General features: G+C 60.4%; 53 protein-coding genes and 2 pseudogenes (2 of these 55 cut by a window edge). 44 read left to right on the forward strand and 11 right to left on the reverse strand.

Annotated features, from left to right (window positions below; genetic code table 11):
• From RAC79_RS16725 to RAC79_RS16735, 3 genes are all read left to right on the forward strand, one after another.
• A protein-coding gene (locus tag RAC79_RS16725; RefSeq protein ID WP_174040283.1) for a cystathionine gamma-synthase family protein crosses the window boundary here: on the forward strand, positions 1-73 show its end. The gene continues 1,211 nt to the left of window position 1, outside the view; only the last 73 of its 1,284 coding nucleotides appear in the window; its start codon lies beyond the left edge, outside the window; it ends in the stop codon at positions 71-73.
• A 175-nt stretch (positions 74-248) separates the two neighbouring features.
• Complete coding sequence (locus tag RAC79_RS16730) at positions 249-1,646, forward strand: cache domain-containing protein (protein ID WP_174040285.1); 1,398 nt, start codon at positions 249-251, stop codon at positions 1,644-1,646.
• Complete coding sequence (locus RAC79_RS16735) at positions 1,643-2,275, forward strand: response regulator transcription factor (RefSeq protein WP_059761235.1); 633 nt, start codon at positions 1,643-1,645, stop codon at positions 2,273-2,275. Before RAC79_RS16730 ends, RAC79_RS16735 begins: the two co-directional genes overlap by 4 nt.
• A 63-nt stretch (positions 2,276-2,338) precedes the next feature.
• Here RAC79_RS16735 and RAC79_RS16740 read toward each other — a convergent pair whose 3' ends face one another.
• The 6 genes and pseudogenes from RAC79_RS16740 to RAC79_RS16765 form a co-directional block, all read right to left on the reverse strand.
• Entirely contained in the window at positions 2,339-3,451 is a 1,113-nt protein-coding gene (locus tag RAC79_RS16740) for a TRAP transporter substrate-binding protein (RefSeq protein WP_065654906.1), read from the reverse strand.
• Positions 3,452-3,519: 68 nt separating this feature from the next.
• Positions 3,520-5,025, reverse strand: a complete 1,506-nt coding sequence (locus RAC79_RS16745; RefSeq protein ID WP_374997296.1) for a TRAP transporter large permease subunit — start codon at positions 5,023-5,025, stop codon at positions 3,520-3,522.
• Between the two features lie 18 nt (positions 5,026-5,043).
• Positions 5,044-5,592, reverse strand: coding sequence for a TRAP transporter small permease subunit (locus RAC79_RS16750; RefSeq protein ID WP_059761233.1), 549 nt, complete (start codon positions 5,590-5,592; stop codon positions 5,044-5,046).
• Positions 5,593-5,898: 306 nt separating this feature from the next.
• Positions 5,899-6,828: an MYG1 family protein gene (locus RAC79_RS16755; RefSeq protein WP_174037430.1), complete on the reverse strand. Its 930-nt coding sequence runs from the start codon at positions 6,826-6,828 to the stop codon at positions 5,899-5,901.
• Positions 6,829-6,985: 157 nt separating this feature from the next.
• Positions 6,986-7,252, reverse strand: a pseudogene (locus RAC79_RS16760) (hypothetical protein); the annotation flags it as partial.
• A gap of 10 nt (positions 7,253-7,262) precedes the next feature.
• Entirely contained in the window at positions 7,263-8,513 is a 1,251-nt protein-coding gene (locus RAC79_RS16765) for an MFS transporter (RefSeq protein WP_174040289.1), read from the reverse strand.
• A gap of 91 nt (positions 8,514-8,604) precedes the next feature.
• Here RAC79_RS16765 and RAC79_RS16770 point away from each other — a divergent pair, with 91 nt between their 5' ends.
• Positions 8,605-9,462 (forward strand): LysR family transcriptional regulator, encoded by an 858-nt coding sequence (locus RAC79_RS16770; RefSeq protein ID WP_174040291.1) that lies wholly within the window; start codon positions 8,605-8,607, stop codon positions 9,460-9,462.
• Between the two features lie 101 nt (positions 9,463-9,563).
• Complete coding sequence (locus tag RAC79_RS16775) at positions 9,564-10,487, forward strand: dihydrodipicolinate synthase family protein (RefSeq protein WP_080857775.1); 924 nt, start codon at positions 9,564-9,566, stop codon at positions 10,485-10,487.
• A gap of 61 nt (positions 10,488-10,548) precedes the next feature.
• Here RAC79_RS16775 and RAC79_RS16780 read toward each other — a convergent pair whose 3' ends face one another.
• Positions 10,549-11,682: an ROK family transcriptional regulator gene (locus RAC79_RS16780; RefSeq protein ID WP_174040293.1), complete on the reverse strand. Its 1,134-nt coding sequence runs from the start codon at positions 11,680-11,682 to the stop codon at positions 10,549-10,551.
• Between the two features lie 290 nt (positions 11,683-11,972).
• On the opposite strand from RAC79_RS16780, the gene RAC79_RS16785 reads away from it, so the two are divergent.
• The 4 genes from RAC79_RS16785 (at position 11,973) to RAC79_RS16800 (ending at position 16,893) form a co-directional block, all read left to right on the forward strand.
• On the forward strand, positions 11,973-12,965 hold the full coding sequence (locus RAC79_RS16785) for an ABC transporter substrate-binding protein (protein ID WP_080857777.1): 993 nt from the start codon (positions 11,973-11,975) through the stop codon (positions 12,963-12,965).
• Between the two features lie 103 nt (positions 12,966-13,068).
• The gene (locus RAC79_RS16790) at positions 13,069-14,166 is read left to right on the forward strand and encodes an ABC transporter ATP-binding protein (RefSeq protein ID WP_236781219.1); all 1,098 of its coding nucleotides are present in this window, start codon (positions 13,069-13,071) and stop codon (positions 14,164-14,166) included.
• Positions 14,163-15,848 (forward strand): iron ABC transporter permease, encoded by a 1,686-nt coding sequence (locus RAC79_RS16795; RefSeq protein WP_078052877.1) that lies wholly within the window; start codon positions 14,163-14,165, stop codon positions 15,846-15,848. Before RAC79_RS16790 ends, RAC79_RS16795 begins: the two co-directional genes overlap by 4 nt.
• A gap of 82 nt (positions 15,849-15,930) precedes the next feature.
• Complete coding sequence (locus RAC79_RS16800) at positions 15,931-16,893, forward strand: hypothetical protein (RefSeq protein ID WP_142845640.1); 963 nt, start codon at positions 15,931-15,933, stop codon at positions 16,891-16,893.
• A gap of 53 nt (positions 16,894-16,946) precedes the next feature.
• Here RAC79_RS16800 and RAC79_RS16805 read toward each other — a convergent pair whose 3' ends face one another.
• Entirely contained in the window at positions 16,947-17,246 is a 300-nt protein-coding gene (locus tag RAC79_RS16805) for a response regulator transcription factor (RefSeq protein ID WP_236781220.1), read from the reverse strand.
• Positions 17,247-17,308: 62 nt separating this feature from the next.
• Between RAC79_RS16805 and RAC79_RS16810 the strand changes: the two are divergent.
• From RAC79_RS16810 to RAC79_RS16895, 18 genes and pseudogenes are all read left to right on the forward strand, one after another.
• A pseudogene (locus RAC79_RS16810) lies at positions 17,309-17,476 on the forward strand (phenazine biosynthesis protein PhzF); the annotation flags it as partial.
• Positions 17,477-17,504: 28 nt separating this feature from the next.
• Positions 17,505-18,101: an NUDIX domain-containing protein gene (locus tag RAC79_RS16815; RefSeq protein ID WP_142845639.1), complete on the forward strand. Its 597-nt coding sequence runs from the start codon at positions 17,505-17,507 to the stop codon at positions 18,099-18,101.
• 185 nt (positions 18,102-18,286) lie between these two features.
• Positions 18,287-19,195 carry a LysR family transcriptional regulator gene (locus RAC79_RS16820; protein WP_142845638.1) on the forward strand — a complete coding sequence of 303 codons (909 nt, stop codon included), beginning with the start codon at positions 18,287-18,289 and terminating at the stop codon, positions 19,193-19,195.
• Positions 19,196-19,342: 147 nt separating this feature from the next.
• The gene (locus RAC79_RS16825; protein WP_059761162.1) at positions 19,343-20,125 is read left to right on the forward strand and encodes a carbon-nitrogen hydrolase family protein; all 783 of its coding nucleotides are present in this window, start codon (positions 19,343-19,345) and stop codon (positions 20,123-20,125) included.
• Positions 20,126-20,140: 15 nt separating this feature from the next.
• Positions 20,141-20,806 (forward strand): RraA family protein, encoded by a 666-nt coding sequence (locus tag RAC79_RS16830; RefSeq protein WP_003521976.1) that lies wholly within the window; start codon positions 20,141-20,143, stop codon positions 20,804-20,806.
• A 62-nt stretch (positions 20,807-20,868) separates the two neighbouring features.
• A complete protein-coding gene (locus RAC79_RS16835; protein ID WP_142845637.1) occupies positions 20,869-21,909 on the forward strand; it encodes an ABC transporter substrate-binding protein in 1,041 nt (346 codons plus the stop codon).
• Positions 21,910-22,186: 277 nt separating this feature from the next.
• Positions 22,187-23,260: an ABC transporter ATP-binding protein gene (locus RAC79_RS16840; protein ID WP_142845636.1), complete on the forward strand. Its 1,074-nt coding sequence runs from the start codon at positions 22,187-22,189 to the stop codon at positions 23,258-23,260.
• The gene (locus RAC79_RS16845) at positions 23,257-24,135 is read left to right on the forward strand and encodes an ABC transporter permease (protein WP_003521979.1); all 879 of its coding nucleotides are present in this window, start codon (positions 23,257-23,259) and stop codon (positions 24,133-24,135) included. Before RAC79_RS16840 ends, RAC79_RS16845 begins: the two co-directional genes overlap by 4 nt.
• 12 nt (positions 24,136-24,147) lie before the next feature.
• Positions 24,148-24,942, forward strand: a complete 795-nt coding sequence (locus RAC79_RS16850) for an ABC transporter permease (protein WP_003521980.1) — start codon at positions 24,148-24,150, stop codon at positions 24,940-24,942.
• Between the two features lie 144 nt (positions 24,943-25,086).
• Positions 25,087-26,484: an NAD(P)/FAD-dependent oxidoreductase gene (locus RAC79_RS16855; RefSeq protein ID WP_374997297.1), complete on the forward strand. Its 1,398-nt coding sequence runs from the start codon at positions 25,087-25,089 to the stop codon at positions 26,482-26,484.
• Positions 26,481-27,701: an NAD(P)/FAD-dependent oxidoreductase gene (locus tag RAC79_RS16860; RefSeq protein WP_374997298.1), complete on the forward strand. Its 1,221-nt coding sequence runs from the start codon at positions 26,481-26,483 to the stop codon at positions 27,699-27,701. The genes RAC79_RS16855 and RAC79_RS16860 overlap by 4 nt, the downstream gene beginning before the upstream one ends.
• Complete coding sequence (locus RAC79_RS16865) at positions 27,701-29,146, forward strand: FGGY family carbohydrate kinase (protein ID WP_174040295.1); 1,446 nt, start codon at positions 27,701-27,703, stop codon at positions 29,144-29,146. The genes RAC79_RS16860 and RAC79_RS16865 overlap by 1 nt, the downstream gene beginning before the upstream one ends.
• Positions 29,147-29,288: 142 nt before the next feature.
• Positions 29,289-30,104, forward strand: a complete 816-nt coding sequence (locus tag RAC79_RS16870) for a DUF2189 domain-containing protein (protein WP_142845632.1) — start codon at positions 29,289-29,291, stop codon at positions 30,102-30,104.
• A 290-nt stretch (positions 30,105-30,394) separates the two neighbouring features.
• Complete coding sequence (locus RAC79_RS16875) at positions 30,395-31,210, forward strand: cytochrome c oxidase subunit II (protein ID WP_142845631.1); 816 nt, start codon at positions 30,395-30,397, stop codon at positions 31,208-31,210.
• 54 nt (positions 31,211-31,264) lie between these two features.
• On the forward strand, positions 31,265-33,043 hold the full coding sequence (locus tag RAC79_RS16880; protein WP_374997299.1) for a cytochrome c oxidase subunit I: 1,779 nt from the start codon (positions 31,265-31,267) through the stop codon (positions 33,041-33,043).
• The gene (locus RAC79_RS16885; protein ID WP_174040298.1) at positions 33,040-33,744 is read left to right on the forward strand and encodes a cytochrome c oxidase subunit 3; all 705 of its coding nucleotides are present in this window, start codon (positions 33,040-33,042) and stop codon (positions 33,742-33,744) included. Before RAC79_RS16880 ends, RAC79_RS16885 begins: the two co-directional genes overlap by 4 nt.
• 12 nt (positions 33,745-33,756) lie before the next feature.
• Entirely contained in the window at positions 33,757-34,482 is a 726-nt protein-coding gene (locus RAC79_RS16890; protein WP_003521989.1) for a heme-copper oxidase subunit III family protein, read from the forward strand.
• Between the two features lie 14 nt (positions 34,483-34,496).
• Positions 34,497-34,829 (forward strand): cytochrome C oxidase subunit IV family protein, encoded by a 333-nt coding sequence (locus RAC79_RS16895; RefSeq protein WP_080857789.1) that lies wholly within the window; start codon positions 34,497-34,499, stop codon positions 34,827-34,829.
• Between the two features lie 16 nt (positions 34,830-34,845).
• Here RAC79_RS16895 and RAC79_RS16900 read toward each other — a convergent pair whose 3' ends face one another.
• Positions 34,846-35,892: a GlxA family transcriptional regulator gene (locus RAC79_RS16900; protein WP_174040300.1), complete on the reverse strand. Its 1,047-nt coding sequence runs from the start codon at positions 35,890-35,892 to the stop codon at positions 34,846-34,848.
• A gap of 84 nt (positions 35,893-35,976) precedes the next feature.
• Between RAC79_RS16900 and RAC79_RS16905 the strand changes: the two genes are divergently transcribed.
• The 6 genes from RAC79_RS16905 (at position 35,977) to purU (ending at position 43,512) form a co-directional block, all read left to right on the forward strand.
• The gene (locus RAC79_RS16905; protein WP_078052863.1) at positions 35,977-37,230 is read left to right on the forward strand and encodes a sarcosine oxidase subunit beta family protein; all 1,254 of its coding nucleotides are present in this window, start codon (positions 35,977-35,979) and stop codon (positions 37,228-37,230) included.
• 10 nt (positions 37,231-37,240) lie between these two features.
• On the forward strand, positions 37,241-37,561 hold the full coding sequence (locus RAC79_RS16910) for a sarcosine oxidase subunit delta (protein WP_003504489.1): 321 nt from the start codon (positions 37,241-37,243) through the stop codon (positions 37,559-37,561).
• Positions 37,558-40,548, forward strand: coding sequence for a sarcosine oxidase subunit alpha (locus tag RAC79_RS16915; protein ID WP_174040302.1), 2,991 nt, complete (start codon positions 37,558-37,560; stop codon positions 40,546-40,548). The genes RAC79_RS16910 and RAC79_RS16915 overlap by 4 nt, the downstream gene beginning before the upstream one ends.
• Before the next feature lie 116 nt (positions 40,549-40,664).
• The gene (gene soxG, locus RAC79_RS16920; RefSeq protein WP_174040304.1) at positions 40,665-41,219 is read left to right on the forward strand and encodes a sarcosine oxidase subunit gamma family protein; all 555 of its coding nucleotides are present in this window, start codon (positions 40,665-40,667) and stop codon (positions 41,217-41,219) included.
• 17 nt (positions 41,220-41,236) lie between these two features.
• Positions 41,237-42,505 (forward strand): serine hydroxymethyltransferase, encoded by a 1,269-nt coding sequence (gene glyA / locus RAC79_RS16925; protein WP_374997300.1) that lies wholly within the window; start codon positions 41,237-41,239, stop codon positions 42,503-42,505.
• Positions 42,506-42,627: 122 nt separating this feature from the next.
• Entirely contained in the window at positions 42,628-43,512 is an 885-nt protein-coding gene (gene purU / locus RAC79_RS16930) for a formyltetrahydrofolate deformylase (RefSeq protein ID WP_142845624.1), read from the forward strand.
• Positions 43,513-43,589: 77 nt separating this feature from the next.
• On the opposite strand, the gene RAC79_RS16935 is transcribed toward purU, so the two are convergent.
• Positions 43,590-44,819: an MFS transporter gene (locus tag RAC79_RS16935; RefSeq protein WP_142845623.1), complete on the reverse strand. Its 1,230-nt coding sequence runs from the start codon at positions 44,817-44,819 to the stop codon at positions 43,590-43,592.
• Positions 44,820-44,940: 121 nt separating this feature from the next.
• On the opposite strand from RAC79_RS16935, the gene RAC79_RS16940 reads away from it, so the two are divergent.
• From RAC79_RS16940 to RAC79_RS16985, 10 genes are all read left to right on the forward strand, one after another.
• Complete coding sequence (locus RAC79_RS16940; RefSeq protein ID WP_020812322.1) at positions 44,941-45,534, forward strand: TetR/AcrR family transcriptional regulator; 594 nt, start codon at positions 44,941-44,943, stop codon at positions 45,532-45,534.
• Between the two features lie 130 nt (positions 45,535-45,664).
• On the forward strand, positions 45,665-46,114 hold the full coding sequence (locus RAC79_RS16945; protein ID WP_174037479.1) for a DUF1801 domain-containing protein: 450 nt from the start codon (positions 45,665-45,667) through the stop codon (positions 46,112-46,114).
• A gap of 260 nt (positions 46,115-46,374) precedes the next feature.
• Positions 46,375-47,427 carry an NAD(P)-dependent alcohol dehydrogenase gene (locus RAC79_RS16950; RefSeq protein WP_065654939.1) on the forward strand — a complete coding sequence of 351 codons (1,053 nt, stop codon included), beginning with the start codon at positions 46,375-46,377 and terminating at the stop codon, positions 47,425-47,427.
• Between the two features lie 369 nt (positions 47,428-47,796).
• The gene (locus RAC79_RS16955) at positions 47,797-48,681 is read left to right on the forward strand and encodes an AraC family transcriptional regulator (RefSeq protein WP_080858199.1); all 885 of its coding nucleotides are present in this window, start codon (positions 47,797-47,799) and stop codon (positions 48,679-48,681) included.
• Positions 48,682-48,778: 97 nt separating this feature from the next.
• Positions 48,779-49,690, forward strand: a complete 912-nt coding sequence (locus RAC79_RS16960) for an ABC transporter substrate-binding protein (protein ID WP_003522008.1) — start codon at positions 48,779-48,781, stop codon at positions 49,688-49,690.
• A gap of 72 nt (positions 49,691-49,762) precedes the next feature.
• Positions 49,763-51,265: a sugar ABC transporter ATP-binding protein gene (locus RAC79_RS16965; protein ID WP_142845621.1), complete on the forward strand. Its 1,503-nt coding sequence runs from the start codon at positions 49,763-49,765 to the stop codon at positions 51,263-51,265.
• Positions 51,255-52,232 (forward strand): ABC transporter permease, encoded by a 978-nt coding sequence (locus tag RAC79_RS16970; protein WP_065654941.1) that lies wholly within the window; start codon positions 51,255-51,257, stop codon positions 52,230-52,232. The genes RAC79_RS16965 and RAC79_RS16970 overlap by 11 nt, the downstream gene beginning before the upstream one ends.
• Positions 52,233-52,271: 39 nt before the next feature.
• A complete protein-coding gene (locus RAC79_RS16975; RefSeq protein WP_004438213.1) occupies positions 52,272-53,003 on the forward strand; it encodes an SDR family oxidoreductase in 732 nt (243 codons plus the stop codon).
• 89 nt (positions 53,004-53,092) lie between these two features.
• Positions 53,093-54,703, forward strand: a complete 1,611-nt coding sequence (locus RAC79_RS16980) for an FGGY-family carbohydrate kinase (RefSeq protein WP_142845620.1) — start codon at positions 53,093-53,095, stop codon at positions 54,701-54,703.
• 57 nt (positions 54,704-54,760) lie between these two features.
• Entirely contained in the window at positions 54,761-55,486 is a 726-nt protein-coding gene (locus RAC79_RS16985; RefSeq protein WP_142845619.1) for an SDR family oxidoreductase, read from the forward strand.
• Positions 55,487-55,581: 95 nt separating this feature from the next.
• Here RAC79_RS16985 and RAC79_RS16990 read toward each other — a convergent pair whose 3' ends face one another.
• On the reverse strand, positions 55,582-55,878 hold the full coding sequence (locus RAC79_RS16990) for a PRC-barrel domain-containing protein (protein WP_003522015.1): 297 nt from the start codon (positions 55,876-55,878) through the stop codon (positions 55,582-55,584).
• A gap of 275 nt (positions 55,879-56,153) precedes the next feature.
• On the opposite strand from RAC79_RS16990, the gene RAC79_RS16995 reads away from it, so the two are divergent.
• Positions 56,154-56,972, forward strand: partial view of a polysaccharide biosynthesis/export family protein gene (locus RAC79_RS16995; protein WP_125146534.1) — the 5' portion only. The gene runs 318 nt beyond the window's last position; 819 of the gene's 1,137 nt are visible here — the first part of the coding sequence; its start codon is at positions 56,154-56,156; its stop codon lies beyond the right edge, outside the window.

Raw genomic sequence — 56,972 nt, forward strand, 5'->3', positions numbered from 1 at the left:
CCGGCTGTCAATCGGCATCGAACATCCCGACGATCTTGTCGCCGACCTGACGCTTGCCCTGGATCAGGCCTGACGAGGGAACGCGGCTTACCCCACGCGCCACAGAAATGATTGAAAGCTGCCCTCAGGTTGCAAACCGGGATAGGGTCACTCACGGTCGCGTCGCGCGGCTCGCTTTCCAACGTCGCCGATTTGCGGCATTAAGTGTTGTGAAGTGAAGTGTGCAAGATGAATGTGTCGGGGGGCGCATGAAACTCAGGAGCCAGATTCTCGCATTGGCCATCGGGCCTCTCGTTCTTGCGATTATCGTCATCACAGCGCTGATCACGTGGCAGTCCATGACGCTGGCGCGCACGAGCATCGATGCGTTCGAACGAAACATGCTCGCGGCAAAGGAGGCTGAACTCCTTAACCTCACCAATCTTGCCCTTTCGGCGATCCGCTCGGTCTATGCCAGGGCAGGACCTGATGACGAGGCCGCGAAGGAAGAGGTCAAGCGCATCCTGACCGGTCTCGACTACGGCACTGACGGCTATTTCTTCGTCTATGACTATGACGGGCTGAACGTGGTCCATCCGCGACAGAATTTCCGTCCGGGGAACAATTGGCTGGATCTCCACGATCCCGATGGCAACCGGGTGATCTACGATCTGATCGTCGAGGCGAAAAAGGGGGGAGGGCTGGTCCAGTACAAGTGGGAAAAGCCTTCCACCAAAAAAATGGCCGACAAGCTTTCCTTTGCGGCCGGCCTCGACAAATGGCGCTGGATGATCGGTACCGGCGTTTACCTCGACGACGTTTTTGCGACGACGGCAGCGGCGAAGGAGGAGTTGCGGCATTCGATCACCTGGAACTTCCTGATCGTCGCCCTGTTTGCGGTTCCCGCCGTATTGCTGGTGTTTGCCACCTGCATGTTGCTCAATCTGCGCCAGCAGCGGCTGGCGGATGGGCGGCTCAAGGAATTGATGCAAAGGATCATCGATACCCAGGAGGAGGAGCGTCTGCGCATTGCCCGGGAGCTGCATGACGGCATTTCCCAAAATCTTGTCGGCGTGCGTTTTGCGATCGATCTCGCGCGGCGCAAGGTCACGCCGGATAATGTCGGCGCTGTCGAGGCAATCGGCAAAGGCGCCATTGCGCTGAACGAAGCGATCAAGGAAGTTCGCCGCATCTCGCACGATCTTCGCCCGCGTGTCCTCGACGATCTGGGGCTGACGGCGGCTCTGGAATCCCTGATCTCGAGTTTTTCCGAACGCACGGGAATCGCGGCGACGCTTGAATCGGTAGCCTTCAAGCATATGCTTGTCCCGGAGGCACGGGTTGCGCTTTACCGTGTCGCACAGGAGGCGCTGACCAACATCGAGCGCCATGCCGACGCAACGCAGGTCGCCATCCGGTTTTCCAGTCGCGACGAACGGGTCCAGATGGATGTCAGCGACAATGGCCGCGGTTTTCCTGCCGTTCGGACAGAAAACGGGATGCCGGCGAGCAAGGGGCTCGGTTTGAGAAACATGCAGGAACGCATGACGCATTTCGGGGGCAGGCTGGATGTCGAAAGCTCCGCCAGGGGAACCGTTCTGCGGGCAGTGTTGCCCATTACCGCCATGAAGGATCGCAATAGCGGCCTACAGGAGGCCGCCGAGTGACCGTTCATCCGATCCGTGTGTTGTTGATAGACAACCATCCTCTGGTTCTGGATGGGTTGAGGGCCGTCCTCGAGACTTACGAGCATCTCGCAGTCGTCGGAACCGCCGTGTCCGCCATGGCCGGTATCGACGCGGCTGTCGCCACGCGGCCAGATGTGGTGCTGATGGATATCAACATGCCGCAGATCAATGGCATCGATGCCCTGGAGCTGTTTAAGGAAAAGCAGCTTTCCGCCCGGGTGCTGATGCTGTCGATGCATGACAGCCGGGAATATATATCGACATCGGTCATGTATGGTGCGGCCGGTTACATTCTGAAGGACGTGGCGACCGAAGAAATAGTCGCCGCAATCGAAACCGTGGCTGCCGGCGGCACCTATTTTTCCTCTGGCGTTCGCGATGTGCTGATGGAGGGGTCTTCGGGCAGGCTGAAGGCGCTGACGACACGCGAGCAGGAGGTTCTGCTGCTGATCGCGCGCGGAAAGAGCAATCGCGACGCTGCCCTGGCGCTCGACATCGCCGAGCGCACGATGGAAACCCATCGCAAGAACATCAAGAGGAAACTGGATATAGCGACGACCGCCGGTCTCATCCGCTATGCGATCGATAACGGGCTTATCAAAGAATAGCTGCTAGAGGCCCGAGGCCCCGGAATGTCGCCATTCGGGGGCCTCGGTAGAATCTATGTCGGCTTATTTGCCGGCCGTCTGCATGGCATAGCCGTAGCTGTCATAGGTATATTCGGCGACGCGGAACCATTCGAAGCTCTCATCGCGGAACTTCTTCCAGCCCGGATAGATCTTGGCCCATGCGGGATGCTTCTGGGTGTACTCGTCATAAAGCTCGAAGGTCGCCTTATAGGCGGCGTCGAGCACATCGCGGGGCAGCGGGCGAAGCTGCGTGCCCTTGGAAACCAGCGAGCGGATCGCATCCTTGTTCTTGACGTCGTACAGCGCCTGCATGTTGATGTTGGCGGCCTTGCAGGCGGTGTCGAGCGCTGCCTTGTATTCATCAGGCAATGCTGCGTACTGGTCCTTGTTGACGAAGAAGTGGATCGTCAGTCCGCCTTCCCAGAATGCGGGATAATAGTAGTATGGCGCGATCTGGTAGAAGCCGAGCTTTTCGTCGTCATAGGGACCGACCCATTCCGCGGCATCAATGGTGCCCCGTTCCAGCGCCGGATAGATGTCGCCGCCCGGAAGCTGCTGCGGCACCGCGCCAAGCTTGGCGAGCACCTGTCCGGCGACGCCGGCAATACGCATCTTGAGGCCCTTGATATCCTCGAGGCTCTTGATCTCCTTGCGATACCAGCCGCCCATCTGGGCGCCCGTTGCTCCACCGGGAATGCCGATGACGCCGTAGTCGGAAAGGAATTCGTTGTAAGCCTCGTTGCCGCCGCCGTGGTAGAGCCATGCGTTCTGCTGGCGGGCGTTCAGGCCGAAGGGGATGGTCGAACCGATGGCGAATGTCGGATCTTTCCCGGTGAAATAATAGCCGCAGGTATGGGAAATCTCGACGGTATTGGCTTTTACGGCGTCGATGGCCTGGGCGCCGGGAACGATTTCACCGGCCTGGAAGACCTGGATTTCGAACTTTCCGCCTGTAATCGCCTTCAATGCATTGGCCATGACGACGGCGCCGCCATAGATCGTGTCCAGATTGTTCGGGAAGCCGGACGTGAGACGCCAGCGAACGGTTGGCAAAGACTGGGCTATGGCGGGTGTCGCAAGTGCCGAAGCAGCCGCAGCAGCCCCTGCAAGTACGCCGCCCGACAAGAGTTGTCTGCGACCTGGGTTGACCTTCATAGATTACCTCCTCCTATTGAACGTCAGCGATTTTTGTTGCGGCGGGCGCTTTTGCGCCCGGCCGATTGTCATGGGGTGGCCGGCTTTCCGAAGCTCGGTGCGCTGTTGCCGGGTGCCGAGAAAGGATTGGCGAAGGGATCGGCGTCCGTTCCCGCACTCGGCATGGGAACGTTGATATGGACGGACGAAGGATCCGCCACCTTGGCGCCTGACTTGTAGTGCATCACGATGCCGGGGAAGGTGATGATGATGACGACCATGGTCAGCTGGATGAACAGATAGGGAATGGCGCCCAGGTAGATCTGGGACGAGGTGACCGGCTGGATCGTCTGTCCCGTGATCCGATCCTTGTAGGCCCGCGTCGGTGCGACGGACCGTAGGAAGAACAGAGAGAAACCGAAGGGCGGGTGCATGAACGACGTCTGCATGTTGACCGCCAGCATCACGCCAAACCAGATCAGGTCGATGCCAAGCGCATCGGCGACCGGCGCCAGCAGCGGGATGATGATGAAGGCCAGCTCGAAATAATCGAGGAAGAAGGCCAGGAAAAAGACCAGCAGGTTGGCGACGATCAGGAAGCCGATCTCGCCGCCCGGGATCGATGTCATCAGATGCTCGACCCAGACGTGGCCGTTCACGCCATAGAAGGTCAGGGAAAAGACGCGCGCGCCGAGCAGGATGAGCAGCACGAAGGACGACAGCTTCGCCGTGGCGTGCAGCGACTGCTGGATCAGACCGAAATTGAGCTTGCGGTTGGCAAACGCAAGGGCAAGCGCGCCGACAGCACCCATGGCACCACCTTCCGTGGGGGTGGCGATCCCAAGGAAGATCGTGCCGAGCACGAGGAATATCAAGACGAGCGGCGGCACCAGCGAGGTGATGACCTTTAGCAGCAGCTTGGTGCCGCGCAGGGTCCGCGCCTCCAGCGGCAGGGCCGGGACTTTCGCGGGGCTGATGATCGAGGTCACGATGATATAGAGCGCATAGGCCGCCACGAGCATAAGACCCGGAACGAGCGCGCCCTTGTACATGTCGCCCACCGAACGGCCAAGCTGGTCGGCGAGCACGATCAACACGAGGCTGGGCGGGATGATCTGCGCCAGCGTGCCGGAAGCCGCGATCGTGCCGGCGGCGACCTTGCGGTCATAACCATAGCGCAACATGATGGGAAGCGAGATGAGGCCCATCGAGATAACCGAGGCGGCGACGACGCCGGTGGTGGCGGCCAGAATTGCCCCGACGAAGATCACGGCAAACGCAATGCCGCCGCGGACCGGTCCAAACAGCTGGCCGATCGTGTCCAGCAAATCCTCCGCCATGCCGCTCTTTTCAAGAATGAGCCCCATGAAGGTGAAGAACGGTATCGCCAGCAGCGTTTCGTTCGACATCTGGCCGAATATGCGATCGGGAATGGCCTGGAACAGCGTCGCTGGCAGCAAGCCGAGTTCGATCCCGATGAAGCCGAAGAAAAAGCCGACAAAGGCTAGCGCGAAGGCCACGGGATAGCCGAGCAACAGCACGATGATGAGCGCCGCAAACATGATGGGCGCGAGATTTTCCGCAATGAATGCCATTGTTGTTTTTTCCTTCGATCAGAGCATTGCCGCCGCGGCGTCAGCCTCTGCAACGGGATCGGGGATATCGCCGCGCAGGATCGCGACACGCTTGATGAGTTCCGAAACGCCCTGGATGGCGAGAAGGCTGAAGCCAATCGGTATCAGCGCCCAGACCGGCCATTGAATGAGGCCGCCCGTGTTGTTTGAAACCTCACCGGAAGCAAGTTTCTGCAGAAACACCGGCCAGGAGAGATAGACCGTGATGAGGCAGAAGGGCATGAGAAAGAAAATGGTCCCGAGAATGTCGACCCACAGCTGTCCCTTGCGCGGAAGATTACCGTAGACCAGATCGACCTTCACATGCTCGTTGTTAAGAAGCGTGTAGGCGGCGGCGATCAGAAACACGGCGGAAAACAAATACCACTGCGATTCAAGCCAGGCGTTGGAGCTCATCGAAAACGCCTTGCGCATGACGGCATTGATGGCGCTGATGAAAATAGCCGCGAGAAGCAGCCAGGAAATGCCTTTGCCAATGGCTGCATTGGCGGCATCGATGGCGCGCGAAACGGCCAACAGAAACTTCATGATATCCTCCCCGAAAGCGGCCGCGTACTCCTCAATACGTGTGTGACCGCCATAATTCGGGCAGGATAACCATGGTGGCCTGACGCTCAAGGGCGCGCGCCGGCGAATTTCCTGAGACGTACCGAGAACTGGGTATGGGTAAGATCAAAACCCGCATCGGGGCTTAATTTCGCTTCCCGCTGCCGGCCCAAATCCGTGTTTCCACCTGCCAGAAGATCACCGGGCGAAGCCCATCTGAACACCGGCCGTCGGTTCAAATCCGCTTAAACCGCAAGACGCGTATCACCCGCACGGTCGGCTGCGATGTCACTGTTTGGCTGCGGTCGCCGCTTTTACCGCCAGCTCCGCCATGGCGAGTGCCGCATCGCGGGTTCTGGCCGCCGCGACAAATCGGCCGTTGTGGCAGAAACTCGCGCCTTCGACGCCGCAAACCGCTTCCAAATCTTTGTCCGTCAGGCCGGCCCAGGCCGCCGGCAAATCCGCCCGCAGTTCAAAGCCTTCATCCTCGCGGCGGATACCCGTCAGGCACCAGTCATTGTTGCGTGGATGAACGACGAAGAGCAGATGGTCGGCGCCCGCCTTCTTGATGGCGGGCCGAAACGGCATTCCCATCGGCAGTTCCAGAATATGTCCGTCGCCGGCATCAACGATAGCCCGGCTCACGAGCGCTTCAGCCCGCAATTTCGCGGCGCTGTTGGCAATCTTTGCCTCCACGAAGCTGCGGGCGATGGCCAGCGCCGCGTGGAAACTGCGATTGTCCGCTTCGGGATCTGTCTCGTCGAAAACAGGTTTCAGAGTTTCCAGCAACACGGGCAGGGTCAGCCCGGCGAGTGCCCCGGCGGTGGAGGGGCTGAGCGCGCCATTGTCGACCAGATCGACCGGCAGCACGAAGCTGGCATCGAAAGAGGCGTGAATGGTTTCGATATGGTCTTCAGGAACGCCAAAGGCGGCGAGATAATCGCGGCCGAAATGCTTCCAGATCAGTCCGAACGAACTATAGGGCTGACCGTCTTCGCGCAACGGCGCACCGCGCTGGTGGTGATCGAAGGCTCCCTTCGCCGCGTCATAAACACCGCCGACGTCATAGACGATGCGGTCTGCGCCGGGTGCGATCCATTCCGGCGCCCTGCTGCGGATCAGGCGTGCCTGCGGGAAAAGCCGCGTCAGCACGACGCTCGACAGCAGTTCGTCGGCATGGAAGCCACCGGAATGGGTGACGAGGAAGTCCGGGATCATGTCAGGATGCGCCTTGTTGCTTGCGGAAGCTCCGCCTGGGAGTGGCACCTGATACCCTTTGCCGGACTGCATCTCAACCCGCCATTCGCAATGGAGGCTAAAAGCAACGATATGCTGGACGTCGTGATCCGAAGGAAAGGCGGTTTGTCACCGCGTTTCAAGCCGTCTTCAGGATCGACAGGTGGGGTGCCGACCGGTCATTCCCGCTCGTTTTCCAGCGGTGAAAGGCGGCGCGTCCGAGAACGGCGACCGAGGTGTCCTCCTGGATGTCGTCGCTTGCCTCGGCAAGATATCCCGCCCTGTTGAGGTCCGCCGTGACCTGCGCGGTCACGTCATCCTGTCCAAGCGGAAAGCGCCCGACTGTCACGATGCCCAATTGCGGCTCGCCGTGCACCACCACCTTGCCGGTTTCGGTGAACCGCGCCTATCCCGTTTCATGAAGAGCCGATCTGAGCTTTCGGCAGGCGCGGCGATGAGATTGTGAGGGGCAGCGCTGTTGCGACCACCGGCACGATCAGTGCGGACCATGCTGCCCCGTAGCCGAGATGATCGACCAGAAGGCCGAATATATAGGGGCCGATTGCCATGACACCCAGGCAGATCGTGGAAGCGAAGGCAATCGTCGACGCTATCGAACCTTTCGGTGCGCTTTCGGCGATCTGCAAAAGATAAAGTGGAAACCACCCGATCCCGAATATTCCCAGCACGACAAGCACGATGAGGATAATCGGCGTCGGAACGCCGATGGGCAGTGCCGCGAGGATTGCGGCAGCGCCTGCGGCAATGACGGATACCAGGCCGAAGGATTGCGTACGAAGGCCGGGCCGGAAACGGTCGCTGAGCCATGGCAGCAAAATCCGGCCGGGAATGCCCGCAAACTGCGTTGCGGCAAACATGGACGATGCGGCAAAAAGGCCTAGCCCCAATCCATCCGCCATGAAGCCGATGACGTGCGCGGTGAGGGTGAATTGAAACGCGGACATGGCGATACCAAGCCGTAATACGGGCCAGAAGCTCGAATTCTGCCCGACCTCGCGGGCGAGTTTTGTCAGGGAAAGCGGGCGCTCGGTTTTTGCGGCCACATCGCCTCCCTCGCGATAGAGACCCGAGAAGAGTGCGCCGCCCGTGACGGAAACACCGGCGCAGAGCCATGCTGCCGCATGCCATCCGTAACGAACCGCCATGAACGGGAGGAGGGCGGCCGCGATCATCGTTCCGAAAGGAACCGCAGCCTGCCGAAACCCAGTCGCTATGCCGCGCTTGGCAGGCGGGAACCAGCGCATGATCGCCCGCGTGCCGCCCGGTTGGACCGCAGCATAGGTGCCGCCCAGAAACGCGATGCACAAAAGCAGCGCCGGCAGGCTGTTTGCGAATGCCGCCGCGCAGGCCATCGCGAGCGCCATGCCGAGCATGGCAATGCCGACAATGCGGCGCTCACCGTGAATATCGATGGCGCGGCCGAGCGTGAACATCGTCACGATCTGCACACCGTTCATGACGGTCACGGCCAGTGATGCGGATGCGAGGGAGATGCCGAATGCTTCCCGCCAGAAGGGCACGAGGATGTAAATCCCCTGCGATACGAACGAGCCTGCGGTTTGCGTTGCGACGGCGACTGCGAGGACTGCCCAGATCCGGCGGTCGGTGGCGGGCGTGGGCGAGGTCGAGGAAATCTGTGAAGACACGAAAAGCTCCTGTCGAGAGTTTTCGTGCAATAGCGCTCGCGAGAACCCGATAGAATTAGGGGCTTGCGCATTTCAGCGATAACAGCTTGTTATGCGAAACATGCGCTCATTGGATCCCGAGGCCGTCGAGGCTTTCCTTCTCGTTGCCGAATTGCAGTCTTTCACACGGGTTGCAGGCGTGATGAACACGTCACAGGCTGCGATATCGCTGCGCCTGCGCCGGCTTGAGGACATGCTGGGGCATCGTCTCGTCGAACGGACGCCGCGTCGCGTGCGTTTGACGGCGGCCGGCGAACGCTTTCTGGAGCCCGCGCGGGCTTATGTTGCGGCCGGCCGGCGTGCGCTCGATGTCTTTGGGCAGGAGCCGACCCGCCTCGCAATCGGTTTCACGCATCATTTGATCGGGGCCGATCTGCCCCGGATACTCCGGGTGATCAGCGAGCGTGAGACGAGCGTTACGCTTCATTTGCGCACCGCCGGCACCAGGACCCTGCTTGAGCTCTACGATGCCGGCGCGCTCGATGCGATCGTCGTGTTGCGGCATGACGACATTCGCCGCGATGGCGAGTTGCTGTTTCAGGAAAGCTTCGGCTGGTACTGTAGCGCGGATTTCGATCTGCCTTCGAACCTGCCGGTGCCGCTGGTGCTTCAACCGGAGCCCTGCAATTTGCGAGCCATGGCCCTTCGGGCGCTGGAGGCGGCGGACATCGCCTGGCGTGAGGTATTCGTCGGAACCGGGGCAACGGCGGTGGGAGCGGCTGCCGAAGCCGGGATCGGCGTCGCACTGCTGGCGCGAAGTGTAGCGCCCGCCGGTCTGCGGGAGGTGAGGGAAGGCCTGCTCCCACAGCTTTCGAAACTGGACGTGGTGATGATTTCCGCGGTTACCGGCGATCACGCGAACGCGGTGCTGCGACGGATCACGCGGGCATTTCAGTCCCCACGAGCCTGAATGGCCTATTTTCGAATTTCATCTTCGACAACTCTGATCCACGCCGGCAAGGCTTCCGCATCGGAATGCCGGAACCACATATGTTTGACAGGACGAAAACAATGACCAAGCGTATCGAAGGCATCATTCCCGTGATGATCACCCCCTTCAGGGGCGACAAGATAGATTTCGAGGGCGTCGCCAATCTCGTGGAATGGTACATTGCCAATGGATCGGACGCGCTGTTTGCCGTTTGCCAGTCTTCCGAGATGATGTTCCTCAGCCTCGAGGAGCGCGTGGAACTGGCTGCTTTTGTTAAGAAGGCCGCAGCCGGCCGCATTCCCGTCATTGCCTCGGGCCATATCAGCGAGACGCTTGAGGATCAGCAGAAAGAGCTCAATGCCATCGCGCAGACGGGCGTTGACGGCATGGTGCTTGTCACCAACCGGCTCGATGCCCGGCAGGAGGGCAACTCGAAGTTTCTCGACGATCTCGGCTGGCTTCTCGAGCGTCTGCCTTCCGACCTGCCGCTTGGTCTCTACGAATGCCCGGCGCCCTATCGCCGTCTCATGACCGATGCCGAAATTTCCTTCTGCGCCAATAGCGGTCGTTTCGTTATCCTGAAGGATGTCTCCTGTGATCTTGAAACGGTCAAGCGGCGTGTAGCGCTCACCGCGAATACGCCGCTCGCCATCGTCAACGCCAATGCGGCAATTGCATTCGACGCCATGAAAGCGGGATCGCGCGGTTTCACCGGGGTCTTCACCAATTTCCATCCCGATCTCTACAAATGGCTGCTGACGGAAGCCGGCCGGCAACCGGAACTGGCTGACGAGCTGTCGGTCTATCTGGCGCTCGCCGCCATGGCGGAGCCTATGGGCTATCCCAAACTGGCGAAGCTCTATCACCAGCGCCTCGGCACCATAAGCGACATCGAAAGCCGTGCGGTGACGTTCGATATTCAGGAGCGTTTCTGGGCGATAGAGGCTCTTCTGGACAAGATCATGCAGGGCACGGAGGAATTCCGGCGGCGCATATCCAGATAGCGGCTTCCCCTGTTATCAACAGGGAGGCCAATGGGGAAAGAGTTCTGGCGGCCACGGCATGTCATGCCCAGCCTTTCAGCGCCCGCCCGGAATAATAGCTGGGCGTGGTGGCGCGGTAGATCGGTATGCTGGCGGCGCCCAGATGAGGCAGGTCGCTCATGATCGATTTGCGTATTTCCGGCGGCTCGACGAAAAAATCTTCGCCGAGTATGTCCAGAGAACCGATACGCCGCACGATATGTTCGAGAATCCAGTCCGGCAGCGATCCACCGAAAATGATGGCTGCCGGATCCATCGTACGGGCGACCGTCAGTGAAAGAAGGCGAAGCTGATCCGTTGCCCGCTCCAGCCACGACACCACGGCGGGATGGTCGGCATAACTCTCGTCAATGTCCTTCAGGCGCCGAATGCCGATGCCTTGAGCAGCCAGAGTGTCGCAGAGGTCCTGCCCCGAGGGGCGGGGATGGGATTTTGGAAACAGTCCGCCGAACTCGCCGGCATTGCCATTGGTGCCGCGATAGAGATGGCGCTGCACCACCAGGGCGCCACCGATGCCATATGTCAGCCAGATCATCGCGAAATTGCGAATATTGCGGCCTGCACCATAATAGAGTTCGGAAAGAATGACGGTGTTGCCGTCATTTTCGTGAAAGACCGGGAAATCGAAATAGGGCTGGAAGTCCTTTTCGACGTCGATATCGCGCCAGCTTTCGAACTGCTTGATGCGGAAGACATGGCCGCGATCCCTCTTGAAATGGCCGGGAAAGCTGATACCGCAGCCCAGCACATCTTTCTTTTTTATCTTCGCTTTTTCAATGACTTGCCGGGCGGATGCCTCGGCCATCTCCATAATATGCTCGAAACTGTGCCCTTCCAGTTCCGATCTGATTTCCTGCCTTATTGTGCCGTTGAGATCGGCCACGCAGACCCGTAGATCGTCTGGATTGAAGTAGACCCCCAGGGTGAAAAGCCCGTTCGGATTGATCTCGATGGCGGTGGAGGGTTTCCCCCGTTTACCGTCATTGCGGGCTTCCTCCGCCTCGAGGATGAGGCCGGATTCCAGGAGATTGGCCGTCAGGCGGGTAAGGGTGGGTGCGGAAACATCCATCTCCCGCGCCAGTTCGATGCGCGACATGCCTCCCTTGCCGCGCAAAATCTCGAGCAGACGCCGCTCATTGTAGCCGAGATCGATCAAAAAAGTCTCCCGCGAGAAATTATGCCGGATGATTAGCGAAAATTACGCGATTGTACACCGCGTTTCGCCGGAAATCCCGCCATTGAAATTGGGTGGCTGTAAGTAAAAATCAGGAAATAATGTGTTTTTTCAATATGATATTTTATTGTCATATTCAAAATAAATTTCGGCTTGACTAATTAATTTACATAAAGAAAATAAATAGCGGACAGCGGGTGGCGACGGCAAAATCAAAAAGAAATCATGTCGCAGGGCCGGTCTGTCAGGGAACAAAAAAACGGAGCCCCCTTATGCGTCAATCATGCACTATTTTCGCGCGCCTTTTTGCCGGCGCGACTTTCCTTGCCAGCGCGGCTTTCGCTCATGCGGAAGGTACCGTCGTGGTCTATTCCGCCGCCCCGCAGCAGCTCATGGACGAGTTGCTGCCCATGTTCGAAAAGAAAACCGGCACCAAGGTCGAGCTTGTCAAAGCCGGGTCCGGCGAGCTGATGAACCGCATCAAGGCGGAGAGCGGCAAGGCGGCGGGCGATGTGATCTGGAGCGTCGACGGGACGGTTATCGATTTCTCCGCCGACCTTTTCGAGCCATACAAGCCGGTTGAGGCTGCATCGATCAACCCTGCCTTTTCACCGAGCGCGAACTGGGTGCCTTTCACGGCTGTCGTCACGGCCTTTATCGTCAATAAAGAAGCCCTGAAAGGCGCTCCTGTTCCGACCTCCTGGGCCGATCTTGCAAAGCCGGAATATAAGGGCCTGATTTCGTCGGCCCGCGCCGATCAGTCCGGCTCGGCCTATATTCAGATGGCAACGGTATTGCAGGATTTCGACAGCGAGGAAAAAGGCTGGGAAATTTATACCGGCATCCTCGGCAACTCGGTTCTTTCCACCTCTTCAGGCGCGGTGCCGCGTTTCGTCAACGATGGCGAGCAGGCCGTTGGCATTACGCTGGAAGATGCCGCGCTGCGCTACAAGCTCGGCAGCGCGCCGGTCGAAATCGTTTATCCGAAAGAGGGTACGGCAATTGCGCCTGACGGCATGGCACTCGTCAAGGGAGCGCCGAATGCCGACAATGGCAAGGCCTTCATCGATTTCATCGTCTCCAAGGAAGCGCAGGAAGTCGTCGTGAAGGCGGGTCGTCGCTCGGTTCGAACCGATGTTCCCGCCAATCCGGCACTCGTTCCGCTTTCCGATGTTCCAGACGCGAAATACGATTTCAAGTGGGCTGCGGACAATCGCGCGCGCCTGATGGAAAAGTGGAACGAGACATTGCTCGACGTTCAATAAGATAATTGCCGGGGACGGCGCAGAAGCGGCCGCCCCCCTTTATCCCGTTCACAATTCGCTTTTCGTTTTGTCCAGCGTGGTCACGGGCCGTGCAGGATTTGTCATGGAGCAGCACATGGCCGCCGTGGAAATTACCAGCATAAAAAAGAGTTACCGGGATGTCGTTGCCCTTTCCGACATCAATATCTCCATCCCCTCGGGTTCGTTCTTTACGCTTCTCGGTCCGAGCGGATGCGGCAAGACGACCCTCCTGCGCACGATTGCCGGGTTTCACCAGCAGGATAGCGGCAGCATCAGTATCGAAAGACAGGCGATCGAACATGTGCCTGCGCACAAGCGCGATGTCGGTATGGTTTTTCAGGATTATGCGGTCTTTCCGCATATTTCCGTATTCGACAACATCGCCTTCGGTTTGAAGCAGCGCAAGGCATCTTCCACCGAGATTCGCGAACGCGTCGGCAAGATTCTCGATATCGTGCAGCTCGCTCCCTACGCCAAGCGCATGCCGCATGAATTATCCGGCGGTCAGCAGCAGCGCGTCGGTCTGGCGCGAGCGCTCGTCATCAATCCGAAAGTGCTGTTGATGGATGAGCCATTATCCAACCTCGATGCGAAACTGCGCGTGGACCTGCGGCGCGAGCTGCGCGAAATCCAGCAGGCCATGAACATTACCACGGTTTATGTGACCCACGATCAGGAGGAGGCGCTTGCCATGTCCGATCTGGTCTGTGTGATGTATGGCGGCGTCATCCAGCAGGCAGCTGCACCCTGGGAGGTTTATAACAATCCCGCCAACCGTTTCGTCGCCTCCTTCGTGGGTGCGAACAATTTCCTGACGCTGGATCGTTCGGGCGGACAGACCTCCATTTCCGGGCACGTGGTGGCGCTACCGCAGGTCGACGCCATTGCGCCGCAACGAACGGTCGTTGCCGCCATCCGTCCCGAAGCGATTACCGTTGGCTCGCCCGCGACCGAAGATGAACGCCGCATCGAACTGCCTGTCACCATAAGGCAGGTCAGCTTCACCGGTCGCGAGATGAATGTTGCCGCGGTACTGTCGTCGGGAGAGGAAATCGAGGCGATCACCAAGCCGTCGCCCGATATCATCGCCCTTCAGCCCGGCCAGAAAACGGTTTTCTCCTGGTCTGCGGGCGATACCAAGCTCTTCGGTGAGGGCGTTACCGGGGAGCGCCTGTCATGACGGATATGACCGCGACCGCAACGACGGGCGGCTTCCGCCTGAGACTGCCAGGCTTCTGGACCAGCGTGACGGCATTTGCCGTTGTCATATTGGCGATCTTTTTGATCCTGCCCATTTTCAGCGTGTTCTTCATCAGCTTCTTCGACGCCAAGACGGGTGATTTCGGTTTCGGCAACTATGTTCAAGTGCTGACGCGGCGTTTTTATACCGTGGCATTGTGGAACACGCTTGTCATCGGCGTGCTCGGCATGTTGGGGGCCTGCCTGCTCGGTATTCCGCTTGCCTTCTGCACCTCGCGTTACCGCATAAAGGGCCGCACCTTCATTGCGACTTTCGCTGTGCTGGTTCTGTGCGCACCGCCCTTCATCGGCGCCTATGCCTGGATCATGCTGTTCGGCGCCAACGGCGCGGTTACCAATCTCCTGTCTTTCGCCGGTATTTCATTGCCGACGATTTATGGGATACCTGGCATCGTGATGGTCTTCAGCCTGAAGTTCTTTCCCTATATCTTCCTGATGACGGAAAATGCGCTGAACACCATCAACAAATCCTATGAGGATGCGGCGGAAAACCTCGGCTGCACGGCGTTCCAACGGTTCCGCAAGATCACCTTGCCGCTGGTCTTTCCGGCAGTCAGCACCGGCGCGATCATCTGCTTCGTATTGTCGATCGCAGACTTCGGAACGCCGGCAATCCTCGGCAAGGGCATCAGGACGCTCTCGACCATCGCCTATGCGCAATACACCTCCGAAATGGCCGGCACGCCGACCATGGCAGTCACGATTTCCATGGTGATGATTGCGATTTCCATGGCCGCACTTCTCTTGCAGCGGCAGATTCTCGCCAAGCGCCGTTATGCCAGCTCATTGACGAACCGGCCGGTAAAGCGCTCCATGCGCCCGCTGAAATCGTTTATCGTGCACGGTTTCTGCTATCTGGTCGTCTTTGTTGCCATGCTGCCGTCTCTCACGGTCATCTACACATCGTTCCTCGCAACGAACGGTCCCGTTTTCACCGGCGGTTTCGGGTTGGACAGCTATGCCCGCATTCTCCGCGATTCACCGCAGGCGATTGCCAACAGCTTCACCTTTGCGCTTGCCGCGGTGGTGTTGATCGCCATCGTTTCCGGCCTGCTCTCTTTCATCGTTGTCAGGCGAGACAATGCAGTATCAGGCTCGCTCGATCTTCTATTGATGGTGCCCTATCTGATACCCGGTGTCGTCATGGCGATCGGTTACGTCACGACGTTCCGTTATCCGCCTTTCGACATTACCGGCACGGCATTGATCATCATCCTGCTGGTGTTTATCCGCCGCCTGCCTTACGGCGTCCGCTCCACCACCTCGATCCTGCGGCAGATCAAGCCTTCCATCGAGGAGGCCGCGGTCAATCTCGGCGCTTCGCCGGCAAAGACGTTCATATCGGTGACGGTGCCGCTGATGTTGCCGGGGCTCATCATCGGTTCCTTGATGAGCTTCATCACCGCCATCAACGAATTGTCCTCGACGCTGATCCTCTATACGGCGCGGACGATTACGATGCCGGTCCTGATCTATATTCAGGTGATTGACGGCGAGTTCGGCACGGCAGCCGCACTTTCGACGCTGCTTCTCGTCAGCACCGGACTTTGCGTCTTCGTCGTCTTCCGGCTTTCGGAAGACAAGGAAGCCTCTTTCGTCTGAAGCCATCAAATATCATTCAAAACTACAGCAGCGGCGACCCCATGTGTCGCCGCCAGCCTCCCTCTGCAAGGACACCAGAAAGATGAATATCGCGAGCTTTTCGCAATCGAAATACAAGAACGCCGCAAAGCCGGGGGACGATGTGGCGCTTCTCATTCCCGGACGGGTTCTGGCCGTTTTCGACGGCGCGACCGACCCGACCGGAGCAAGTTACGGCGGGCTGAGTTCCGGCCGCATTGCGGCCCTTGCCGCCGCCAATGCCGTGGCTGAGATGAGCCTTGACGGCAGGCTGGAAACACTCGCCGCGCCCGCGCTTTTTCAGAATATCAGCGATATCCTGAAAAAGGAGGCGCAGCGCATCAATGCCGGCCATCCGCCATCAACCACCCTGGCGATCGTCGCGGATATGGGCGACAGCTTCCGCCTGCTGCTTGCTGGCGATTCCGGCGTCAGGATCAACGGCACCCGTCTGTTTCAGCACACAAAGCTTATCGATACGGTAAGCACTTCGGCGCGTATATTCGTGTTCAAACAGCTTCTCGCCGCCATCGGCGATGGCGACGCGGCCGAGGCGCGCACGCGCGCGACGATCTTCTCAGGCCTGCGTTCGGCTGTCGCAAACGGTATCCTGACGGCGCGGGATGCGGAAAATGTCGTTATTGCCGCGGCCGGGATGAGCGGCCTTGAGAACGACATTGAAACGGTCGAGGAATTCCTGATGGGTGGAATCCGTGTCCAGCCGCAATTCGCAAACCGGCATGGGCATGTATTGTGTTACGCCTCGGTGAATGGCGGAACAGTTATGCAGGAGGGGACGGTTGACGTCCGCATCGCCAAAGACGGGCTCTCGAGTGTTGAAATATTCTCCGACGGCTATTTGTCCCTGCCGGCGGGGACGGATGTTACGGCCTGGGAAGCGGAATTCGCGCGTGTCGAGGCGGCGGATTTTCACAAGCTGCGTGAGTATCCGTCCGTCAAAGGCTCGACAACGGCGGAATTCAGCGATGACAGGACCGTCATTTGCCTCAACCTGGTTCAAGTGTAGTCCAGTGTAACAACCTCATGGGAACCGGCCGACATCGCATATCGATGTCGGCATCATTCGCGGTCGGTCAGCTTGAGATGTTTGCTGACGGAAACGGTCATGCCACGCCGGCTGACGCCAAGCTTCGCGTAGATGTTCTTCAGGTGGAATTTCACGGTCGCTTCCGAAAGGCCGAGATCGCGGGCCATTTCCTTGTTGCTGCGGCCTTCGGAGAGAAGTTTCAAAACGGTGGTTTCCCGCCCGCTCAGCAGTCCGGCGGAATGTGTTGCGCCGTCGTCATTACCGCCCAGCGGCATCACCATGCGTGGCTGGCGGCCAAGGCCGTGTCCGACGATGCGGCTTATGAATTCCATCGCGTTCGGGCTAAATATCTTCAGCCCGAAACGGCGCACAATGTGGTGGCAAGATAGTGCCGGCGCAATGGCTTTTCGCGAAGGGTGTGGTTGACGAAGACTATGTCGCGGCGCAGGGAACGTACCTTGGCCGCCACGGCCGCATTTATCTGACCCGCGACGATGCCGGCCAGATATGGGTTGGCGGCGAAACGCGCACGCATGTCGAAGGCCGGTTGCATGGCCTTTGAAAAGACAGACGAAAACGAGGTGAATTTGATGACTAGCAGTGTTTACCGCCCCATTTCCGAACGCGTATTGGCGGATGATTGGGGACGGCTGACCAAGTATGAGTATGAACTTCAGCTGAGGGACGGAAGCTGGCAACGGCAGACCCGGGAGGCATATGATCGCGGCAACGGCGCGACATGCCTTTTGTACAATCCGGCAAGCGACAATGTGCTGCTGACCCGCCAGTTCCGGTTGCCGGTGCTTTTGAATGGCGGTCTGGAATCGCTGATCGAGACACCGGCGGGGCTGCTGGAAGGCGCTGAACCGGCGACGCGCATGCGTGCGGAACTGATCGAGGAAACCGGTTATGAGGTTTCCGAACTTACGCATCTGTTCGATATCTATATGAGCCCCGGATCGGTCACGGAATATCTCGCCTTTTTCTACGGCGAATATGCCGAGAAACATAAGGTCGGGGCAGGTGGCGGTTCAGCGGACGAGGGCGAAGACATCGACGTGCTGGAAATCGCCTTGCCCGAGGCGATGCGGATGATCGGCCGCGGCGATATTCGCGATGCCAAGACGATCATTCTGATCCAGCATCTCGCCATCCAGCTCTTGCAGGAAAAGATCACGGCACGCTGATCCCCATCCAATGCCTCCATTAAGGGAACCGGCGCAATCACTTCAGAAAGGGAGGCGCCGGCTTTGATCGCTTGCCTATGGGCGCGCGCATCGGACATACTGCCCCTTGAACCACAAAGGCCAAGGGCAAGACGAAGCCAGAGACTTGGAGCTGGATCGCGGAGCCATGCGAGAAGATTGAGCCCATGAATACGCGATTCCTCGAAACTTTTCTCTGGGCTGCCCGATTGAGCAGCTTTTCGGCAGCCGCGGAACGTTTGCACACAACGCAAGCATCGGTATCCAACCGGATCGCCGCTTTGGAGCGGGAGCTTGGTGTCGTGCTGTTCACGCGCGATGTGCGCTGCGTCAACCTGACGCCCGCGGGTCGTCTGGCGCTGCAACATGCCGAAAAGATCGTCAACCTCACCGGCGAGTTCCGGCAGATCGTCAGTAACCGCGAGGCGCTGAGGGGTACGGTGCGGATCGGTGCCGCCGATACGATCGTTTATGCCTGGCTGCCGCTGCTCATCCGCCGAGTGAACGAACAATATCCTGGTGTCAGCCTCGATCTGACCATCGATACCAGCTTGAAACTCTCGCAGCGCATTCAGAACGGCGAGGTGGATGTCGGTTTCATCATGGGGCCGATCATGGCTGCGGATATTTATAATTCACCGCTCTGTACATTCGAATCCTGCTGGGTCGGCGCCGTCGAGCTGCCGCTGCCGGAAACCGGTGTCACGCTTGAAGATATCGCGCATTTTCCGCTGCTTACCTTCTCGACCGGCTCACAGCCGCATCAGGCCTTGCGGGCGCTTCTCGATTCCCATGGACTGTCCGACAGCCGCATCTACAATTCCAATTCGCTGTCGATCATGACGCGCCTTGTGGCCACGGCTGTCGGGGTAGGCGCCTTGCCGCGCGTTTTGGTGGATGGCATCATCAAATCGGGCGAAGCGCGTATTCTCGACATCACACCGGCGGTGCCGCCTCTTACCTTCCACACGGTTTATCAGGAGCGCGGCGACAATGCGCTTGCCCGTGCCATTGCCGACATGGCGACGGAAATCGTCAGTGAAACCACCACGCAATGGATGACGGCCGCAGCTTAAATTTTATGCTGCAACGCAAAATGATTAATCTATAAGCTTACCTTATGGGTTTCGATAGAGTTTTTCCGTTTGTCAGGAAAACAGTTCCCGTTCTTAATTCTCCTCGCAACATGAGAGGAGAGCAACGTGAAAGTCTCACTTGTTCAAATGAATACCCAGAACGACAAGGCAGAAAACCTCAAGGTTGCTGCCGATTTAATTGAGAAGGCAGTCAAGGCGGATAGTCCTGATCTTGTTGTTCTTCCGGAATACTTCGCATTTCTTGGAGATAATCCTCAGGAAATGCATGAGAGCGGGGAAGAATTCCCCGGCGGCGAGATTTACTCGCTGCTTTCGGATCTGGCCAGAAAGCACGCGATCACGCTGCATGCCGGTTCCATCGTCGAGAAGGAAGGCAACCGCTTTTACAATTCGACGCTCGTTTTCGGCCCGGACGGCAAACAGATCGCCCGTTACCGTAAAATTCACCTGTTCGACGTCGATACGCCGAACGGCATCAGCTACCGCGAATCCGATTCCGTTGCCCGTGGCGAAGAGGTCGTGACCTACAAGGTTGGCGACAGGACGGTCGGCTGCGGCATCTGCTACGACATCCGATTCCCGGAACTGTTCCGTGCCCTGCGGGACAAGGGTGCAGATGTCATCGTTCTGCCGGCCGCTTTCACGCTGATGACCGGCAAGGACCATTGGGAAGTGCTGGCTCGCGCCCGCGCCGTCGAAACCCAGACCTATTTCCTCGCTGTCGGCCAGATCGGCACCCATGCGGGCGGCAAGAAGGCCTGCTGGGGGCATTCCATGGTCATCGATCCGTGGGGTCACATCGTCGCGCAATGCTCCGACACCGTCGGAACTGCTGGCGCCGCTCTCGACTTCGACTATTCGGCCAAGGTGCGCGCCAACGTGCCGGTGGCGAACCACCACGTTCTCTGATCGGAGAAAGACCCAATGTTTATCGTCAACCCCATGCCGGAACAGATCGGCGCCGACATCATCGAGCTTCTTGAAAAGGTCGAAGTGGCAACGATCGGACATGTGCTTCATTCCGGTTTCGTCGATCCTGAAATCCGGGCCGTTCTTCCGGGCAAGCGCGTGGCGGGCACTGCCGTCACGCTGCGCATCCCGAATGCGGATTCGACCATGCTCCACTACCTGACGCAACTCGTGCGTCCGGGCGATATCGTTCTCATCGACCGTTGCGGCGATACCCGCCACGCCTGCTGGGGCGGCGTCATCACCAACACCATGAAGATGGCCGGCGTCAAAGCCGGTGTCGTCGATGGCCCGGCGACCGATTTCTCGGAGTTCACCAAGGTCGACATGCCCATGTGGTGCCGCGGCCCGTCGCCGATCACCACCAAGATCCTTGGTCTGGAAGGCGCGATCAACGTTCCGATCAGCGTCGGCGGCCAGATGATCAATCCGGGCGATGCGATCCTGTGCGACGAAAGCGGCGTTGTCGCCCTTCATCCGAGCCAGGCCCGCGCCATGGCGGAACGCGCCATCGGCATGCAGGAAGCCGAGATCGTGCTTTTGGAACGCCTGCGCAACGGCGAGAAGCTGCCGGATATTTCCGGCGCCAACAAATTCGTCCAGGCGAAGCTCAGCGCCTGACACAATCTTTCGGGTGGCGGATCCGTTCGCCACTCCCAATAACAATAGAGGAGAACAGGACAATGAAGAAATCGATACTTCTGAGTGGGATTCTCATGCTGGGCGCGGCCGCCATGCCGGCGCACGCCCAGCAGACCGTGACGTTCCTCGGCTATAGTGGCCTTTTCCAGGAGCGTTACACCAAGGCCGTCATCGAGCCTTTCATGGCCGCCAACCCGGATATAAAGGTCGACTATTTCCCGCAGCAGGGTTCCGCCGCCATGCTCGGCTCGCTGCGCGCCCAGAAAGCTGCTCCGCAATCCGATATCGCGCTGATGGACGTCTCCGTCGCCAAGACCGGCACGGACGAAGGCCTGTTCGACAAGGTCGATGAAAGCGTTACCAAGAACGTTGCCGACCTCTATCCGAACGCCCGCTTCGAAGGCGTCGCCGGTGTCGGCGTGACCTTCGACAATCTCGTTCTCATCTATAACACCGATGCAATCAAGACCGCGCCGGACAGCTGGAATGCCCTGAAAGACAGCGCCTTCAAGGGCAAGATCGCCATGCTGAGCGCTCCTGACATCGTCGGTATCGGCACGACCATCATCATGGACCATATGAATGGCGGCACCGACTTCATCAAGAATATCGACGCCGGCATCAATGCCATGGCGGAAGTCGCGCCGAACGTCCAGACGTGGGAACCGAAGCCGGAAGTCTATCCGACTGTCGTCAACGGTCAGGTGTCGCTGGGCGTGGGCTGGAATGCCCGCAGCCAGGTGAATGCCGATGGTTCCAAGGGCAAGATGAAGGTCGTTCTTCCGAAGGAAGGCACGATCCTGCAGATCAACACGCTCAATCTCGTCAAGGGCGGCCCGTCGTCCGAGGCGGCCCGCAAGTTCATCGATTACGCGCTGAGCCCGGAAGCCCAGGCCGCCTTCACCGCCGCCATGTATTATGCGCCGACCAACGCCAAGGCCACGGTGGCTCCCGATGTCAGCGATCGCACGGTCGTCAAGGCGATGGACAAGGTTATCCCGGTCGACTGGATCGGCCTCTCGAAGGTTCGTGACCAAATCACGCAGGACTGGCGCCGCAAGGTCATCCCGCTCAGCCGCTAAGGCTTTCGCGTCTCTGTCGTGAAAAATGGCAAGTCTTCCGCATCCCCTTCGGGCGGATGCGGAAACGGCATAGGCCCCGGCTCATTTCCTCCGTCGGTGTTGGCATCGATGGAGGGGTGGGTGGCCCGAAGGCCTGCATAGGGAAAGCGCCGCGCAGAGCGCAGGTGAATTTCCGCCGCGATTGCATAGATCAAGGGACAGGGCATGCCCGCGACCCCGCCGGGATGGGACATGTTCTGGAGAAAGGCAAAAAGCCAGAATGGGAACTTCAGACATCATGCAGCCAGGATTTCTCTCGATTCGTTCATTGACCAAGCGCTACGAAACCATGGTCGCCGTGGATAATCTCAATCTCGAGATTCCCAAGGGCGAACTGGTTGCCTTCCTCGGTCCATCCGGCTGCGGCAAGTCGACGTCGCTGCGCATGATTGCCGGCCTTGCGCCCGTGACGTCAGGTTCGATCCTGATCGATGGCAAGGATGTGACGCAGCTTGCGCCCTACAAGCGCGATATCGGCCTCGTTTTTCAGAGCTATGCGCTTTTCCCACATATGACTGTTCTCAAGAACGTCATGTTCGGTCTTGAAATGCGCAAGGTGCCGGCTGCCGAAGCGGAACGGCGTGCGCGCGAAGCGATTGCCATGGTGCGTCTGGAAGGGCGCGAGGACCGCCGGCCCGCCCAGCTTTCCGGTGGCCAGCAGCAGCGCGTCGCACTGGCGCGTGCACTCGTCATCCAGCCCTCCATCCTTTTGTTTGACGAACCTCTTTCCAATCTCGACGCCAAGCTGCGCGACGAGATGCGCTCTGAAATCCGCCGCATCCAGAAACAGCTTGGCATCACCTCCATCTTCGTCACCCATGATCAGGTGGAGGCGCTCAGCATGTGCGACAAGGTCGCCGTGCTCAATGGCGGGCGTCTGGAACAGCTCGGCACGCCGCATGATCTTTACGAGCGCCCGGCAACGGCTTTCGTCGCCTCTTTCGTCGGCCGCACCAACAGGCTGGTCGGAAACGCGGTCGGCGATCACATCACGGTCGGCGACGCGACACTGCGTGCGCCCGGCTCGCACAATGGCAAGATCGACCTTATGGTACGGCCGCACCGCATGGCCATGACGGTTGCCGGTGACGCCGCACCCGATTTCGACGGAGCGCCGGTCAATCGCATCGCCGGTGAGGTTCGCGATGTCTATTATGCAGGCGATATCCTTCACTACGAGATCGCTGCGGGCGGACAGACATTGTCGGTGGAGCGCGCGACTTCCGGCGGGGAAACACCTGTGGCGGCGGGCAGCGCGGTCAGCCTAGTCTGGCGGGTGGAGGACACGCTGGTCTTCGGAGCAGGCCAATGACAGCGGCGGTCATGATCACGGCTCCCGGCAGCCGCACATCCTCCATGGTGTTTCTAGCAACGCTTCTTCTCGGGCCGATCATTGCGGTCAATGGGCTGGCCTTCGTCATGCCCGTGTTCAACCTGCTCCTGCTTTCCTTCCGTGAAAGCCTTGGCGGCGGCGGTCTTGGCGAAGCCCACACGCTCGACAACTGGTCGTCCACCCTGACCGACGGTTTTTATATTGAACTGATCGGCCAGAGCATCCTGACCAGTCTTCTGATCACGGTTCTCACACTCATCGCCTCCTATCCCATCGCGCTTTATCTTCACCGGGCGCAGGGCCGCTGGAAGACGCTGCTGCTGGTGCTCGTCATTTCGCCGTTGCTCACATCGGCCGTGGTGCGCACCTATGGCTGGATCGCGATCCTTGCCGATGACGGCCTCATCAACAACATCCTCTTAGCGCTCGGTGCCGAAAGCGGCGTGCGGTTGCTGTTCAACAAGGTCGGCGTCGTCATCGGGCTAACCGAAATCCTGATGCCCTATATGATCCTGGCGCTGCTTGCCGGTTTCGGCAGGCTCGATCCGCGTGTCGAAGAGGCGGCGGAAACGCTCGGCGCATCGCCCTGGAAGGTATTCTGGCGGATCATCGTGCCGCTCACCATGCCCGGCGTCGCGCTCGGTTGCCTGCTTTCCTTCGTTCTCGCCGTCAGTTCGTTCATTACCCCCAAGCTGCTTGGCGGCGGGCGCGTCTTCCTTCTCGCGACGGAAATCTACGATCAGGCCATCGTGACGCTCAACTGGCCGCTCGCCGCGACCCTGTCGATGATCATTCTCGTTATTTTCGGCGCTGCCCTGGTGCTCTATTCCCGGCTTCTGCGGGCCATTCTTTAAAGGAGATCGAAGATGGAAGAACGTCCCGCTCCGCTGGCGCTGAAAATCGTCGCCTTCATCATGTTCCTTTTCCTGCTGGCACCCGTGGTTCTCGTCGTGCCGATCTCATTTTCAGCCGATAGCTACATGACCTTTCCTCCCTCCGGCTGGAGCCTGCGCTGGTATGTCGATCTCATGCACAATTCCAAGATGATGGGAGCGCTCGGCACCAGCACCCTTCTCGCCATCATCGTCACCGCGCTCTCCATGCTGATAGCGCTGCCGGCCTCCTATGCCATCGTGCGCATGCGGGTGATCGGGGCGGATGCGCTTCTCGCCTTCTTCACCGCACCGCTGCTGCTGCCGACCATCGTTCTCGGCCTCGCGATCCTGATCGTCTTTGCCGGTGCGGGCCTGCTCGGCACCTTCACCGGTCTGGTGATCGCCCATCTCATCATCGTGCTGCCCTATGCGCTGCGTGTTCTCACCACCTCGCTTGCCGGCCTGCCGCTGATTTTCGAGGAGGCCGCCTCCACGCTCGGGGCATCGCCGCTCACGATTTTCCGACGCGTGACCATGCCGATGATCGCGCCGGGCGTCGTGGCGACGGCGGCGCTTTCCTTTCTGGTGTCGTTCGATGAAGCGGTAATTTCGCTGTTCCTCACCGGCCCGCGTATCACCACGCTTCCCGTCGCCATGTATCAGCATGTGGAAACGCAGGCGGATCCGCTCGTTGCGGCCATTTCCGTTCTCTTGATCGTGCTCACCCTTGCCGTCGTCCTCATCGTCGACCGCACGGCGGGCTTGACCAAAACTTTCGTGAAATAAAGTCGTGGGGCTGCCGGCTGGCGCTGGCTGCCCCTACTGGCACAGGCGCGAATTTCACTCCCGTTTATGAACGCTGCTGCTGCATCGGCGCGATCCGTCGCGCCTGCTGATTTCGCTTTGAAAGACGAAGGCAAAGGGAAGGCCATGGCTGAAACCCCCTCCACGGAATTTGATGTCGCCGTCATCGGCGCCGGTGTGGTCGGTTGCGCGGTCGCCCGCCGTTTCGCGCTGGCCGGTGCGAAGGTGGTGGTCATCGAAAAAGGCCCCGATATCCTCTCCGGCGCCTCCAAGGCCAATAGCGCCATCCTCCATACCGGTTTCGATGCGCCAGAAGGCAGTCTGGAACTGGAACTGGTGAAGGCCGGCCGGGAGGAATATCTCTCCATTCATGCGCAGATGGGCCTCAGCCTCGTCGAAACAGGCGCGCTGGTCTGCGCCTGGAACCCGGACGAGGCGGAAAAACTGCAGGCGATTGCCGATCAGGGGCGGCGCAACGGCATTGCCGGGCTTGAGCTTCTCACAGCGGGGCAGGCTCGCGAAACCATGCCGGGCCTGTCCGACCGCCTTGTCGCCGCGCTCGACGTTCCGGGTGAACATATCATCGATCCTTGGTCCGCACCGCTTGGCTATCTTACGCAGGCGGTGGCGCTCGGCGCGCAGCTGGTGCCCAACGCGGAAGTCCTGTCCGGTGCGTTCGACGGCGCGTGGCGGATCGAGACGACGGCCGGCGTTATCCTTGCCGCAAGCATTGTCAATGCCGCCGGGCTGTTCGGCGATATTGTCGACGCGCGTCTGGGGCTTTCGCCCGACTTTGCCATCAAGCCCCGCAAGGGGCAGTTCGTGGTGCTGGACAAGGCTGCCCGCCGGCATGTGCCGCGCATCGTCCTGCCCGTTCCGACCGAAATCACCAAGGGCATCGTCGTGTGCCCCAGCGCCTTCGGTAATGTTCTCGTCGGCCCGACGGCGGAAGAGCAGGAAGACCGGGAGCGCGCGACGGTCGAGACGGCGACGCTGGAAGCACTGCTGGAACGCGGCGCGGAGATCGTTCCGGCGCTTGCTTCCGTTTCCGTAACCGCCGTTTATGCCGGTCTGCGACCGGCGTCTGAAAAGAAGCATTACCGCATTTCCGCCCGGCCGGACCGGCGCGCGATCACGCTCGGCGGCATTCGCTCCACCGGCCTGAGCGCCGCCCTCGGTCTGGCGCAACATGCGCTGAAGCTTCACGAAGGTTTCGGCACGCATTTTGTCCCACCGCCCTCGGCTCCTGACGTGACGATGCCCAACCTGACGGAAACCTGCGAGCGGGACTGGCAGCGTGCCGATCACGGCGAAATCGTCTGTCATTGCGAACTCGTCACGCGGCGCGAGATTGAGGCGACCTTTTTAAGCCCGGTGCCGCCGGGCGATTTCGGTGGGCTGCGGCGCCGCACCCGCGCCGGCATGGGCCGCTGCCAAGGCTTTTATTGTAACGCCCGGCTGGCCGCGATGACGCGCGACCGCCTGGCGATCCCGCTTGCCGTTCACGAGGGAGGCGACCGATGAGTGCGGATGTCATCGTGGTCGGCGGCGGCCCGGCGGGTGTGGCGGCGGCGCTGGAGCTGAAAGCGCGCGGTACCGCCCGCGTGATGATCCTCGAGCGTGAGCCGGCCCTTGGTGGCGCAACCCGGCATTGCCTGCATTCGCCCTTCGGCATGCGTGAATTCGGACGCGTCTATTTCGGCCCGGCCTATGCGCAACGCCTGCAGCGGCAGGCGCAGGATGCGGGTGTCGATATCCGCACCGGTCATTCCGTGGTGGAACTCGGGCAGGATGGCGCGCTGCTCGTGACGTCGGCGCGCGGCGTCGAGACGCTGAAGGCCCGGCGTATCGTGCTTGCGACCGGCGCGCGGGAAAAACCACGCTCCGCGCGTCTTCTGCCCGGCGACCGGCCGGTGGGTGTGGTCACCACCGGCACGCTGCAATCCTATGTCGCCTTTCACGGCATCATGCCCTTTCGTCGGCCGCTCATCGTCGGTTCGGAACTGGTTTCCTTTTCCGCGCTTCTAACCTGCCTGACGCATCGCGCCCGGCCTGTGGCGATGATCGAGCCGGAACCGCATCCGCTGGCGCGGTCGCCTTTCCATTGGTTTCCGCGACTGGCCGGGGTGCCCTTTCATTGTGGCGCGGTACTTACGGATATTCGCGGATGCGGCCGGCTCGAAGAAGCCGATATCCGTCTGGCGGACGGTCGCATCCTGACGGTTCAATGCGACGGTGTTCTGCTCACCGGGCGGTTCACGCCGGAGGCAGCGCTTCTCAATGCATCCCCCGTGGATGTTGCGGCAGGCAGCGCCGGGCCGCTGATCGATCAGGACGGACGGATGCCCAACCCGATATTCTTCGCCGGCGGGAATGTCTTGCGAGCCGTGGAAACGGGCGGCTGGGCGTTTCGCGAAGGGCGTCGGGTTGGCGCGGCGGTGGCTGACGATCTCGCCCGGGAACCATGCGGCGCACCGGGGGTGCCCGTCACCTTCGCCGATCCGCTCAAGCTGGCGGTTCCCGCCATGTTGCGGCCGGGTGGGCTCGACAGACCCGCATTTCGCGATTTTCAGCTTCGTTTCACCAGACGTATTCAAGGCCGGCTTTCGCTGCATCTCGACGGAACGGACGTGTGGAGCAAGACCGGCCGTTGGCGTCCTGAACGTCGTGTGTTGGTGCCCATTCCCGGCGCTGCGTTTGAAGCGGGGCAGATTGCTTTTCACTTTCAGGAGGCCAATTGATGCGCATCGCGGCAATCGATCAGGGAACGACATCGACCCGGTGCCTTGTGGTGAGCGATGGCGGCACGGCGGAGGTCGTGGCCAGCCGGCGTCACGCACAATTTTATCCGGCCGCCGGCCATGTGGAACATGATCCGGAAGAACTGCTGGGCAACATCCGCGCAGTGCTGGCTGCCGCCGGGCCGGTGGATGCCATCGCCATCGCCAATCAGGGCGAGAGTTGCCTGGCGTGGGATGCCGTGAGCGGGGAGGCGCTGTCGCCGGTCATCGTCTGGCAGGATGCCCGCACCGCCGAAGCGCTCTCCGCCCTGCCGCCTTCGGCAACGGATCGTTCGAAAGCGATTTGCGGGCTGCCGCTCGATCCCTATTTTTCGGCCAGTAAACTGGCCTGGCTGGTCAGGCACAATCCAGCGGTGGCACAGGCACGCGCGGCAGGCCGTTTGCGGCTGGGCACCACCGATGCTTTTTTTCTGGACCGGCTGACGGGCTGTTTCCGCACCGACCTTGCAACGGCGTCGCGCACGGGTCTGCTCGATCTTTCAACCGGAGACTGGAGCCCGGAACTCTGCGCGCTTCACGGCGTGCCGCTGGATTGCCTGCCCAAGATCGGTCCTGTCGATGGCGGCTTCGGCGCGGTTGACGGAACTCCTATCCGCGTTTCCATCGTCGATCAGCAGGCAGCGCTTTATGGGCATGGCTGCCGCAAGGCCGGCGATTGCAAGATAACCTTCGGAACCGGGGCCTTTCTGCTGGCCGTTGCCGGTAACGGGAGGCCTTTGACGGGAGAGCTTCTGCCGACCGTTGGCTGGCAAATGCAGGGCGCGCCTGCGGTTTTCGCCATCGAAGGCGGAATCTATGATGCCGGCGCGGCGCTCGAATGGGCGAAAAAGATCGGCCTCTATGCTGAAAATACCGAACTCGACGGTTTCGAGGGGCCGTCGGCCATTCGCCGCGGCCTTGTCTTCGTGCCCGCCCTTTCGGGCCTTGCCGCGCCCTATTGGGACAGGCAGGCCGTGCCGTTGTTCATCGGCATGGACCACGCGACCGAGCGGCGTGACATGGTGCGTGCCATGCTGGAAGGCATTGCCCTGCTGACGGCGCGGTTGATCCAGGTGGCATCGGCGGTCGCCCCCATAGGCGATACGATCTCCATCGATGGCGGCTTGTCGAACAGCCGCTATTTCGCCCGCTTTCTGGCCACCGCCAGCGGTCGAACCATTTGCGTGCCCGCCATGCGCGAGCTGACGGCGCTCGGCCTGGCGGAACTGTGCGGCGTCGATGTCGCGGCCCTACGAGGCGATGCCGAGATATTCGCGCCCGACGGATCGGTCGATGCCAAAGACCATGCTCGCTTCGCACGCGCCATAGACAGTGCACGGAGCTGGCAACGATCCCAAACCTGCACGAGTGCGGTTCTGTCGACCATGCCGGCAGCGGGCATCTGATTTCTCCAATTTAAAGAACAGGCGACAAAGGCGACAGAATTTGATAAATTACAAAACAGCCGGTTGCGGTTTGACGCGTCGATAGAGGTCACCGAGCGTTCCTGTACCGCCAGCCGGATCATGGCGCAGGAGGAGAAGTGCTATGACGGCATTCCATGTCATGGCCGGTGCGAGTGGCGAATTTGCCCGCCCGGAAGTCCGCAAGATTGGCATCCCGGATATTGTGGATGCGTTGAAGCTGGGACTTGAGGACTTTAAAGAAAAGCCGTCCCACTATGTTTTTCTCTGTCTTATGTATCCGATCGCCGGTGTTTTTCTGGTGATGTGGAGTTCCGGCGCCAATCTGCTGCCGGTTATTTATCCGCTGATGTCGGGTTTTGCACTGATTGGTCCGATCGCGGCCATCGGGCTTTATGAAATCAGTCGACGACGCGAGCAGGGGTTGGATAGCTCCTGGCGGCACGCACTGGAGGTTCGGCACTCTCCGGCCCTGCCGTCGATCATCGCGGTCGCCGTCATGCTTTTCGTGCTTTTCGTCGTCTGGTTGATTGTTGCGCAGAGCATCTACACTGCGACTTTCGATGCGACCGGTCCGGTTTCGCTCTCCACCTTTTTGTCGGACGTATTGACGACCTCACAAGGTCTCTCCCTCATCATCTGGGGCAATCTGGCCGGCTTCGTTTTCGCGGTCGTCGTGCTGGCGACAACGGTGGTGGCGTTCCCGCTGCTGCTCGACCGGGATGTCGGCGCAGTCGCGGCGGTGGATGCGAGCGTCCGCGCCACGCTTGCCAACCCGGTTCCGGTGGCGCTTTGGGGATTGATCGTCGCGGCCTTGCTGGTCGTCGGCACGATCCCGGTATTTATCGGCCTCGCGGTCGTCATGCCCATCCTCGGCCACTCGACTTGGCACCTCTATCGGAAACTGATCGTGTCCGATTATCCAAGCCGTACGCCCTGAATTCATAGAGGAAATCTATCCGTAGATCATCCTCCCTGCCGTTGCGGCCCCGCGAGGGGAGCCGCGGCGGTTGGGAAGGCCATGGAGAGTGCGGGGATGCCATGTGGTATCGTTTTCTTCCGATCTGTCTGCTTTTCGCGATTGCCTTCGCGATTGATGCAGGCGCACAGGAAGGAGACGCTGCCGCAGGCGCTACCATAATTGCTCGCCCGATCAATTTATGAGATAATTCTAATATACTTCGCGATGGGGTTGTAGAAGTATTCGTGGCCGGGTCACGGGAGGAGACGATGGCTGTCGTTGTGATTCTCGTTCTGCTGGTGGTGGGATCGATCGTATTCCACCTGCTAAGCCCGTGGTGGTGGACGCCGATAGCCTCGAACTGGAGCTATATCGACAATACGATCATCATCACTTTCTGGATCACCGGCTTCGTTTTCTCGGCCGTCGTGCTGTTCGTCGCCTATTGCGTGTTCCGCTTCAGGCACCGCGCCGGAAACCGGGCTGCATACGAGCCCGAAAACAAGCGCCTGGAATGGTGGCTGGCGGGCGGAACCGGGGTTGGGGTGGCTGCAATGCTTCTGCCGGGCCTCTTCGTATGGAACCAGTTCGTGACCGTACCGGACGGTGCGAGCGAGGTGGAAGTCGTCGGTCAGCAATGGCAATGGAGTTTCCGCCTGCCGGGAGCGGACGGACGGCTCGGGCGGGCGGATACGCGCGCTATTGGCCCCGGCAATCCGCTCGGCCTGAACAGGAACGATCCCGCCGGAATGGACGATGTCATCATTGAAGGCGGCGAGTTGCATCTGCCCGCCGGCAGGCCGGTGAAAATGCTGCTGCGCGCGGTCGATGTCGTGCATGATTTCTATGTGCCGGAGTTCCGGGCCAAAATGGACATGATCCCCGGCTCGGTCACCTATTACTGGTTTACGCCGACCCGGACGGGAACTTTCGAGGTTCTCTGCGCGGAACTGTGCGGTGTGGGCCATCCGCAGATGCGCAGTACCGTCGTCGTCGATACCGAGACCGATTATCAGGCCTGGCTGCAGCAGCAGCCGACTTTCTCGAAACTGCTGGCTTCGGCGGAAACGTCGGCGGCCAGATAAGCGCCGTGCAGATTGGAAGGGAAGGCCGCATCGGGAGAACAGGGAGGATGGAACATGGTCGAGATTGGATCCGGCGCCGGGCAGGTCATTCAGCCCGCTGAAGTCGAGGACGTCGAGCTTTATCATCCGAAAAGCTGGTGGACGAAATATGTCTTCAGCCAGGATGCCAAGATCATTGCCATTCAATATTTCCTGACAGCCATCGCAATAGGCATGGTGGCGCTGGTGCTTTCCTGGCTGATGCGGCTGCAGCTCGCTTTTCCCGGCTATTTCTCCTTCATCGATGCGGAACATTATTATCAGTTCATCACCATGCATGGCATGATCATGGTGATCTACCTGCTGACTGCATTGTTTCTCGGCGGTTTCGGCAACTACCTGATCCCGCTGATGCTCGGCGCGCGCGACATGGTGTTTCCCTATGCCAATATGCTGAGCTACTGGCTCTACCTTTCCGCCGTCCTTGTGCTGGTGGCCGGTTTCTTCGCACCCGGCGGGCCGACGGGCGCCGGCTGGACGCTCTATCCGCCGCAGGCGCTTCTTTCGGGAACGCCGGGCGGGCGCGACTGGGGCATCATCCTGATGCTGTCATCGCTGATCCTGTTCATCATCGGCTTTACTTTGGGCGGGCTGAATTACGTCGTCACCGTGTTGCAGGGATGCACGCGGGGCATGACGCTGATGCGCATGCCATTGACGATATGGGGCATATTCACGGCGACGGCCATGGCGCTGCTCGCTTTCCCGGCGCTCTTCGTCGCCGCGGTCATGATGCTGTTCGACCGGCTGCTCGGCACGAGCTTCTTCATGCCGGCCATCGTGGAGATGGGCGAACAATTGAAGCAGGAGGGCGGCAGTCCCATCCTGTTCCAGCACCTGTTCTGGTTCTTCGGCCATCCGGAAGTCTATATCGTCGCACTTCCCGCCTTCGGCATCGTCTCGGATCTGATCAGCACCCATGCGCGCAAGAATATCTTCGGCTACCGCATGATGGTCTGGGCGATCGTCATCATCGCGGCGCTGAGCTTCGTCGTCTGGGCGCATCATATGTATGTCAGCGGCATGAACCCGAATTTCGGGTTCTTTTTCGCAACCACGACGCTGATCATCGCCGTGCCGACGGCGATCAAGGTCTATAACTGGGTGCTGACACTCTGGCGCGGCGATATCCATCTCACCCTGCCGATGCTGTTTGCGCTCGCCTTCATCGTCACATTCATCAATGGCGGATTGACGGGCCTCTTCCTCGGCAATGTCGTCGTCGATGTGCCGCTTTCGGATACGATGTTCGTGGTCGCCCATTTTCATATGGTGATGGGGGTCGCGCCGATCATGGTGATCTTCGGTGCGATTCATCACTGGTATCCGAAAGTCACGGGCCGGATGCTGAACGAGGCGATGGGGCACGTCCATTTCTGGATCACCTTTCTCGGTGCCTATGCCATCTTCTTCCCGATGCATTATCTCGGGCTGATGGGGGTGCCGCGCCGCTATTACGAGCTGGGCGAAACCGCCTTCATTCCAGATTCGGCGCATACGTTGAACATATTCATCACCGTGGCCGCGCTCATCGTCGGTGCGGCTCAACTGCTATTCGTGTTCAATCTCGAGTGGAGCCTGCGCTGGGGCAAAAAGGCGGTCGGCAATCCGTGGCGGGCCACGACACTGGAGTGGCAGACGCCGCAGACCCCGCCGGTTCATGGCAACTGGGGCAAGGAACTGCCGGTCGTTTATCGCTGGCCATATGATTACAGCGTGCCCGGCGCGGCTGAGGACTTCCTGCCGCAAAACCAGCCGGCTGCGGCCGGGCCTTCCGAAAGAGCTGTGTCATGAGCGCCATCCTCGTCTTCATGGCCGGGATCGCCGGCATCATCGGCTGGTGGATGGCGCGGCAGCGGCTGGCCTCGAAGCCCTGGCTGGAAGTCGGTTTGGCAGGCGATGCGCAGCAGATGCAGGGATCGTCGGCGACGATTGCGAAAGTCGGACTTGGGATATTTCTGGCGGTTGTCGGTGCGTTGTTCACCTTGCTCATTAGCGCCTATCTCGGCCGCATGGGCGGCGCCGACTGGTGGGGTATCCCGATCCCCAGACTGTTATGGGTGAATACTGCGACGCTTGCCGCCAGCAGTCTGGCGCTGCAATGGGCGAAAACCGAAATCCGTCCAGATCATCGCGACAGGCTGAACGCGGCTCTTGTGACAGCCTTTGCAACGGCTGTTTTCTTTGTCGCCGGTCAATTCCTGGCGTGGCGGCAACTCATCTCCGCAGGCTATGTTCTGGCGGATAACCCATCGAACAGCTTCTTCTACATGATCACGGGCCTGCACGGCCTGCATATATTGGGCGGGCTCTTCGTGCTTGGACGCACCGCAATCCGTGCCCGGAGCGAGCCCTTGTCGGCAAGGATGCGCCTGAGTGTGGAGCTGTGCGCCATCTACTGGCATTTCATGCTGATCGTCTGGCTGGTCCTTTTTGCGCTTTTCGCCGGTTGGGCGAACAGTTTCGTCGATCTCTGCCGTCAATTGGTCACCTGAGGAGTGTCGATCATGGCCGCATCCATGGAGGAAAGACCGGTAAGTGATCCGCATCTGCGGCCGGCGGGACTGCGCGGCGTCGCCGCCGATCTGTCATCGGACCAGCGGGCGTTCAAGAACGTCTCCTGGGGCAAGGCGATGATGTGGATATTCATCCTGAGCGATATCTTCATTTTCGGCTGTTTCCTGCTGGCCTATATGGCGGCGCGCATGTCGGCCACCGCGGCCTGGCCCAATCCGAGCGAGGTTTTCGCGCTCACGATTGCCGGCCGGCACATTCCGCTGATCCTGATTGCCATCATGACCTTTGTTCTCATCAGCAGCAGCGGCACGATGGCCATGGCCGTCAACTTCGCATATCGCCGCGACCGTCGCAAAACCGCCGCGCTGATGGTGGCGACGGCAGCGCTTGGCGCGACATTCGTGGGAATGCAGGCATTCGAATGGAGCAAGCTGATCGCGGAGGGCGTTCGCCCCTGGGAAAACCCGTGGGGTGCGGCGCAGTTCGGTTCGGCTTTCTTCATGATCACGGGCTTTCACGGCACCCATGTGTCCATCGGCGTCCTGTTTCTTCTCATCGTCGCGCGCAAGGTGTGGCGGGGAGATTTCGATGAAGAAAGGCGGGGGTTCTTCACCAGCCGCAAGGGGCAATACGAGATCGTCGAGATAACCGGGCTTTACTGGCACTTCGTGGATCTGGTGTGGGTCTTTATCTTCGCATTCTTCTATCTGTGGTGAGTGAGGATGGCATTATGGCACAGCAACAGTCACAACAGGGACAGCAGCATCCGATAAGACTTTACATGGTGGTCTGGGGACTGCTTTTCGTCCTCAGCGCCTTCTCCTATATGGTCGATTATCTTGGCATTCAGAGCTATCCGAGATGGTCTCTCATCATCCTCTTCATGATCCTGAAGGCGGGGCTGATCATGGCGATTTTCATGCATATGGCCTGGGAACGGCTGGTTCTGGTCTACGCCATCCTGCTTCCGCCGGTTCTCGTGCTCGTCTTCGCAGCCCTGATGGCCTCGGAATCCAGCTATACGGCTCTTACCCGGCTGACCTTCATGGGGGCGGGTTCCTAGAACAGAGGCAAGATTTTCAGGATTGTGGAAGCAGCACGCCGACGGCGAATTCCTCTTCGGTTGCGACGTGGCCGGCCTGAGTCTTGCGATATTCGCTGGGGGTGAAACCGCGCTCGGCTCGTAGCGTGCGGGAAAGGTGCGGCGCATCGCAAAAACCGGTGGCGAGCGAAATCTGGGTGATGCTGTCACGCGTCGTGCGCAGCAGCGACAGAGCGCGATCCAGTCGAAGCTCGAGATAGACCTTCGAAGGCGTTGCGCTGAGGTCGTTCAGGAAACGCCGTTCGAGGCTGCGGCGGCCAAGGCCGAGATCATTCGCCAGTTCCAGCACGGTTCTCGGAACCTCGATATTCTGCTGCATCCGCAGGATTGCTTTTTTGACGAGGGGATCGTTGGCCTTGCGCGTGCTCTGCTGGCCGGGTTGAGGCTTTTCGCCGCTCAGCGCGCTGTCGATCATCATGATGTTGAGGCTTTTGATGGCGGCGGACTGGCCGACATGACGCTCGACGAGGAAGGCTGCCAGATGCGCTGCGCCGTGGCCGCCGGAACAGGTCAGCCGGTCGCGGTCGATGACGAAAATCTGGTCGGAGATCATCTGTACGGTATCGAAACGGTCGAGAAAATCCTGGTGGTGGAACCAGCTTACGCAGCAGCGATAACCATCGAGTAGGCCGGCCTCGTGCAGGATGAAAACGCCGGTGCATAGCCCGACGATGGGAACGCCCGCCGCCGCCCGTTCCTTCAGGAAGCGCAGCGCCTCCTGCGGCAGGGCGCTGTGATCGCTGATCAAGCCACCGACGACGACGATATAGTCGTAGTGCCCGGCGTCCATCAGCCGTGTATCCGGCTGCACCTTCACGCCGCAACTCGACTGCACGCTGCTCATGGTCGCCGAGAGCACCGACCATTCGCACAGGATAGGCCGCGAACGGTCCGCCTCATCGGCCGCAAGGCGCAGCACATCGACGAAATTCGCGAAGGCCGACAGCGTGAAGCGGTCGGCAAGCAGGAAGGCGACGCTGAGGCGTTTTCTGGCGCGGGGTGAGGTCATGACGCAAATATTCATGCAAACAGACGCGATTGTCCAGCCGGGGCGCGGCAAATGCTCCTAGCTTTGCGACACGAGATTTTCCAACCATCGGGTCCGCTCATGACGCGTTTTAATGCTTTCAATCTTTTGCGGAATGCCGTGACCGGCCACAAGAACTGGGACGAGCAATGGCCCGACAGTCAGCCGAAAGCCGAATATGACGTGGTCATCGTCGGCGCCGGCGGCCATGGTCTGGGCGCTGCCTATTATCTGGCCAGCCAGCACGGCATCACCAATGTCGCCGTCATCGACAAGGGCTGGCTCGGCGGCGGCAATACCGGCCGCAACACCACGATCATCCGCTCGAACTATCTCTATGACGAGAGCGCCCGTCTTTACGATCACGCCGTCGATCTGTGGGAGAATTTGAGCCAGGAATTGAACTACAACGTCATGTATTCAAGGCGCGGCGTGCTGATGCTGGCGCATAACGTCCATGACGTGCAGAGCTTCAAGCGCCACATCCATTCCAACCGTTTGAACGGCGTCGACAATCGCTGGCTCACCCCGGAAGAATGCAAGGAATACTGCCCGCCGCTCAGCATTGCGCCGAATGCCCGCTATCCGGTCATGGGCGGCGCGCTTCAGGAACGGGCCGGCACGGCGCGCCACGATGCGGTCGCCTGGGGTTATGCGCGCGGCGCTGCCGCCCGCGGCGTCGATATCATCCAGAACTGCCCGGTCACGGCCATTCGCCGCAATGCCGATGGCTCGGTCGCGGGCGTCGAGACGGCGAGGGGCTTCATCAAGGCGAAGAAGGTCGCGGTTTCCGCCGCCGGCCACACCTCGGTCGTCATGGACACGGCCGGCGTGCGCCTGCCGCTCGAAAGCTATCCGTTGCAAGCGCTGGTGTCGGAGCCGATCAAGCCGATCTTCCCCTGCGTGGTCATGTCGAACGCGGTTCACGCCTATATCAGCCAGTCCGACAAGGGCGAGCTGGTGATCGGTTCAGGTACGGACCAATATACCTCCTATTCGCAGCGCGGCGGCCTGCCGCTGATCGAGCATACCATCGCGGCCATCGTCGAGATCTTCCCGATCTTCAACCGCATGCGGATGCTGCGCAAATGGGGCGGCATCGTCGATGTGACGCCGGATCGCTCGGCCATTCTCGGCAAGACGCCGGTTGCCGGCCTTTACGTCAATTGCGGCTGGGGTACCGGCGGTTTCAAGGCCACGCCCGGCGCTGCCCATACCTTCGCCTGGACCATCGCCAAAAACGAACCGCACCCGATCAACGCGCCTTTCACGCTGGAACGCTTCCGTTCCGGCCGCCTGATCGACGAGGCCGCCGCCGCAGCCGTGGCGCACTGAGGATACGACGATGCTTTTGATCCGCTGCCCGTATTGCAACGAAACACTGCCGGAAGCCGAATTCACCTATGCCGGGCAGGCCCATATTACCCGCGCCGCCGATCCCTCGTCGCAGACCGATGAGCAATGGGAAGAATTCCTGTTCATCCGCGAAAACGTCAAGGGCCCGCATTTCGAGCGCTGGCGGCACCTGCATGGCTGCGGCCGCTTTTTCAACGCCGTGCGCGACACGGTGAGCGACCGTTTCCTCACGACCTATCGGGCGGGCGAGCCGCGTCCTGAACTTTCTTCCCTGACCCGTGCACCAGCCAGTTCCGAGGTGTCGAAATGAACTCTTATCGCGTTTCCGGCCGTGGCCGTGTGGATGCCGCCCGCTCCGTGAGCTTCACCTTCGACGGCAAGACCTATCGCGGTGTGAAGGGCGATACGGTCGCCTCCGCACTTCTCGCCAATGGCGTGCATCTGATGGGCCGCTCGTTCAAATACCACCGCCCGCGCGGCCCGGTGGCGGCGGGTTCTGAGGAGCCGAATGCGCTGATCGGCACCCGCCGCGGCGCCGGACGTTTCGAACCGAACACCCGCGCCACGGTGCAGGAAATCTGGAACGGGCTGGAAACCACCTCGCAGAACAAATATCCGAGCCTGAAATTCGATATCGGCGCGGTCAACGACATGGCCTATATGCTGTTTTCGGCGGGCTTCTATTACAAGACCTTCATGTGGCCGAAGAGCTTCTGGAACAAGGTCTACGAGCCCTTCATCCGCGCGGCTGCGGGTCTCGGCGTTTCGCCGACGGAGGAGGACCCCGACACCTATGCCTCGCGCAACCTGCATTGCGATGTGCTGATCGTCGGCGCCGGTCCCGCGGGTCTCGCGGCAGCGCGTGCGGCGGCGGTCGATGGTCTGAAGGTCGTGCTGGTCGATGAAAATGCCGAAGCCGGCGGTACGCTTCTGTCCGAGCCGCAGGCGAAGATCGACGGCAAGCCCGCATGGAACTGGCTGGCGGATGAGTTGAAGGCGCTGAAAGAGCGCGGCGTCAGGGTGATGACCCGCACGACGGCGATTGCCTATTACCACCAGAACATGATCGGCCTTTGCGAAAAGCTGACCGACCATCTGGAAACCGTGCCGAAAGATACGCCGCGCGAGCGCCTGTGGCGCGTTCGGGCGCGCCAGGTGGTGCTGGCGCAGGGCGCGCTGGAAAAGCCGCTGGTCTTCCACGGCAACGACCGTCCGGGCGTGATGCTGGCGGGGGCTGCCCAGACCTATCTCAACCGTTACGGCGTCAAGGTCGGTAACCGGCCGGTGGTGGCGACGAGCCATGACAGCGCCTGGTATGCCGCCTTCGATCTTCAGGGCGCGGGTGCCCGTGTTCAGGCCATTGTCGATACCCGCGCCAAGGTGCGCGAGGAACTGGTGAACGAAGCGCGCGCGCTCGGCATTCCGGTCAAGCTGTCGCATACGGTCACGGCGACCTCGGGCCGGCTGCGGGTCAAGTCCGTCCGGGTCAATGCGGTTAATGGCGCGTCGGTCGGTGCGGGACAGGAGATTGCCTGTGATGCGGTGCTGATGTCGGGCGGCTGGACGCCGTCGCTGCATCTCTTTTCCCATACGCAGGGCAAGATCGCCTGGGACGATGAACGGACTACGTTCCTTCCTGCCCTCACTAACGAGGATTGCGTCATTGCCGGGGCCGGGCGAGGGCTGTGGGGCATCGAGGCCGCGTTGAAGGACGGTGCGGAACGGGGTCGCGAAGTCGCCGCCGCACTCGGCAAGGCCGCCAATAGTTCCAGCCATGCGGTGGAACATGACCGTACCGGCAGCGGCGTCTCGCACACGGAACTGCCGAGCGACCGCGATGCCGGCAAGGCCAAGGCCTTCGTGGATTACCAGAATGACGTGACCGCCAAGGATCTGCGGCTTGCCGTGCGTGAGGGCATGCGTTCCATCGAGCATGTCAAGCGCTATACCACCAACGGCATGGCGACCGATCAGGGCAAGATGTCCAACATCAACGGCCTCAACATCGCGGCAGAAGCGCTGGGCAAGCGCCAGCCGCAGGTGGGGCTGACCACCTTCCGTCCGCCCTATACGCCAACGACCTTCGGCGCTTTTGCGGGTTATCACCGCGGTGCGCATTTCGAAGTGACGCGCAAGACGCAGATCGACGGTTGGGCTGAGGAGCACGGCGCGGTTTACGAGCCGGTCGGGCAATGGCGTCGCGCCTGGTATTTCCCGAAGCCGGGCGAAGACATGGATGCGGCGGTCAGCCGTGAATGCCGGGCGGTGCGCCAGAGCGTTGGCATTTTCGATGCCTCGACGCTCGGCAAGATCGAGGTTGTCGGTCCCGATGCGGTCGAGTTCATGAACCGCATGTATACCAATCCCTGGACGAAGCTTGCCGCCGGCCGTTGCCGTTATGGCCTGCTGCTCGGCGATGACGGCTTCATCCGCGATGACGGCGTCATCGGCCGCATGACCGAGGACCGTTTCCATGTCACCACCACCACCGGCGGTGCCGCCCGCGTGCTGAACATGATGGAGGATTACCTCCAGACCGAATGGCCCGATCTCAATGTCTGGCTGACCTCGACCACCGAACAGTGGTCGACCATTGCGCTGAACGGCCCGAACGCGGCAAAGCTGCTCGCGCCGCTGGTGCAAGGCGTCGAACTGACGGAAGAGGCTTTCCCGCATATGTCCTGCGTGGAATGCACCGTGGCCGGCATGCCGGCGCGGCTGTTCCGCGTCAGCTTCACCGGCGAGATCGGCTTCGAGGTCAATGTGCCTGCACCGCTCGGCCGCAAGCTCTGGGAAATCCTGTGGGAAGCCGGTCAGGAATATGGGATCACGCCTTACGGCACCGAGACTATGCATGTGCTGCGTGCGGAAAAGGGCTACATCATCGTCGGCCAGGACACCGATGGCACGGTTACGCCCTATGATGCGGCGATGGGCTGGGCCGTGGGCAAGAACAAGCCGGATTTCGTCGGCAAGCGCGGCCTTGCCCGCCCCGATCTCGTCGCCAAGGGTCGCCGCCACCTCGTCGGTCTTCTGACCGAAGACCGCTCCAAGCTGGAAGAGGGCGCGCAGATCGTCTTCGATGCGAAACAGCCGATCCCGATGAAAATGGTGGGTCACGTCACCTCGTCCTATCACTCGGATGCCGCAGGCCAGCCGATTGCGCTGGCTCTGGTTGAGGGCGGCCATGAGCGGATGGGCGAGACCGTCTACATCCCCATGCTGGATCGCACCATTGCCGCGAAAATCACCGGAATGGTCTTTGTCGATCCCGAAAATACCCGCCTGAAGATTTGACTAGCGCATATCCGGCGAACACAAGTTCGCCAAATATGCTATAACTCTTTGTTTTTGCGCATTTTCCGGACGTAAAGGCGAATTCGCCTTTACTGGAAATGCTCTAGGAGATGACAATGAACATGCGCGTTTCCTCCCCCGTTCCCGGCACGCTGGCCGAGAGCAAAGCAGCCCGGGTCAGCATTCTGGCCGCGCAGGCGCGGCTGTCGCTGCGGGCGCGTGGCGATCTCGCCCCGCTCAACGCCGCCCTTGGCCTTACCCTGCCGGACCGGATCGGCCTCCGCGCCGCTTCAGGCGACATCGAGGTCCTGCGCCTTGGCCCCGACGAATGGACCGTGCTTGCACCTGTCAGCGCGGTCGACAGGCTGATTGCCGCCTGCGCAGGCGTTTACGCCAGCCATCCGCATAGTCTCGTCGATATTTCCGGACGAGAAATGACGCTCCTGATCGAAGGTCCGCAGGCTGCCGAATTGCTGACGCTGGGCTGCGCCCGCGACATCGATACGATTGCCGTCGGCGAGGGACGCCGGACGATTTTCGATGGCGTCAGCGTGGTGCTCTGGCGCGATGCGGAAAACCGTTTCCGCATGGATGTCTGGAACAGTTTCGTATCGCATCTTGGCCATCTGCTTGAAACCGGCTGCAAGGAACTTGCGGCGGACATCGCCTGATCTCGAAGGAGGAAACAATGCTCAACCGACTGTCGCATAATACCGTTTCGGACACGGTGATCGCCGACGCCATCGCCGAGGAACTCGACCGCCAGAAGACGCAGATCGAGCTGATCGCTTCGGAAAACATCGTTTCCGCCGATGTTCTGGCGGCGCAAGGCTCGGTGCTGACCAACAAATATGCCGAGGGATATCCCGGCAAGCGTTATTACGGTGGCTGCGAATTCGTCGATAAGGTCGAGGCGGTCGCCATCGACCGGCTGAAGCAGCTCTTCGGCGCGGAATTCGCCAATGTGCAGCCGCATTCCGGCGCGCAGGCCAATCAGGCGGTGTTTCTGGCGCTGCTTCAGCCCGGCGACCGGATCATGGGGCTTTCGCTGGCCCATGGCGGCCATCTTACGCATGGTTCGCCGGTCACCATGTCCGGCAAATGGTTCGATGTCGTCTCCTATGAGGTCAACGCCGAAACCCATCTGATCGATATGGAGAAGGTACGGGCACGGGCGCTGGAGACGAAACCGAAGCTGATCGTGGCGGGCGCATCGGCCTATCCGCGCCAGATCGATTTCGCCGGCTTCCGTAAGATCGCTGACGAGGTAGGCGCTTATCTAATGGTCGATATGGCCCATTATGCCGGGCTGATCGCCGGCGGCAAATATCCGAACCCCGTGCCGCACGCCCATGTGGTCACCTCCACCACCCACAAGACCCTGCGCGGTCCGCGCGGCGGCGTTATCCTCACCAACGATGCCGATCTCGCGAAAAAGCTCAATTCGGCGGTATTCCCCGGCAATCAGGGCGGTCCGCTGATGCATGTCATCGCCGCCAAGGCCGTGGCTTTCGGCGAGGCGCTGCGCCCGGACTTTGCGGATTACGCCGGTCGGGTCATCGCCAATGCGCAGGCGCTTGCCGCCGTGCTGACAAAGGGTGGTCTGGGGATCGTCTCTGGCGGAACCGACAGCCATATGGTGCTGGTCGATCTGCGCCCGAAAGGCGTGACCGGCAAGATCGCTGAAATCGCGCTGGAACGGGCGGGGCTCACCTGCAACAAGAACGCCATTCCCAACGATCCGGAAAAGCCCTTCGTCACCTCGGGTATCCGGCTCGGCAGCTCCGCTGGCACCACGCGCGGCTTTGGCGTCGCCGAATTCGAACAGATCGGTGCGCTGATCCTACGTGTCATCGATGCGCTGGCGGCTAATGCCGAGGGTGACGCCGCAATCGAGGCCGACGTGCGGGCGCAGGTCGCAGCGCTTTGCGACGCCTTCCCGATCTACGGTTCGTAAGCGGCCCTGCCGGGCTTCGGCAAGTCTCAATCGCCGTCCTGGCCACGGCCGGCGGTTCATCGGCAATCGGCGCGAAAGCGCGGGCGATCCGTCCGCGCCGCAAAGACCCAGGGGAGCAGGATTTGACCACCTATATCATGAAAGTCGCGTGTCCGGCGCGCAGAGGCATCGTCGCCGCCGTCTCCGGTTATCTTGCCCGGTCCGGCTGCAACATCAACGACAGTTCGCAATTCACCGATCAGGAGACCGGCCGCTTCTTCATGCGGCTGAGCTTCGTTTCCGAACAGGGATCGGGACGCGATGCACTGCTTGACGGGTTCGGTCCCGTCGCGGCCGATTTCGATATGGATTATGATATTCATGACCTTTCGCGAAAGACGAAGGTCGTCATCATGGTCTCGCGATTCGGTCATTGCCTGAACGATCTGCTGTATCGCTCCCGCATCGGTGCGCTGCCGGTCGAGATCGTCGCCGTAATTTCCAATCATCTTGATTATCAGAAGCAGGTGGTGAATGAGGATATTCCCTTTCACCACATTCGTGTCACGCCGGAAACGAAGCCCGAGGCGGAAGCTGCGATCCTGCAGGTGGTGCAGGATACCGGAGCGGAGCTCGTCGTGCTGGCACGCTACATGCAGGTCCTGTCGGACCGGCTGTGTCAGGAAATGTCAGGCCGTATCATCAACATCCATCATTCCTTCCTGCCGTCTTTCAAGGGCGCCAACCCTTACAAGCAGGCCTATGAGCGCGGCGTGCGGCTGATCGGCGCGACCGCCCACTACGTCACTGCCGATCTCGATGAAGGGCCGATCATCGAGCAGGATACGATCCGCGTGACCCATGCCCAGAGTGCGATGGATTATGTCAGCCTCGGCCGGGATGTGGAAAGCCAGGTTCTTGCACGGGCCATCCACGCCCATATTCATCACCGGGTCTTTCTGAACGGAAACAGGACGGTCGTCTTTCCCGCGTCTCCCGGAGAACATGTGTCCGAACGCATGGGCTGAATGCGCAATTCCAGCCCATGAAAATTCGGGTTTATCCCGAGCGGCTTCTCGCCCGGGATGGCCTTGATTCTCTGTCCTTACTCCGCGGGCTGCTGCATTGCAGCTACCGGGCCGGACCGTATGCGATCTCCGGAGAGGCTGCGCTGCCCGAGCGCGATGATGGCGACTGTCGAAAGGCTTGCGGCGACGGACACCCAGAAACCGTTATCCGGGCCGAAATTGTCGATCACCCAGCCGGAGACGAAGGCGCCGAGCGCCATGCCGATACCGATGCCGGTCATTACCCAGGTCACGCCTTCCGTCAGCATCGATTCCGGCACGCGGCGTTCTATCAGGCCGAACGAGGTGATGAAAATCGGCGAGATTGCAACGCCGCTGAGGAAAACGGCGAAAGCGAGAAGTGCTACCGAGGTGTTGGCGACAAGCAGCGGCAGGGCGGTGAGTGCAAGCACGCTGACGGCGATCAGCAATTGCCGTTGCAGCGGCATTTTGGGGTTGAGCGCGCCGAGAATGAGGCCGACCACGAAGGAGCCAATGGCATAGACGCCGATGACGAGGCTGGCGGCTTCCGGTTGACCAAGCGCCTTGGTGATTGCGACGGCGCTTACCTCGGCCGTGGCGAAAGTGGAGCCGACGAAGATCAGCGCGAGCGTGATGATCTGAACCGGGCGCAGGAAGATGGCCGAACGCTGCCGGCGGCCGCTTTCAACCGGTCGCACCTTGGGCTCGGTCGAGCGTTGCAGGAGGAAGGCAAAGGTGCCAAGCGCCAGGAAGGTGGTGCTGATCATCATGCCCGCTTCCGGAAAGAGCGAAACCGCAAGGCCAACGGAAAGCGAGGCGCCGGAGATGTAGACAAGTTCGTCGGCGGCGGATTCAAAGGCGAAGGCGGTGTTCAACTCCGGCCGGTCGCGGAAGATTTCCGTCCAGCGGGCGCGCATCATGGCGGGAATGCTCGGCATGGCGGCGGCGAGGAAGGCGGAAAGGAACAGTGTCCAGGCGGGCCATCTCTGATTTGTCGCGATAATCAGCGCCGCAAAGGCGATGACCGAGACGATGGTGGCGGGGATGAGGACCTTGCTCTGCCCCTTGCGGTCCACCAGCCGGGAGATTTGCGGGGAGAGGGCGGCATTGGTCAATGCGAAGGTTGCCGAGACGGCGCCGGCCAGCCAATATTCGCCATGAGTCTGGGAAAGCATGGCGACGATGCCGATCGGGGCCATGGCAATGGGAAGGCGGGCGAAGAAACCGGCGGCGGAAAAGCCTTTTGCGCCTGGAGCCCGGAAAATTTCTCTGTATGGATTAGACATCGGGATGCACCTTGTTCTAAGGGTGTCCACCACATACATACGTGGCGTATGTGAATGAGATAATTGCATACGACGCGTATGTCAACTAATATACGCGTCGTATGTGGAAAATGGAGAAGAAATGCGCAAACCTCGCAGTGAAATGATTGCCGAGACGCGGGCGAAGCTTCTGGCTGCCGGCCGCAAGGCCTTTGGCAGCATCGGTTATGCGGAAGCGTCGATGGACGACTTCACCGCCGAAGCCGGTCTCACCCGTGGCGCGCTCTATCACCATTTCGGCGACAAGAAAGGCCTGTTGCTGGCGGTTGTGGCCGAGATCGATGCGGAGATGACGAAGAGGCTCTGTGACATCTCCTCGAGGGCCGCGACCCGATGGGAGGGTTTCGTCGAGGAGAATGTCGGTTATGTGCGCATGGCTCTCGAACCGGAAATCCAGCGGATCATGTTTCGTGACGGGCCGGCCGTGCTCGGCGATCCGTCGCGCTGGCCGAATGCCAATGGCTGTATCTCGGCTGTCGCCCGAAGCCTGGATGCGCTCCGGGAAGAAGGCACCATCGGCGACATCGATCCGGAGGCATGCGCCCGCTTCATCAATGCGGCGAGCAGCAGCGCCGCCCAATGGATAGCCAATTCCGACGACCCGGAAACGACCTCGAAACGGGCTGTCGGAAGTTTCCGAACCTTTCTGGAGGGATTGCGGGTCAGGAAAGACTGACCCGCAAAGCTGCCGATCTGTTATTCCGCGTCGGCTGGGCGATCATCACGGAAAATGTGTAGAAAGATCTGGAATAGACACAGATCATGTTATTGGTAGCACTTGTTGTGAGACCCATGAGGCCAAGGTGATGGTCGGCAAGAAGTCAGACAAAGTCTCCGGAAGCAAGCCATCGGTTGCGACGCCGAAGCTTCTGTCGGGTGGCAATCCTCAGATTGCAAAAGGATATGGCGACACCCCGGTGCAGGCCTATATCGCCGCCATGCCGGGTTGGAAAAGCGCGGTGGGTGGCCGTATCGACAGGTTGATCGAAGGTGTCGTGCCCGGTGTGCGCAAGGCTGTGAAGTGGAATTCGCCCTTTTACGGCATGGAGGACGACATCTGGTTCCTCAGCCTTCACTGCTTCACGAAATATATCAAGGTGACCTTCCTTAACGGCGCATCCTTGCAGCCCTTGCCGCCCGGCACTTCCAAACATCCGAAAGTCCGTTACCTCGATATCCGCGAGGATGCGTTCGATGAAGCGCAGTTCGTGGAGTGGGTGAGGCAGGCAAGCGTGTTGCCCGGCGAAAAAATGTGAGCGAACGGGTTTACCGGTCCCAGAGGCTTTCAAGCACGCGATGATCGCGAAATGGGCGGACGAATCATGCCGGTTTTCCTGCCTCTTGAGGATAGTGTCGCGCCGCGGATGATGAGAAATCGCGGGCTGTCCGATACAGTTTTTCCGGAGCGAAGAAAAACCGGCCGTTCCGGCCGATTTCTGTTTACTTTTGCCGGGGTTGCACGCCATCACGCTCACTGAATTCGCTGCCAGACGTATCGCAAACCACGGAGGATGAGATGAAGGCACTGGTGCTGGAAGAAAAGGGCAAGCTCTCGCTCAGGGATTTTGACATTCCGGGTGGAGCAGGATCCGGTGAACTCGGGCCCAGGGATGTGCGCATCCGCACCCACACGGTCGGTATCTGCGGCTCGGACGTCCATTATTACACCCATGGCAAGATCGGTCATTTCGTCGTCAACGCGCCGATGGTGCTCGGCCATGAAGCGTCTGGAACGGTGATCGAAACCGGCGACGAGGTGACGCATCTGAAGGTGGGCGACCGCGTCTGCATGGAGCCCGGCATTCCCGATCCCACATCGCGCGCCACCAAGCTCGGCATCTACAATGTCGATCCGGCTGTCCGCTTCTGGGCGACGCCGCCGATCCATGGCTGCCTGACGCCCGAGGTCATTCATCCCGCCGCCTTCACTTATAAGCTGCCCGACAATGTGTCCTTCGCCGAAGGCGCCATGGTCGAACCTTTCGCCATCGGCATGCAGGCGGCGCTCCGGGCACGTATCCAGCCGGGCGATATCGCTGTCGTCACTGGAGCTGGTCCGATCGGCATGATGGTAGCGCTGGCGGCGCTTGCCGGCGGTTGCGCCAAGGTCATCGTTGCCGATCTCGCCCAGCCGAAGCTCGATATCATCGGTGCCTATGATGGCATCGAAACCGTCAACATCCGCGAACGCAATCTCGCCGAGGCCGTCTCGGCGGCGACCGACGGCTGGGGCTGCGATATCGTTTTCGAATGCTCGGGCGCAGCACCCGCCGTGCTCGGCATGGCAAAGCTGGCGCGGCCGGGCGGCGCGATCGTGCTGGTCGGCATGCCTGTCGATCCGGTTCCGGTCGATATTGTCGGCCTGCAGGCCAAGGAACTGCGGGTCGAAACGGTTTTCCGTTATGCCAATGTTTACGACCGGGCAGTTGCGCTCATCGCCTCCGGCAAGGTTGATCTGAAGCCGCTGATTTCCGCGACCATTCCCTTCGAAGACAGCATTGCCGGTTTCGACCGTGCGGTTGAAGCACGGGAAACGGATGTGAAACTGCAAATCGTGATGCCGCAGTAACGAAGCCAGCCGCTGATGATTGAGCGGCAAAGATGTTGCGGAAAAGTATGAGTGTAGCCTACCGGCATCCGGCAGGCTACACGTCAAAATTTCAACGAAAATCGCTTCTGGTTCCGCATTGTTTGAGCGCATCACGCCAAATTGAGCGGAAAAATCGGCCCCATCGCCGCGTTTATGGTCAGCCCTTTCGGGCGACTCTTCAATTTTCGACAAAAAAGAGTCAAAAAAGTATCGGCAATTTCTTCGGCGTGATGTGGATGTACCGCAGCCGCCCGCCATATGCTCCTCATCAACGCCTGGGACGAGCCATAAAGAGGAAATGGCTCCTGTCCGCAAATACGGCGGACGCGACTGATGGGAGGAACTATGATGCAGCCCGATCTGGAACTGGTGCACATCCGCAAGGGCGAATCCTTCGCCGCCTGGCGGCATGGCTATCCGTTCCGTACCGTGCGCTGGCATTATCATCCCGAATACGAAATCCATCTGGTCGTCGCCACGTCAGGCACGTTTTATATCGGTGATTTCGTCGGCCGTTTCGGCCCCGGTCAGCTCATCATGACCGGTCCCAATCTCCCCCAGAACTGGATCAGCGAGATCGAGCCGGACGAGATCGTGCCCACACGCTCTCTCGTGATCCAGTTTCCGGAGGCTTTTATCGAGGATGCCTGCGCCTCCATGTCCGAGATGGAGGTGGTGCGTGCGCTGCTGGACCGCAGCCGCCGCGGCATTCTGTTCGACGATGAGACAAGCGATCGCGTTCGTCCGCTGATCCTTCGGCTGATCGAGGCGCAGGGGCTGACGCGGCTCGCGCTTTTCTGGGAAATTCTCGATCTGCTGGTCAACGCGCCGTCTTCCGAGGTGCTTGCAAGCCTGAGCTACGAGCTGGACCTGACCGGCATTGGCGACAGCGGCATCAACCGCGCGCTGTCGCATCTGCGCCAGCACCTGACCGAACAGGTCGAGGAAATCGACCTCGCCGACATGGTGGGCCAGAGCCAGAGCGCCTTTTCCCGCGCCTTCAAGCGTCACACGGGAACGACGCTGGTGCGGTATCGCAATCAGTTACGCATCGATCTTGCCTGCCAGATGCTGCTGGCAGATCAGGAGGTCAAGGTGGCGGAGGTCTGCTACGATGTGGGCTTCTCCAATCTTTCGAATTTCAACCGGCATTTCCTGAAATTGAAGGGAATGTCGCCGTCGAGGTTCCGCACGATATTCGCAGCCCAGAAGGCAGCGGTCATGGCGGATTAAACCAGCGACACATCGCCAATTTCTAAGAATTCGGGCAGAGGGCTGTCCGGAAACGGGGTCTTGTTGCCCCAATTTTCCAACCGGGAGGAAGAGTGAGATGAAAATGAAGTCCAAGTTTCTGATGGCGACAGCCGCAATTGCAATGATGGCCGCTCCGGCGCTGGCGCAGGAAAAGCTGAAGATCGGCATGACCTTCCAGGAGCTGAACAACCCCTATTTCGTGTCGATGCAGGAAGCGCTGAAGGAAGCCGCCGCAAGCATCGGCGCAGATGTCGTCGTGACCGATGCCGGCCACGATGTGGCAAAGCAGATTTCCGACGTCGAAGACATGCTGCAGCAGAAGATCGATATCCTGCTTCTGAACCCCACCGACAGCGCCGGCATCGAAGCCGCCGTTCACGCTGCCAAGGCTGCTGGCGTAATCGTCGTTGCGGTTGACGCCAACGCAAACGGCCCGGTCGACACCTTCGTCGGCTCGAAGAACCGTGACGCGGGCTACAAGTCGTGCAAGCATCTCGGTGACGCGCTCGGCGGCAAGGGTGAAGTCGCAATCCTCGACGGTATCCCGGTCGTTCCGATCCTGCAGCGCGTCGAAGGATGCAAGGCCGCACTTGCAGAATTCCCCGAGATCAAGCTGGTCGATACGCAGAACGGCCGTCAGGACCGCTCCGTTGCTCTCGGCGTCGTTGAAAACATGATCCAGTCGCGTCCGAACCTCGCCGGTATCTTCTCGGTGAATGACGGCGGTGCGATGGGCGCTCTGGCTGCGATCCAGGGTTCCGGCAAGGACATCAAGCTGACCTCGGTCGACGGTGCTCCGGAAGCTGTGAAGGCGATTGCCGAGGGTGGTCCTTTCATCGAAACCACCGCGCAGTTCCCGCGTGACCAGGTTCGCGTTGGCCTTGCCATGGCGCTCGCCCAGAAGTGGGGCGCTCGCGTCGTGCCGAAGGAAGTCCCGATCGATGTTATGGTCGTCGACAGCAAGAACGCCGGCGAGTTCAGCTGGTAAAGAACTCCTCCCAGGCCCCGTCCCCATCTCGTATGGGGGCGGGGTTAAATCCCGACCATTGAGGAGGGTGAAATGCTGGAACTGAATGGAATAAGAAAAAGCTTTGGCAAGATCGAAGTCCTGCGCGGCGTCGACCTTGAGGCGCGCGCCGGTGAGGTGCATGCGCTTCTGGGAGAAAACGGCGCTGGCAAGTCGACGCTGATGAAAATCCTGTGCGGCATTTTGCAGCCATCGGAGGGAACGATCCGCATTGACGGCAAGGATCGCCGCTTCGCCAATTACGATGAGGCGATTGCCGCCGGCGTCGGCATCGTGTTTCAGGAATTCAGCCTGATCCCTTATCTCAACGCCGTTGAAAACATGTTTCTTGCCCGCGAGATCCGCGGGCCGCTGCGCCTTTTGAACAAGGGCGCCATGCGCAAGCGCGCGGCCGAGATCATGAGCCGTCTGGCCGTGGATGTTCCGCTCGACGTGCCGGTGCATCGGCTCTCCGTCGCCCAGCAGCAATTTGTCGAAATCGCCAAGGCGCTGTCGCTTGATGCGCGCATTCTCGTGCTCGACGAGCCGACGGCGACGCTCACCCCCTCCGAGACGGAACACCTGTTCAAGGTCATGCGCGAGCTGCGGCGTCAGGGCGTGGCTATCATCTTCATTTCGCATCACCTCGAAGAAATATTCGAGATTTGCGACCGCATCACTGTCCTGCGCGATGGCGAGTTGATCGGCTCCTGCCTGACGTCGGAGGTCGATAATGACCGTCTGGTCGAGATGATGGTCGGCCGGCGCATCGAAGCCAGTTTCCCGCCGAAGCCAGAGCTCGATCCTTCCGCCGCAAAGGTTATCGAGGTGGAAGAGCTGCAATTGAAGAAGGGCGGTCCTGTCTCGCGTTTCGCGCTGCGCAAGGGCGAAATTCTTGGTTTTGCCGGGCTTGTCGGCTCGGGCCGTACGGAAACTGTTCTCGCCATGCTCGGGGCGCATTCAGCCTCGCGTCGCAAGATCAAGCTCGATGGTGTGGAGACGCGTTTTTCCGGCCCTGATGAAGCGCTGATGCGCGGCATCGGCCTGCTGCCGGAAAGCCGCAAGGAGGAGGGGCTGATTACCAGCTTCTCCATCCTGCAGAATATTTCGCTCAACAATTACCGCAAATACCGCAAGGCCCACTGGTTCCTCGATCTCAAAAAGGAACTGGAACACACGACAAAGGCCATGGCGCAGGTGCAGGTGAAGGCGCAGGGGCCTTATGCCCGCGTCGACACGCTATCGGGCGGCAACCAGCAGAAGATCGTCATCGCCCGCTGGCTGAACCATGACATGCGCGTGCTGATCTTCGATGAGCCGACACGCGGCATCGATGTCGGCGCTAAGGCGGAAATCTATGCGCTGATGCGGGAATTCGCCGCCAGGGGCCATTCGATCATCATGATCTCCTCGGAGCTGCCGGAAGTGATCGGCATGTCCGACAGGGTCTGCGTCTTCCGTTCCGGCGGCATCGTCGCCACGGTCGAGGGAGACGACATCAATTCAGAAACAATAATGACAAACGCCACCACCGGGAGAGTTGAACATGTCGCTTGATGCAAACACCGGCGTTGCCGCGAAAACGGGCGGTTTCAGTCTCAGCGCCATGCTGCGTTCGCCGCTTGCCCTGCCTCTGGCGGGCCTGATTGTCGTATCGATCCTCATGGGGCTTGCGAGCGACAATTTCTTCAGCCTCAACAACATCATGAACGTGCTGCGGCAGGTTTCTGTCGTCGGCATCCTCGCCGTCGGCATGACCTTCGTCATCCTCACCGGCGGCATCGACCTGTCGGTCGGTGCGGTCATGGCGCTGATCGGAACGTTGTCAGCTGGCCTGATGGTGAATACCGGCCTCTCGCCTGCAATTGCCCTGCCGGCCGGCCTGTTCATTGGTCTCGGCATCGGCATCTTCAATGGCGCGCTCGTCGCCTGGGGCAAGATGCCGGCGATCATTGTCACGCTCGCCACCATGGGCATGGCGCGTGGCCTCGGCCTCATCTATTCCGGTGGCTACCCCGTCAGCGGCATTCCGAGCTGGATTTCCTGGTTCGGCGTCGGCCGTATCGGCGTCGTTCCGGTGCCGGTCGTCATCATGGTGGCGATCTATGCCATCGCCTGGGTGCTGTTGCAGCGCACGGCTTTCGGCCGCCATGTCTATGCTCTCGGCGGAAACGAACTGGCGGCCCGCCTTTCGGGCGTGAAGACGCAGCGCGTCAAGCTCGCCGTCTATGGCATTTCGGGTGTGACGGCCGCTTTCGCCGCGCTCATCCTCACCGGTCGCCTCATGAGCGGTCAGCCCAATGCTGGCGTCGGCTTCGAACTGGACGCCATCGCAGCGGTGGTTCTCGGCGGCACGGCGATTGCCGGCGGCAGGGGCCTCATCCTCGGCACGCTCATCGGTGCGGTGCTGCTCGGCATCCTCAATAACGGCCTCAACCTGATGGGCATCAACCCCTATCTGCAGGATGTCATCAAGGGCGGCATCATCCTGCTGGCCATCTATATCGGGCGCGAATGGCGCTGAGCCGGCCCGGAAACATCTTCATAAACGCAGGAGAATTAAATGTCTGAATCGCTGCAAGGCAAGATTGCGGTCATCACCGGCGCCGCATCCGGCATCGGGCTTGCCACCACCGAAGCGCTGCTGGAGCAGGGCGCAACCGTGGTCATGGTCGACTGGAATGAGAAAGCCTTGAATGATCTGGTCGCCAAGCTCGGCGACCGCGCCATCCCGCAGGTCACCAATCTGTTGGATGCCGACAGCTGCAACGCGATGATCCCCGAGATCCTCAAAAAGGTCGATCATATCGACATTCTCTATTGCAATGCCGGCACCTATATCGGCGGCGATCTCACCGAAACGACGCCGGAAGCCATCGACAAGATGCTTAACCTCAACGTCAACGCCGTCATGAAGAATGTTCATGCCGTCGTGCCGCATATGTCTGAGCGCAAGACCGGCGATATCATCGTCACCTGCTCGATTGCCGGCCACTTCCCCACCTATTGGGAGCCGGTCTATTCGGGCTCGAAATGGGCGATCACCAGCTTCGTGCAGGGCATGCGCCGCCAGATGATCCCGCACGGCGTGCGCGTCGCGCAGGTGTCTCCCGGCCCGGTCGTTTCCGCACTTCTGGCGGACTGGCCGGAGGAAAACCTCCGCAAGGCCAAGGAATCGGGCAGCCTTATCGACGCGAGCGAAGTGGCCGATGCCGTTGTCTACATGCTGACGCGCAAACGCACGGTCACCATCCGCGACATGCTGGTCTTGCCGACCAACTTCGACCGCGTTTAAAAATCTCTGGAGCGGCGGGACAACCGGAAACGGTCCCGCCGCTCAACCCTGTTCAAGCACCGGATGATCCGCTCCGAGGAGTATCGCAAATGGCTTCCTATCTGATTGGCGTCGATGTCGGGACCGGCTCGGCGCGCGCCGGTGTCTTCGACGTATCGGGCAAGCTTCTCGCCACCGCCAAACGCCCGATCGGCATGCATCGCGAGGATGGCGGCATTGCCGAACAATCGAGCGGCGAAGTATGGCAGGCCGTTTGCGACAGCGTCCGGGAAAGCGTTTCCCGCGCCGGCATCGATCCCGCCGAGGTCGCCGGTATCGGTTTCGATGCCACCTGCTCGCTGGTGGTGCGTGGACCGGAAGACGGGACCCTGCCGGTTGGCGCGCCCGATCATCCCGAGCGCGACATCATCGTCTGGATGGATCACCGCGCCGTCGAACAGGCGGAGCGCATCAATGCCGGCGAACACGCCGTGCTGAAATATGTCGGCGGCCGTATTTCCCCGGAAATGCAGACGCCGAAACTGCTGTGGCTCAGCGAAAACAGGCCGGACATCTATGCCCGGGCAGAGCACTTCTTCGACCTCACGGACTTTCTGACGTGGAAGGCTTCGGGAGCGCTCGATCGCTCCGCCTGCACGGTGACCTGCAAATGGACTTATCTGGCCCATGAGAACCGTTGGGATGCGGAATATTTCACCCGCATCGGGCTTGGCGACCTCGCCGAACAGGGTTTTCGCCGCATCGGTCAAAGTGTCGTCCATCCCGGCACGGCGCTGGGTAACGGTTTGACGGAAGACGCTGCAAAAGCCATGGGTCTGGTTGCGGGAACCGCGGTTGCGGCAGGTCTGATCGACGCCCATGCCGGCGGCGTCGGCACGGTGGCCGCGGGCGGCGATGCGTCGCGATGCCTCGGTTATGTTTTCGGCACTTCGTCCTGCACCATGACGACCACCACCGAACCCGCCTTCGTGCCCGGCGTCTGGGGACCCTATTATTCCGCCATGGTTCCGGGCGCGTGGCTCAATGAAGGCGGCCAGTCCGCTGCCGGCGCTGCCATCGATTATCTCGTGCAACTGCACCCGGCCTATGCAGAGGCGAAGGCGCTTGCCGCTAAGGAAGATAAAGCATTGCCGGTTTGGCTCGCTGACCGGGCGCTCAATCTTGCCGCATCCGCGTCCGCTGCCGCAAAGATCGCCGAGGATTTTCACGTGGTCCCGGAATTTCTCGGTAACCGCGCGCCCTTTGCCGATCCCCATGCCCGCGCCGTCATCGCCGGTTACGGCATGGAGACGGGTGTGGATTCCCTTGTCGCGCTTTATGTGGCCGGCCTTCTCGGCCTCGGTTACGGGCTTCGCCAGATCATCGAAACGCAGGCCCGCAATGGTGCGCCGGTGGAAACCATCAGCGTCAGCGGCGGGGCGGGTGCGCATCCGCTTGCCCGGCAGCTGCTGGCGGACGCGACGGGGCTTCCCGTGGAACTGACTGAATGCGAGGAGCCGGTGCTTCTCGGCTCGGCCATGCTGGGCGCCGTCGCCGCCGGAACCTATCGGGACCTGATGGTCGCCATGCCCGCGATGTCGCGTATCGACAGCTGTGCTGCGCCAGATCCAGATTTTCAGAAGGTTCATCAGGCGCGTTACGACGCGTTTCTGGCGCTGCAAAATGCGGCGCGCGCCATTCGTTTTGCCAGCCATTCCTGAGCGCTGTCAAAAGTTTAGATCATCCGGCCGTCATGGCCGCAAAATAAAGAGGATTCCATGCAGTTTTCCGGAAAATCCGTCATCATCACCGGCGCAGGCAAAGGCATCGGCCGCGCCTGCGCTCGCCTGATGGCCGCGCGCGGTGCGGAAGTGGTGGCGATCAGCCGCACCCAGTCCGATCTCGACAGCCTGAAAAGCGAAATCGGCGGCCGTTCGATCCGCGTCGATCTTGCCGATGTCGCGGCCACCCGCGCCGCCATGAAGGAAGCGGGCCCTTGCGATTTCCTGATCAACAGCGCCGGCATCAACGTGCTCGAAAGCGTGCTGGATATGAGCGATGCGGGTTATGAAGCCATTCTCGGCATCAACCTGCGCGCGGCCTTGGTCGCATGTCAGGAATTTGCCCGCGCCCGCGTTGCAAAGGGCGGCGGCGGCGCCATCGTCAACATCACCTCCATCGCCGGTCACCGCGGTTTTCAGGATCACCTCTGCTACGCAGCCTCCAAGGCCGGGCTGGAAGGGGCGACCCGCGTTCTTGCCAAGGAGCTTGGCCCGCACGGCATCCGCGTCAACGCGGTTGCACCGACCATCACCCTCACCGAACTTGCCGCGGAAGCATGGAACGATCCGGCGAAAAGCCAGCCGATGATGGTTCGCCATCCGCTCAACCGGTTTGCCGAAGCGGAAGAGGTGGCTCAAAGCATAGCGCTGCTCCTGTCGGATGATAGCCGCATGATTTCCGGAGCCGTATTGCCGGTCGATGGCGGTTTCCTCGCCGTTTGATGTGCGTAGGGGAAGTCTGACGCGCAAACGCCTGCCCGAAATAAAAGAACGCCCGGCAAACAGCCGGGCGCTCCTCTTAATGAATGACAACGCTGTTAATGACGATGCTCGGGCATGTCCTTCAGCTGGTCCTTGGTCCATGAAGTGACCGCGTGGACATCGCCGTCCTCATCCCGCATGAAATCAAGATCGCTGAGCGGTACTGCGACCGGCTTTGCGCCGATACCAAGAAAGCCGCCGACATCGATGATGGCGGTGCTGCCGGCCCCGACGCCGTGGACATGATCCACCTTGCCGACCTTGTGATCGTCTGCACCATAAACGGTGGCGCCTTCAAGAACGGAGGGCGTCAGTTCGGTTTCAACCAGGCGTACGTGATTGGTGTGATCCATTGTTCTTGCTCCTGTCTTGGTTTGCAGAAAACAAACTCCTCGACTGCAAAACCGTTCCATCGAATGTCGACGGGCCGGTGCCAGTCGCTGAGGACCGGTCATTTCTCATCGGTACATTGTTGGGGTTTGCGACGGGCGGTTCCGAAAAGGTTGCGGAATGGTCACACCTTTTCTTCGGAAGACAAGTTTTCGCTAAATTGCAACCGCTAAAGTTGTTGCGATGACGTGTCTGGATGTTATCTCTGCGTCAGGTTGAATCATCAAGGGGATGAGGGATGAAAAAGTTGGGGGCGGTTTTGCTGGTGGCTCTTTTGAGCGCATGTGCAAAGCCATCTGACGGACCGACCGCAGGCAATATCCGATCTGCGACCTTCCCTCGAACCAACGAAAAAATCCCCGTCATCGAGCTGGCGAATGCACCGGCGGCGACGGTATCCGCCGGAAGCCTGCAGAATGCCTCCGGCCCCGGCCTCACAGCACTTCGCAACACCGGCTACAACGCCCAGAGATTGCGTCGCGGCGACGTGATCGACATCACCGTGCTCGATACCGGCGAAGACGGGCTTTTCTCCCCAACGCAAAGCAAGACGCTCAATCTCGGACGCTTTACGGTGGACCAGAGCGGATCGGTGAATATCCCCTTCGTCGGCAAACAGAGGGTGGTGGATTCGACGCCCGAGGGGCTGCAATCGCAGGTCGTTGCCGGGCTCAAGGGATCGGCCGTGAACCCGCAGGCCGTCGTCACCGTCGTTGACAAGCCGACGAGCGCCGTCATGCTGAGCGGTGCGGTGAAAAATCCCGGAAAAATAACGCTCACCGCCCGTCAGGAGCGGGTGCTCGATGCGCTCAATCAGGCCGGCGGCCCGACCGTCGCTCCGGGCGCTGCCACGGTTACCGTCGTTCGCGGCTCGCACAGGGCGAGCGCGCCGCTTGACCGCGTCATGCGGGAGGACCGCCAGAATATCCGCCTGTCGCCGGACGATCAGATCATGATCGATGGCGATGCGGCGAGCTACACCGCGCTCGGCGCTTTCAAGAGCGCCGGCGAATTCCAGTTCGAAGCCGGAAAACTGACCCTCGCTCAGGCTGTCGGC

Source organism: Agrobacterium sp. LR_9, assembly GCF_041954855.1.
GTDB lineage: Bacteria > Pseudomonadota > Alphaproteobacteria > Rhizobiales > Rhizobiaceae > Agrobacterium > Agrobacterium leguminum.

What these genes read in the sequence shown, in the direction of transcription:
- RAC79_RS16955 (WP_080858199.1), top strand. Translation starts at nt 47,797, where the DNA reads ATGCAGCCCGATCTGGAACTGGTGCACATCCGCAAGGGCGAATCCTTC.
- RAC79_RS16730 (WP_174040285.1), top strand. Translation starts at nt 249, where the DNA reads ATGAAACTCAGGAGCCAGATTCTCGCATTGGCCATCGGGCCTCTCGTT.
- RAC79_RS16865 (WP_174040295.1), top strand. Translation starts at nt 27,701, where the DNA reads ATGCGCATCGCGGCAATCGATCAGGGAACGACATCGACCCGGTGCCTT.
- RAC79_RS16830 (WP_003521976.1), top strand. Translation starts at nt 20,141, where the DNA reads ATGTTTATCGTCAACCCCATGCCGGAACAGATCGGCGCCGACATCATC.
- glyA (WP_374997300.1), top strand. Translation starts at nt 41,237, where the DNA reads ATGCTCAACCGACTGTCGCATAATACCGTTTCGGACACGGTGATCGCC.
- RAC79_RS16795 (WP_078052877.1), top strand. Translation starts at nt 14,163, where the DNA reads ATGACGGATATGACCGCGACCGCAACGACGGGCGGCTTCCGCCTGAGA.
- RAC79_RS16935 (WP_142845623.1), bottom strand. Translation starts at nt 44,819, where the DNA reads ATGTCTAATCCATACAGAGAAATTTTCCGGGCTCCAGGCGCAAAAGGC.
- RAC79_RS16950 (WP_065654939.1), top strand. Translation starts at nt 46,375, where the DNA reads ATGAAGGCACTGGTGCTGGAAGAAAAGGGCAAGCTCTCGCTCAGGGAT.
- RAC79_RS16745 (WP_374997296.1), bottom strand. Translation starts at nt 5,025, where the DNA reads ATGGCATTCATTGCGGAAAATCTCGCGCCCATCATGTTTGCGGCGCTC.
- RAC79_RS16875 (WP_142845631.1), top strand. Translation starts at nt 30,395, where the DNA reads ATGGCTGTCGTTGTGATTCTCGTTCTGCTGGTGGTGGGATCGATCGTA.
- RAC79_RS16965 (WP_142845621.1), top strand. Translation starts at nt 49,763, where the DNA reads ATGCTGGAACTGAATGGAATAAGAAAAAGCTTTGGCAAGATCGAAGTC.
- RAC79_RS16860 (WP_374997298.1), top strand. Translation starts at nt 26,481, where the DNA reads ATGAGTGCGGATGTCATCGTGGTCGGCGGCGGCCCGGCGGGTGTGGCG.
- RAC79_RS16845 (WP_003521979.1), top strand. Translation starts at nt 23,257, where the DNA reads ATGACAGCGGCGGTCATGATCACGGCTCCCGGCAGCCGCACATCCTCC.
- soxG (WP_174040304.1), top strand. Translation starts at nt 40,665, where the DNA reads ATGAACATGCGCGTTTCCTCCCCCGTTCCCGGCACGCTGGCCGAGAGC.
- RAC79_RS16900 (WP_174040300.1), bottom strand. Translation starts at nt 35,892, where the DNA reads ATGAATATTTGCGTCATGACCTCACCCCGCGCCAGAAAACGCCTCAGC.
- RAC79_RS16975 (WP_004438213.1), top strand. Translation starts at nt 52,272, where the DNA reads ATGTCTGAATCGCTGCAAGGCAAGATTGCGGTCATCACCGGCGCCGCA.
- RAC79_RS16770 (WP_174040291.1), top strand. Translation starts at nt 8,605, where the DNA reads ATGCGAAACATGCGCTCATTGGATCCCGAGGCCGTCGAGGCTTTCCTT.
- RAC79_RS16885 (WP_174040298.1), top strand. Translation starts at nt 33,040, where the DNA reads ATGAGCGCCATCCTCGTCTTCATGGCCGGGATCGCCGGCATCATCGGC.
- RAC79_RS16740 (WP_065654906.1), bottom strand. Translation starts at nt 3,451, where the DNA reads ATGAAGGTCAACCCAGGTCGCAGACAACTCTTGTCGGGCGGCGTACTT.
- RAC79_RS16805 (WP_236781220.1), bottom strand. Translation starts at nt 17,246, where the DNA reads ATGGAATTCATAAGCCGCATCGTCGGACACGGCCTTGGCCGCCAGCCA.
- RAC79_RS16840 (WP_142845636.1), top strand. Translation starts at nt 22,187, where the DNA reads ATGCAGCCAGGATTTCTCTCGATTCGTTCATTGACCAAGCGCTACGAA.
- RAC79_RS16820 (WP_142845638.1), top strand. Translation starts at nt 18,287, where the DNA reads ATGAATACGCGATTCCTCGAAACTTTTCTCTGGGCTGCCCGATTGAGC.
- RAC79_RS16940 (WP_020812322.1), top strand. Translation starts at nt 44,941, where the DNA reads ATGCGCAAACCTCGCAGTGAAATGATTGCCGAGACGCGGGCGAAGCTT.
- RAC79_RS16960 (WP_003522008.1), top strand. Translation starts at nt 48,779, where the DNA reads ATGAAAATGAAGTCCAAGTTTCTGATGGCGACAGCCGCAATTGCAATG.
- RAC79_RS16815 (WP_142845639.1), top strand. Translation starts at nt 17,505, where the DNA reads ATGACTAGCAGTGTTTACCGCCCCATTTCCGAACGCGTATTGGCGGAT.
- RAC79_RS16890 (WP_003521989.1), top strand. Translation starts at nt 33,757, where the DNA reads ATGGCCGCATCCATGGAGGAAAGACCGGTAAGTGATCCGCATCTGCGG.
- RAC79_RS16850 (WP_003521980.1), top strand. Translation starts at nt 24,148, where the DNA reads ATGGAAGAACGTCCCGCTCCGCTGGCGCTGAAAATCGTCGCCTTCATC.
- RAC79_RS16835 (WP_142845637.1), top strand. Translation starts at nt 20,869, where the DNA reads ATGAAGAAATCGATACTTCTGAGTGGGATTCTCATGCTGGGCGCGGCC.
- RAC79_RS16790 (WP_236781219.1), top strand. Translation starts at nt 13,069, where the DNA reads ATGGAGCAGCACATGGCCGCCGTGGAAATTACCAGCATAAAAAAGAGT.
- RAC79_RS16800 (WP_142845640.1), top strand. Translation starts at nt 15,931, where the DNA reads ATGAATATCGCGAGCTTTTCGCAATCGAAATACAAGAACGCCGCAAAG.
- RAC79_RS16825 (WP_059761162.1), top strand. Translation starts at nt 19,343, where the DNA reads ATGAATACCCAGAACGACAAGGCAGAAAACCTCAAGGTTGCTGCCGAT.
- RAC79_RS16895 (WP_080857789.1), top strand. Translation starts at nt 34,497, where the DNA reads ATGGCACAGCAACAGTCACAACAGGGACAGCAGCATCCGATAAGACTT.
- RAC79_RS16985 (WP_142845619.1), top strand. Translation starts at nt 54,761, where the DNA reads ATGCAGTTTTCCGGAAAATCCGTCATCATCACCGGCGCAGGCAAAGGC.
- RAC79_RS16880 (WP_374997299.1), top strand. Translation starts at nt 31,265, where the DNA reads ATGGTCGAGATTGGATCCGGCGCCGGGCAGGTCATTCAGCCCGCTGAA.
- RAC79_RS16750 (WP_059761233.1), bottom strand. Translation starts at nt 5,592, where the DNA reads ATGAAGTTTCTGTTGGCCGTTTCGCGCGCCATCGATGCCGCCAATGCA.
- RAC79_RS16945 (WP_174037479.1), top strand. Translation starts at nt 45,665, where the DNA reads ATGGTCGGCAAGAAGTCAGACAAAGTCTCCGGAAGCAAGCCATCGGTT.
- RAC79_RS16910 (WP_003504489.1), top strand. Translation starts at nt 37,241, where the DNA reads ATGCTTTTGATCCGCTGCCCGTATTGCAACGAAACACTGCCGGAAGCC.
- RAC79_RS16775 (WP_080857775.1), top strand. Translation starts at nt 9,564, where the DNA reads ATGACCAAGCGTATCGAAGGCATCATTCCCGTGATGATCACCCCCTTC.
- RAC79_RS16855 (WP_374997297.1), top strand. Translation starts at nt 25,087, where the DNA reads ATGGCTGAAACCCCCTCCACGGAATTTGATGTCGCCGTCATCGGCGCC.
- RAC79_RS16785 (WP_080857777.1), top strand. Translation starts at nt 11,973, where the DNA reads ATGCGTCAATCATGCACTATTTTCGCGCGCCTTTTTGCCGGCGCGACT.
- RAC79_RS16915 (WP_174040302.1), top strand. Translation starts at nt 37,558, where the DNA reads ATGAACTCTTATCGCGTTTCCGGCCGTGGCCGTGTGGATGCCGCCCGC.
- RAC79_RS16905 (WP_078052863.1), top strand. Translation starts at nt 35,977, where the DNA reads ATGACGCGTTTTAATGCTTTCAATCTTTTGCGGAATGCCGTGACCGGC.
- RAC79_RS16980 (WP_142845620.1), top strand. Translation starts at nt 53,093, where the DNA reads ATGGCTTCCTATCTGATTGGCGTCGATGTCGGGACCGGCTCGGCGCGC.
- RAC79_RS16755 (WP_174037430.1), bottom strand. Translation starts at nt 6,828, where the DNA reads ATGATCCCGGACTTCCTCGTCACCCATTCCGGTGGCTTCCATGCCGAC.
- RAC79_RS16870 (WP_142845632.1), top strand. Translation starts at nt 29,289, where the DNA reads ATGACGGCATTCCATGTCATGGCCGGTGCGAGTGGCGAATTTGCCCGC.
- RAC79_RS16990 (WP_003522015.1), bottom strand. Translation starts at nt 55,878, where the DNA reads ATGGATCACACCAATCACGTACGCCTGGTTGAAACCGAACTGACGCCC.
- RAC79_RS16970 (WP_065654941.1), top strand. Translation starts at nt 51,255, where the DNA reads ATGTCGCTTGATGCAAACACCGGCGTTGCCGCGAAAACGGGCGGTTTC.